General features: G+C 74.3%; 55 protein-coding genes, 5 tRNA genes, 1 pseudogene and 1 riboswitch (1 of these 62 only partly in view). Of the genes and pseudogenes, 29 read left to right on the top strand and 32 right to left on the bottom strand.

Translation table 11 applies throughout. The annotated features are described in order from the left end of the window. The 4 genes from ACFCY1_RS31865 to ACFCY1_RS31850 all read right to left on the bottom strand — a co-directional run. Window positions 1–237, bottom strand: the 5' portion of a protein-coding gene (locus ACFCY1_RS31865) for a GNAT family N-acetyltransferase (protein WP_375876786.1). 213 nt of this gene lie to the left of the window's left edge; only the first 237 of its 450 coding nucleotides appear in the window; it begins with the start codon at window positions 235–237; the stop codon falls past the left edge of the window. A gap of 36 nt (window positions 238–273) precedes the next feature. Then, complete coding sequence (locus ACFCY1_RS31860) at window positions 274–1,017, bottom strand: hypothetical protein (protein ID WP_375876785.1); 744 nt, start codon at window positions 1,015–1,017, stop codon at window positions 274–276. An 82-nt stretch (window positions 1,018–1,099) separates the two neighbouring features. Then, window positions 1,100–1,840 (bottom strand): sensor domain-containing protein, encoded by a 741-nt coding sequence (locus ACFCY1_RS31855; protein WP_375876784.1) that lies wholly within the window; start codon window positions 1,838–1,840, stop codon window positions 1,100–1,102. A 120-nt stretch (window positions 1,841–1,960) separates the two neighbouring features. After that, window positions 1,961–2,575, bottom strand: coding sequence for a GNAT family N-acetyltransferase (locus tag ACFCY1_RS31850; protein WP_375876783.1), 615 nt, complete (start codon window positions 2,573–2,575; stop codon window positions 1,961–1,963). 42 nt (window positions 2,576–2,617) lie between these two features. On the opposite strand from ACFCY1_RS31850, the gene ACFCY1_RS31845 reads away from it, so the two are divergent. After that, the gene (locus tag ACFCY1_RS31845; protein WP_375876782.1) at window positions 2,618–3,493 is read left to right on the top strand and encodes a hypothetical protein; all 876 of its coding nucleotides are present in this window, start codon (window positions 2,618–2,620) and stop codon (window positions 3,491–3,493) included. A 93-nt stretch (window positions 3,494–3,586) separates the two neighbouring features. Here ACFCY1_RS31845 and ACFCY1_RS31840 read toward each other — a convergent pair whose 3' ends face one another. Continuing rightward, window positions 3,587–4,435, bottom strand: a complete 849-nt coding sequence (locus ACFCY1_RS31840; protein ID WP_053112130.1) for a M23 family metallopeptidase — start codon at window positions 4,433–4,435, stop codon at window positions 3,587–3,589. Window positions 4,436–4,447: 12 nt separating this feature from the next. Continuing rightward, window positions 4,448–4,606, bottom strand: a riboswitch (cyclic di-AMP (ydaO/yuaA leader). 195 nt (window positions 4,607–4,801) lie between these two features. On the opposite strand from ACFCY1_RS31840, the gene ACFCY1_RS31835 reads away from it, so the two are divergent. The 11 genes from ACFCY1_RS31835 to ACFCY1_RS31785 all read left to right on the top strand — a co-directional run bounded on the left by ACFCY1_RS31835 (window position 4,802) and on the right by ACFCY1_RS31785 (window position 14,754). Further along, window positions 4,802–5,092, top strand: coding sequence for a YiaA/YiaB family inner membrane protein (locus ACFCY1_RS31835; protein WP_074002080.1), 291 nt, complete (start codon window positions 4,802–4,804; stop codon window positions 5,090–5,092). An 82-nt stretch (window positions 5,093–5,174) separates the two neighbouring features. Continuing rightward, on the top strand, window positions 5,175–6,056 hold the full coding sequence (locus tag ACFCY1_RS31830; protein WP_375876781.1) for an alpha/beta fold hydrolase: 882 nt from the start codon (window positions 5,175–5,177) through the stop codon (window positions 6,054–6,056). 59 nt (window positions 6,057–6,115) lie between these two features. Then, a complete protein-coding gene (locus ACFCY1_RS31825) occupies window positions 6,116–6,682 on the top strand; it encodes a TetR/AcrR family transcriptional regulator (RefSeq protein ID WP_049653172.1) in 567 nt (188 codons plus the stop codon). Between the two features lie 127 nt (window positions 6,683–6,809). Next, on the top strand, window positions 6,810–9,029 hold the full coding sequence (locus ACFCY1_RS31820; protein WP_074002077.1) for a SpoIIE family protein phosphatase: 2,220 nt from the start codon (window positions 6,810–6,812) through the stop codon (window positions 9,027–9,029). Window positions 9,030–9,261: 232 nt separating this feature from the next. Further along, a complete protein-coding gene (locus tag ACFCY1_RS31815; protein ID WP_375876796.1) occupies window positions 9,262–10,521 on the top strand; it encodes a sensor histidine kinase in 1,260 nt (419 codons plus the stop codon). Continuing rightward, on the top strand, window positions 10,505–10,918 hold the full coding sequence (locus tag ACFCY1_RS31810; RefSeq protein WP_049653168.1) for a roadblock/LC7 domain-containing protein: 414 nt from the start codon (window positions 10,505–10,507) through the stop codon (window positions 10,916–10,918). The genes ACFCY1_RS31815 and ACFCY1_RS31810 overlap by 17 nt, the downstream gene beginning before the upstream one ends. Continuing rightward, window positions 10,915–11,280, top strand: a complete 366-nt coding sequence (locus ACFCY1_RS31805) for a DUF742 domain-containing protein (RefSeq protein ID WP_049653167.1) — start codon at window positions 10,915–10,917, stop codon at window positions 11,278–11,280. Before ACFCY1_RS31810 ends, ACFCY1_RS31805 begins: the two co-directional genes overlap by 4 nt. Before the next feature lie 70 nt (window positions 11,281–11,350). After that, window positions 11,351–11,920, top strand: coding sequence for an ATP/GTP-binding protein (locus ACFCY1_RS31800; RefSeq protein WP_049653188.1), 570 nt, complete (start codon window positions 11,351–11,353; stop codon window positions 11,918–11,920). Continuing rightward, a complete protein-coding gene (locus ACFCY1_RS31795; RefSeq protein WP_375876780.1) occupies window positions 11,917–13,380 on the top strand; it encodes a cytochrome P450 in 1,464 nt (487 codons plus the stop codon). Before ACFCY1_RS31800 ends, ACFCY1_RS31795 begins: the two co-directional genes overlap by 4 nt. Further along, window positions 13,365–14,450, top strand: coding sequence for a cytochrome P450 (locus tag ACFCY1_RS31790; RefSeq protein ID WP_234348443.1), 1,086 nt, complete (start codon window positions 13,365–13,367; stop codon window positions 14,448–14,450). The genes ACFCY1_RS31795 and ACFCY1_RS31790 overlap by 16 nt, the downstream gene beginning before the upstream one ends. Window positions 14,451–14,493: 43 nt before the next feature. After that, entirely contained in the window at window positions 14,494–14,754 is a 261-nt protein-coding gene (locus ACFCY1_RS31785; protein ID WP_049653159.1) for a hypothetical protein, read from the top strand. A 112-nt stretch (window positions 14,755–14,866) separates the two neighbouring features. Here ACFCY1_RS31785 and ACFCY1_RS31780 read toward each other — a convergent pair whose 3' ends face one another. Together ACFCY1_RS31780 and ACFCY1_RS31775 are read right to left on the bottom strand one after the other, a co-directional pair. Further along, window positions 14,867–15,691: an isocitrate lyase/phosphoenolpyruvate mutase family protein gene (locus ACFCY1_RS31780; RefSeq protein ID WP_375876779.1), complete on the bottom strand. Its 825-nt coding sequence runs from the start codon at window positions 15,689–15,691 to the stop codon at window positions 14,867–14,869. Next, window positions 15,688–16,200: a carboxymuconolactone decarboxylase family protein gene (locus tag ACFCY1_RS31775; RefSeq protein ID WP_117488969.1), complete on the bottom strand. Its 513-nt coding sequence runs from the start codon at window positions 16,198–16,200 to the stop codon at window positions 15,688–15,690. Before ACFCY1_RS31775 ends, ACFCY1_RS31780 begins: the two co-directional genes overlap by 4 nt. Before the next feature lie 155 nt (window positions 16,201–16,355). Here ACFCY1_RS31775 and ACFCY1_RS31770 point away from each other — a divergent pair, with 155 nt between their 5' ends. From ACFCY1_RS31770 to ACFCY1_RS31760, 3 genes are all read left to right on the top strand, one after another. Next, a complete protein-coding gene (locus tag ACFCY1_RS31770) occupies window positions 16,356–17,138 on the top strand; it encodes an NRDE family protein (protein ID WP_375876778.1) in 783 nt (260 codons plus the stop codon). A 97-nt stretch (window positions 17,139–17,235) separates the two neighbouring features. After that, window positions 17,236–17,451 carry a hypothetical protein gene (locus tag ACFCY1_RS31765; RefSeq protein WP_074002072.1) on the top strand — a complete coding sequence of 72 codons (216 nt, stop codon included), beginning with the start codon at window positions 17,236–17,238 and terminating at the stop codon, window positions 17,449–17,451. Between the two features lie 98 nt (window positions 17,452–17,549). After that, a complete protein-coding gene (locus ACFCY1_RS31760; RefSeq protein ID WP_375876777.1) occupies window positions 17,550–18,473 on the top strand; it encodes an undecaprenyl-diphosphate phosphatase in 924 nt (307 codons plus the stop codon). On the opposite strand, the gene ACFCY1_RS31755 is transcribed toward ACFCY1_RS31760, so the two are convergent. Both ACFCY1_RS31755 and ACFCY1_RS31750 read right to left on the bottom strand, forming a co-directional pair. Continuing rightward, the gene (locus ACFCY1_RS31755; RefSeq protein ID WP_375876776.1) at window positions 18,458–19,210 is read right to left on the bottom strand and encodes an alpha/beta fold hydrolase; all 753 of its coding nucleotides are present in this window, start codon (window positions 19,208–19,210) and stop codon (window positions 18,458–18,460) included. The two genes, ACFCY1_RS31760 and ACFCY1_RS31755, sit on opposite strands and share 16 nt — an antisense overlap. Before the next feature lie 114 nt (window positions 19,211–19,324). Next, complete coding sequence (locus tag ACFCY1_RS31750; protein ID WP_375876795.1) at window positions 19,325–20,203, bottom strand: sigma-70 family RNA polymerase sigma factor; 879 nt, start codon at window positions 20,201–20,203, stop codon at window positions 19,325–19,327. Between the two features lie 192 nt (window positions 20,204–20,395). Between ACFCY1_RS31750 and ACFCY1_RS31745 the strand changes: the two genes are divergently transcribed. Continuing rightward, window positions 20,396–21,838, top strand: coding sequence for a PLP-dependent aminotransferase family protein (locus ACFCY1_RS31745; RefSeq protein WP_375876775.1), 1,443 nt, complete (start codon window positions 20,396–20,398; stop codon window positions 21,836–21,838). Window positions 21,839–21,934: 96 nt separating this feature from the next. Here the strand turns inward: ACFCY1_RS31745 and ACFCY1_RS31740 are convergent, their stop codons facing one another. From ACFCY1_RS31740 to ACFCY1_RS31695, 10 genes are all read right to left on the bottom strand, one after another. Next, entirely contained in the window at window positions 21,935–22,144 is a 210-nt protein-coding gene (locus tag ACFCY1_RS31740) for a DUF6126 family protein (RefSeq protein WP_049651771.1), read from the bottom strand. Between the two features lie 32 nt (window positions 22,145–22,176). Beyond that, window positions 22,177–22,812, bottom strand: a complete 636-nt coding sequence (locus ACFCY1_RS31735; RefSeq protein WP_049651770.1) for a helix-turn-helix domain-containing protein — start codon at window positions 22,810–22,812, stop codon at window positions 22,177–22,179. A gap of 88 nt (window positions 22,813–22,900) precedes the next feature. Next, on the bottom strand, window positions 22,901–24,613 hold the full coding sequence (locus ACFCY1_RS31730; protein ID WP_375876794.1) for a pyruvate dehydrogenase: 1,713 nt from the start codon (window positions 24,611–24,613) through the stop codon (window positions 22,901–22,903). A gap of 139 nt (window positions 24,614–24,752) precedes the next feature. Next, window positions 24,753–27,161 carry a glycoside hydrolase family 65 protein gene (locus tag ACFCY1_RS31725; protein ID WP_074002068.1) on the bottom strand — a complete coding sequence of 803 codons (2,409 nt, stop codon included), beginning with the start codon at window positions 27,159–27,161 and terminating at the stop codon, window positions 24,753–24,755. Further along, the gene (locus ACFCY1_RS31720) at window positions 27,158–27,907 is read right to left on the bottom strand and encodes an HAD family phosphatase (protein ID WP_181970639.1); all 750 of its coding nucleotides are present in this window, start codon (window positions 27,905–27,907) and stop codon (window positions 27,158–27,160) included. The genes ACFCY1_RS31725 and ACFCY1_RS31720 overlap by 4 nt, the downstream gene beginning before the upstream one ends. A 123-nt stretch (window positions 27,908–28,030) precedes the next feature. Next, complete coding sequence (locus ACFCY1_RS31715) at window positions 28,031–28,831, bottom strand: VOC family protein (protein WP_049651767.1); 801 nt, start codon at window positions 28,829–28,831, stop codon at window positions 28,031–28,033. 262 nt (window positions 28,832–29,093) lie between these two features. Continuing rightward, on the bottom strand, window positions 29,094–29,585 hold the full coding sequence (locus ACFCY1_RS31710; protein ID WP_375876774.1) for an SRPBCC domain-containing protein: 492 nt from the start codon (window positions 29,583–29,585) through the stop codon (window positions 29,094–29,096). A gap of 132 nt (window positions 29,586–29,717) precedes the next feature. Next, window positions 29,718–31,436 carry an LCP family protein gene (locus ACFCY1_RS31705; protein WP_375876773.1) on the bottom strand — a complete coding sequence of 573 codons (1,719 nt, stop codon included), beginning with the start codon at window positions 31,434–31,436 and terminating at the stop codon, window positions 29,718–29,720. A 587-nt stretch (window positions 31,437–32,023) separates the two neighbouring features. Continuing rightward, window positions 32,024–32,096, bottom strand: a tRNA-Lys gene (locus tag ACFCY1_RS31700). A gap of 47 nt (window positions 32,097–32,143) precedes the next feature. After that, window positions 32,144–32,923: a DNA polymerase beta superfamily protein gene (locus tag ACFCY1_RS31695; RefSeq protein WP_375876772.1), complete on the bottom strand. Its 780-nt coding sequence runs from the start codon at window positions 32,921–32,923 to the stop codon at window positions 32,144–32,146. Window positions 32,924–33,116: 193 nt separating this feature from the next. Here ACFCY1_RS31695 and ACFCY1_RS31690 point away from each other — a divergent pair, with 193 nt between their 5' ends. Together ACFCY1_RS31690 and ACFCY1_RS31685 are read left to right on the top strand one after the other, a co-directional pair. After that, window positions 33,117–33,878, top strand: coding sequence for an SDR family oxidoreductase (locus ACFCY1_RS31690; RefSeq protein WP_375876771.1), 762 nt, complete (start codon window positions 33,117–33,119; stop codon window positions 33,876–33,878). 112 nt (window positions 33,879–33,990) lie between these two features. Then, the gene (locus ACFCY1_RS31685) at window positions 33,991–34,686 is read left to right on the top strand and encodes a tyrosine-protein phosphatase (RefSeq protein WP_049651763.1); all 696 of its coding nucleotides are present in this window, start codon (window positions 33,991–33,993) and stop codon (window positions 34,684–34,686) included. 7 nt (window positions 34,687–34,693) lie between these two features. Here the strand turns inward: ACFCY1_RS31685 and ACFCY1_RS31680 are convergent. After that, window positions 34,694–35,152, bottom strand: a pseudogene (locus ACFCY1_RS31680) (RICIN domain-containing protein); the annotation flags it as partial. 134 nt (window positions 35,153–35,286) lie between these two features. Here ACFCY1_RS31680 and ACFCY1_RS31675 point away from each other — a divergent pair. Then, window positions 35,287–36,381: a hypothetical protein gene (locus ACFCY1_RS31675; protein ID WP_375876770.1), complete on the top strand. Its 1,095-nt coding sequence runs from the start codon at window positions 35,287–35,289 to the stop codon at window positions 36,379–36,381. A gap of 105 nt (window positions 36,382–36,486) precedes the next feature. Then, window positions 36,487–36,822 carry a hypothetical protein gene (locus tag ACFCY1_RS31670; protein WP_074002063.1) on the top strand — a complete coding sequence of 112 codons (336 nt, stop codon included), beginning with the start codon at window positions 36,487–36,489 and terminating at the stop codon, window positions 36,820–36,822. 7 nt (window positions 36,823–36,829) lie between these two features. Here ACFCY1_RS31670 and ACFCY1_RS31665 read toward each other — a convergent pair whose 3' ends face one another. The 6 genes from ACFCY1_RS31665 to crcB (ACFCY1_RS31640) form a co-directional block, all read right to left on the bottom strand. After that, window positions 36,830–37,669, bottom strand: coding sequence for a TIGR02452 family protein (locus tag ACFCY1_RS31665; protein WP_375876769.1), 840 nt, complete (start codon window positions 37,667–37,669; stop codon window positions 36,830–36,832). Window positions 37,670–37,892: 223 nt separating this feature from the next. Beyond that, window positions 37,893–40,190, bottom strand: coding sequence for a DEAD/DEAH box helicase (locus ACFCY1_RS31660; RefSeq protein ID WP_375876768.1), 2,298 nt, complete (start codon window positions 40,188–40,190; stop codon window positions 37,893–37,895). A 195-nt stretch (window positions 40,191–40,385) separates the two neighbouring features. Beyond that, a complete protein-coding gene (locus ACFCY1_RS31655) occupies window positions 40,386–41,126 on the bottom strand; it encodes a hypothetical protein (protein ID WP_375876767.1) in 741 nt (246 codons plus the stop codon). A gap of 157 nt (window positions 41,127–41,283) precedes the next feature. Then, on the bottom strand, window positions 41,284–41,658 hold the full coding sequence (crcB, locus tag ACFCY1_RS31650; RefSeq protein WP_074002061.1) for a fluoride efflux transporter CrcB: 375 nt from the start codon (window positions 41,656–41,658) through the stop codon (window positions 41,284–41,286). Next, on the bottom strand, window positions 41,655–42,053 hold the full coding sequence (locus ACFCY1_RS31645) for a DUF190 domain-containing protein (RefSeq protein WP_375876766.1): 399 nt from the start codon (window positions 42,051–42,053) through the stop codon (window positions 41,655–41,657). The genes crcB (ACFCY1_RS31650) and ACFCY1_RS31645 overlap by 4 nt, the downstream gene beginning before the upstream one ends. Further along, window positions 42,050–42,556, bottom strand: coding sequence for a fluoride efflux transporter CrcB (gene crcB, locus ACFCY1_RS31640; protein WP_375876793.1), 507 nt, complete (start codon window positions 42,554–42,556; stop codon window positions 42,050–42,052). Before crcB (ACFCY1_RS31640) ends, ACFCY1_RS31645 begins: the two co-directional genes overlap by 4 nt. A gap of 154 nt (window positions 42,557–42,710) precedes the next feature. On the opposite strand from crcB (ACFCY1_RS31640), the gene ACFCY1_RS31635 reads away from it, so the two are divergent. The 4 genes from ACFCY1_RS31635 to ACFCY1_RS31620 all read left to right on the top strand — a co-directional run bounded on the left by ACFCY1_RS31635 (window position 42,711) and on the right by ACFCY1_RS31620 (window position 43,478). Next, window positions 42,711–43,052: a metallopeptidase family protein gene (locus ACFCY1_RS31635; protein ID WP_049656966.1), complete on the top strand. Its 342-nt coding sequence runs from the start codon at window positions 42,711–42,713 to the stop codon at window positions 43,050–43,052. Window positions 43,053–43,167: 115 nt separating this feature from the next. Continuing rightward, window positions 43,168–43,240: transfer RNA gene (locus ACFCY1_RS31630), tRNA-Glu, on the top strand. 63 nt (window positions 43,241–43,303) lie between these two features. Continuing rightward, window positions 43,304–43,377 (top strand) — tRNA-Asp (locus tag ACFCY1_RS31625). A gap of 27 nt (window positions 43,378–43,404) precedes the next feature. Then, a tRNA-Phe gene (locus ACFCY1_RS31620) sits at window positions 43,405–43,478 on the top strand. 66 nt (window positions 43,479–43,544) lie between these two features. Here the strand turns inward: ACFCY1_RS31620 and ACFCY1_RS31615 are convergent. Then, window positions 43,545–43,949, bottom strand: a complete 405-nt coding sequence (locus ACFCY1_RS31615; protein ID WP_074002058.1) for a type II toxin-antitoxin system VapC family toxin — start codon at window positions 43,947–43,949, stop codon at window positions 43,545–43,547. Further along, window positions 43,946–44,176 (bottom strand): antitoxin, encoded by a 231-nt coding sequence (locus ACFCY1_RS31610; protein WP_117488944.1) that lies wholly within the window; start codon window positions 44,174–44,176, stop codon window positions 43,946–43,948. Before ACFCY1_RS31610 ends, ACFCY1_RS31615 begins: the two co-directional genes overlap by 4 nt. A gap of 132 nt (window positions 44,177–44,308) precedes the next feature. Between ACFCY1_RS31610 and ACFCY1_RS31605 the strand changes: the two genes are divergently transcribed. After that, on the top strand, window positions 44,309–44,794 hold the full coding sequence (locus tag ACFCY1_RS31605) for a DUF3995 domain-containing protein (protein ID WP_074002181.1): 486 nt from the start codon (window positions 44,309–44,311) through the stop codon (window positions 44,792–44,794). Between the two features lie 107 nt (window positions 44,795–44,901). On the opposite strand, the gene ACFCY1_RS31600 is transcribed toward ACFCY1_RS31605, so the two are convergent. Beyond that, window positions 44,902–45,795 carry a hypothetical protein gene (locus tag ACFCY1_RS31600; RefSeq protein ID WP_074002056.1) on the bottom strand — a complete coding sequence of 298 codons (894 nt, stop codon included), beginning with the start codon at window positions 45,793–45,795 and terminating at the stop codon, window positions 44,902–44,904. Next, window positions 45,792–46,310 (bottom strand): SigE family RNA polymerase sigma factor, encoded by a 519-nt coding sequence (locus ACFCY1_RS31595; protein WP_117488941.1) that lies wholly within the window; start codon window positions 46,308–46,310, stop codon window positions 45,792–45,794. The genes ACFCY1_RS31600 and ACFCY1_RS31595 overlap by 4 nt, the downstream gene beginning before the upstream one ends. 150 nt (window positions 46,311–46,460) lie before the next feature. Here ACFCY1_RS31595 and hrpA point away from each other — a divergent pair, with 150 nt between their 5' ends. Both hrpA and ACFCY1_RS31585 read left to right on the top strand, forming a co-directional pair. Beyond that, on the top strand, window positions 46,461–50,441 hold the full coding sequence (hrpA, locus tag ACFCY1_RS31590; RefSeq protein WP_369808314.1) for an ATP-dependent RNA helicase HrpA: 3,981 nt from the start codon (window positions 46,461–46,463) through the stop codon (window positions 50,439–50,441). Between the two features lie 156 nt (window positions 50,442–50,597). Then, window positions 50,598–50,671, top strand: a tRNA-Asp gene (locus ACFCY1_RS31585). 359 nt (window positions 50,672–51,030) lie between these two features. Here the strand turns inward: ACFCY1_RS31585 and bldC are convergent. Both bldC and ACFCY1_RS31575 read right to left on the bottom strand, forming a co-directional pair. Then, entirely contained in the window at window positions 51,031–51,237 is a 207-nt protein-coding gene (gene bldC, locus ACFCY1_RS31580) for a developmental transcriptional regulator BldC (protein ID WP_014137253.1), read from the bottom strand. Between the two features lie 487 nt (window positions 51,238–51,724). Continuing rightward, window positions 51,725–52,663 carry a hypothetical protein gene (locus ACFCY1_RS31575; RefSeq protein ID WP_375876765.1) on the bottom strand — a complete coding sequence of 313 codons (939 nt, stop codon included), beginning with the start codon at window positions 52,661–52,663 and terminating at the stop codon, window positions 51,725–51,727. 198 nt (window positions 52,664–52,861) lie between these two features. Here ACFCY1_RS31575 and ACFCY1_RS31570 point away from each other — a divergent pair, with 198 nt between their 5' ends. Together ACFCY1_RS31570 and ACFCY1_RS31565 are read left to right on the top strand one after the other, a co-directional pair. After that, window positions 52,862–54,019 carry a Glu/Leu/Phe/Val dehydrogenase dimerization domain-containing protein gene (locus ACFCY1_RS31570; protein WP_074002053.1) on the top strand — a complete coding sequence of 386 codons (1,158 nt, stop codon included), beginning with the start codon at window positions 52,862–52,864 and terminating at the stop codon, window positions 54,017–54,019. A gap of 382 nt (window positions 54,020–54,401) precedes the next feature. Continuing rightward, window positions 54,402–54,659, top strand: coding sequence for a DUF3073 domain-containing protein (locus tag ACFCY1_RS31565; RefSeq protein ID WP_049654080.1), 258 nt, complete (start codon window positions 54,402–54,404; stop codon window positions 54,657–54,659). Window positions 54,660–54,801 lie beyond the last annotated feature (142 nt).

Raw genomic sequence — 54,801 nt, 5'->3', positions numbered from 1 at the left:
GACGAACATCAGGTCCAGTTCGGCCGGTTCGCGGATCAGCCCGTAGAAGCCGAGCAGTTGGTCGGTGGCCGGGTCGAGGGCGAGGAACACCTCGTGGCCGGCGATGTAGTCGGGCGTCACCCGGTAGCCGTCGATCATCGGCGCGTACTCGCCGTGGTAGGCGGAGGAGGCCTGGATCAGGTCGGTGAGCCGGTCGGCGTCGGTCGCCTCTGCGCGCCGGATAGTCGTCTCGATCATGGCGGCGAGTATAGGGGCAAACCGGAGTAGTGACTATTACATGACCGGCTGCCCGGCCGACCGGCGGCGCCGGTCGGCGGCCCGCAGCACCAGGACCCGCACGGTGCGGCCGTCCACCGGCCCCGGACAGCGGAGGATCTCGCTGGCTATCCGGCGCTCGCCGAGCGCGTACCGCAGCGGGTCGAGGTGGCCGCAGCGGCGGCCGTGCCCGTCGTTCAGCGGCTGGACCCGGACCTCGCCGTCCGGGGAGGTGACCCGGACCAGCTCGGTCAGCGCCGCCAACTGGCGCTCCGGGCCGAAGACTTCGGGGTAGGCGAAGATCAGGTAGCCGCTCAGGGTGAGGGCGAAGGCGCCGTCCGCGAAGGGCAGCCGGGGCAGCGCGGCGGCCACGTACCGCTGCGGGTGGGCGGCCGAGTCGGCGGCGAACAGCCGGCGGGCCCGGTCCCAGCTGCGCAGGTACCGCTCGGGCCGGTACGGGCGGGGCGAGGGGTGGAGCCACGGGCGGGCGGTCATCGAGGCGGCCATCGCCGCCCGGGCGGCCAGGGCGAGGTCGGCGACCACCGGCGGCGGCAGCGCGTACGCCGGGTCGACGGCGACCACCCGGCAGCCCAGTTCGCGCGCCTCGGCGGCCAGGCCGGCCGCGCCCCCGGGGCAGTCCAGCAGCGGCCCGGGCAGGGCGGCGAGCCGGGCCCGGGTGAGGCCGAACAGGGCGCAGTACTCGTCCAGCGGACGGGAGGTGACCAGCACGTCCGGGAGGGCGGGGTGAGGGCCGGCGGCCACCCGGCCATCCGAACACGGAGCGGCCCCGCCCGCATCCGGGAGGGGTCCGGGACGCGGGCGGGGCCTGGGTGGAGCCGGGCGGTCAGCGGCCGAGCAGGCCCTGGGCGGCGGCCCGGTTGACGTTGGTCAGGCCGCGGACCAGCTGGGTGGTGAGGAAGACCAGCAGCACCCCGAGGAGCGAGAGCCCGGCGATCTGCCAGGGCGCCTCGATGTCGTACACGTGCCGGATGTCGTGGCTGTCGTAGAAGTCGAACACTCGGTACCCGTGCCAGGAGGTGTAGGTCGGGAAGACCCAGTGGTACAGCGGGTAGAGCGCCGCCGCCCAGCCGAGCAGCAGGAACACCAGCGTCACCGCGAAGCTGAACACCGCCCAGGGGAGCATCAGCACCTGGTACAGCACGGCCTTCCAGCCGGCCCCGTCCGCCAGCCGCGCGGTGACCGCGCCCCAGCTGCCCTGGCGGACCCGGCGCACCGGCTCCGGGCCGGGGACGTCCAGGGCCAGCATGCCGCGCACCCGGGCCCGCTCCAGCCGGCCGAAGCCGCGGGCCGTGGCGGTCAGGGCGCCCAGCACGGGCAGGCCGAGCGCGGTGACGAAGGTGGCGAGGCCGAAGCAGAACATCGTGACCGCGACGGCGAAGCCGAGGATCGCCACCGGCAGACCGGTGAGCGCGTAGCCGACCTCGCGGTAGTAGTACGCCGAGAACGGGGCCCGCCACAGGGCCGGACGCCGCTCGGTCCGCCGGGCCCGGACGGGGCGCGGGTCGTCACCGCGACCGCCCAGAACGTCCCACTCCCGGTCCTCCACGCTGCGGCTGCTGCTCATGTTCCCGGCCCCCGGCCCCTCGTGCTGTCGTCTGTCGCTCGTTCGTCCCGCTGACTGCGTCCAGTCTGGTGGACGCGCCGCCCGGCCGTGATCCGGAGGCCTGGCGGATCCGGGGTGGGGTTAACCCCCCTCCACCCGGGCGGCCGGGCCCGGCCACTCCTCGGCGAGCAGCGTGAAGAGGTACGCGTCGGACCGGTCGCCGCCCGCGGACCCGGCGGACCGGACCCCGCCCTCGGACCCGTCGGACCGAGGCCGCCCCTCCGGCCGGAAGCCCAGCCGGGTGAGCACCCGGCCGGGGGCCGGGTTGGCCGCGGCGGTCCGGGCGGTCAGCTGGTGCAGGCCCAGGGTGCCGAAGGCGAAGTCGCCGAGCAGGCCGACGGTCTCGCCCGCGTAGCCCCGGCCCCAGGACCCGCGGGCCAGCACGCACCCGAGGTCGGCGGCGCCGTGCCCGTCGAGGGTGAGCGCGGCCTGCCCGATCGGCGTCGCGTCCCCGGGCTCCTCGGCGTCGGCGAGCCTGGTGACGGCGAGCCGGTAGGTGTCCCGCTCCTCGGCCATCGCCTCCTCCAGGTAGAGCTCGATCTGGTCGGCGCAGTCCTCCCGGCCGCTCGGCCCGAAGGGCAGGTGGCGGGTGACCTCGGGGTCGCCGAACAGCGCGTGCAGCGCGTCCACCTCCTCCTCGGTGTGGTGGTACTCGCGGACGGCCAGGCGCGGGCCGGTGAGTCGTACGGGGACCATGGCTGCCGACCCTATCCCCGCCCGGCGGCTACCGTTCGGACTATGAACGACGAAGACCTGCGGCTCGCCCCGCGCACCAAGGCCGCCGACCTGCTCGCCTGGGCGGCCGAGCAGGGCCGCGCGCCGGTGGCCGAGGGGCCGCTGCGCGCGGTGCTGGCGCTGCTGGAGCTGGGCGAGGGCAGGATGCACGACGGCTGGCCCGAACTGACCTCCGACGCGGTGGAGCACCTGCTGTACGAGCGGCTCCACCTGTACGTCCAACCCGCGCCCGAGGAGGACCCGTTCGCCTACGGCGACGCCGTCCGGCTGCTGGTCGACCACCAGCGGGCGTCCCGGCGGCTGAACGCCAAGCGCCAGGAGCGGCTGCACGCGGAGGCCGAGTGGCAGGGCGAGGTCGCGGCCGGGCTGCTGCGCCGCGCCGACCTGGTGACCTGGCCCCGGCTGTACGCGCTGCTGCTGCACGCGTACGGGGTGGACGTCACGGACCCGGCCGCGGTGCGGGACTGGCTGGCCGGCTTCGGGGAGCTCCCGGAGGAGGAGCGGCTGGCCGCGTACGAGGCGCTGGCACCGGCCGGCTGGCTGGACGAGCCGGACGAGCAGGGCTGGGGCCCGGGCCGGGTGCTGTCGGTCGGCATGGCCACGGACGGCGCTCGGCGGCTGCTGGAGCAGGGCCTGATGCGGCGCAGCTACCGCAACCTGGCGGAGCTGACCGCGCTGGGGCGGCCGATGCCGGAGGAACTGGCCGGGGACTTCGGGCGGTTCGAGGAGGCGGCGGCCGAGGCGGCGCTCGACCTGTTCGGCGGGTGGACGGTGCCGGGGCTGCCGCGGCTGCTGGTGACGGAGTTCCCGGAGCTGGCGCCGGAGCCCGGCCAGGAGGAGATCGAGGCGTACCTGGCGCAGCTGCCCGCCGAGGAGTGAGACGCCGCGGCGAAGCCCCCGGTCCGGTGCTGGTGCTCCGGGCCGGGGGCTTCGCGCTGGGTCCGCCCGGGCGGGTGCCTCAGGGCGGGTGCGTCAGGGGTTGAGGCCGCGCTGCTGGAGCCAGGGCTCCGGGTCGACCGGGGCGCCGCCGCCGGGGCGGACCTCCATGTGCAGGTGCGGGCCGGTGACGTTGCCGGTCGCGCCGACCTTGCCGATCTGCTGGCCGGCGGCGACCTTGCCGGAGCCCTTGGTGATCGCGGAGAGGTGGCAGTACCAGATCTCGGTGCCGTCGGGCAGGGTCTCGACGATCCGGTAGCCGTACGAGCCGGCCCAGCCGGCCGAGGTGATGGTGCCCTGGCCGAGCGCGTGGACCGGGGTGCCGGTGTCGGCGGCGAAGTCCAGGCCGGTGTGCAGGTTGGCCCAGTAGCGGGCGCTCTGGCCGTAGTGGGCGGAGAGCCGGTAGTCCGTCACCGGGAGGGTGAGGGCGGCGGCCTTGGCCCGCTCGGCCTCCTCGGCGGCGCGCTTGGCCTCGGCCTCCTTGGCGGCGGCCTTGGCCTCCGCCTCCTGGGCGGCCTGGAGCCGGGCGGTCTCCTCGGCGGCGGTGCGCTGGCTGTCGGCCTGGTTCTGGATGCGGGCGGCGAGCGCGAGGCCGGGGTCGGCGGAGAGGGCGACCGCCGTCTCGTCCGGGGCCTCGATGGCGGGGGCGGCGGCCGGGGTCGCCGAGGTGAAGCCGGTGGCACCCAGGGTGGCGGCGACGGCGGTGACGCCGAGCAGCGGGGAGGTTCCGCGGGTCTGACGCGGCATCCGGTGGCGGTTGGTCTCGGCCTCCGCGGCGAAGTCCTCCGGGCCGAAGGCCTCGGGGCCGTCCGGGCCGGGGTGGTCGAGGAGCTGGGTACCGGCTGCGAAGCCGGCCGGGTGTGCCGGGGTGTGCGTCGACGCCACGGAGGCGCGCTCCTTTCCTTCCTTCGCGCCTACCGGGTTAGCTGACGGGTTCGGAGCAGGAAGGTCTCCTACGGCCGGGCCGGAGCCCCGCCGATTCACCCCAAGGAACGTGGTTCCCCGGCTCCCTGACCTGCCCGGAGGCCGGTCGGTGGGATTAGGCGACGGCGCACGGTGCCGTCTGGGTACGGCGTTGACAACCGCGCTGCGTTATCAAACGTTAATCCTAGGAGGCTCTGATTCCAAGCCATCCGTTCGGAGCAGCCCCGCGGCAGGTGATCGGACGTCAACGAACGGTCCCTCATGCACGGCCCCATCTGAGTACGCCTACTCATGTGCGGCCCGGCCGGGCCGCAGCATCCTGACGCCATGAGCGCACCGATGCAGACCCGCACCACGGCCGCCTACTACCTCCAGGCCGTCCTGTCCTTCGCCCTGTCGGGCACCGCCCTCGCCGTGGGGATCATCTACCTGCCGGTCGGCGGGTGGACCCGGGCCTTCCTCGGACTCGGCCTCCTCTTCACGGTCAGCTCCGCGTTCACGCTGGCGAAGGTGATCCGGGACCGGCAGGAGTCCAACGACATGGTCACCCGGGTGGACCAGGCCCGGCTGGAGAAGCTGCTCAGCGAGCACGACCCGTTCAAGGTCGAAGGGGTCTGACCACCCCTCCCCCTCTTCTCCGTCGCCTCCGACGCCTCCGACGCCCGACCGCTTGACGGCTAAGGCTATTAGCCTTAGCTTTATGGCTATCGGCAGCACCGCCGATGCCCCGCACCGGCGGCCCGAGGAGGACCCCATGAACGGCACCATCACCCCGAGCACCCAGTACCTCACCGTCCCCGGCGGCCGGATCGCCTACGACGACACCCGGCAGGGCGACGGCACCCCGGTCGTCCTGCTCCCCGGCATGCTCGACAGCCGGGCCGCGTACCGGCACCTGCGCCCGCTGCTCGTCGCCGCCGGCCACCGGGTCGTCACCATGGACCTGCGGGGCTTCGGCGAATCCTCGATCACCTGGGACGACTACGGCCCGGCCGCCCTCGCCGGCGACGTCCTCGCCCTGCTCGACCACCTCGGCATCGAGCGCGCCGTCCTCGCCGGGAACTCGTACACCGGGGCCACCGTCGTCAAGGCCGCCGGGGACGCCCCCGAGCGGGTCGCCGGGATCGTCCTGCTCAACGCCTTCGTCGAGAACCCGCCGCAGGGCGCCCTGATGCGCGGCGCCATGGGCCTGATGGGCGCCGCCCTCGTCCACTGGCCGGCCGCCTGGGGCTTCTACCTGCGCCGGATGGCCTTCCCCGGCGCCAGGCCCGCCGACTTCGACGCGTACGTGGACGGGCTGGTCGCCGCGCTGCGCACCCCGGGCCGGAAGACCGCCACCCGCGGGTACGTCCACGGCGACTCGGCGCCGGTCGGCTGGACGGCCGCGGTGCGGTGCCCGGCCCTGGTCGTCATGGGCAGCAAGGACCCCGACTTCCCGAAGCCGGAGCTGGTCGCCGACCGGCAGGCCGCCGCGCTCGGCGCGCGGAAGGCGATGATCGAGGGGTCCGGGCACTACCCGATGGCCGACAACCCGGCGGCCACCGCGGACGCCCTGCTGCCGTTCCTCGCCGAGCTCGGCTGAGCCCCGCCCGTCCGCTGCCCGCCCCTGCCCGACCTGATCCGTACGGAGAGCCCGAACCCATGCCCCGCGTAGGACTGACCCCCGACCAGGTCGTCGACCACGCCCTCGCCCTCATCGACGAGCAGGGCGCCGAGGCCCTCACCCTGGCCTCCGTCGCCGCCCGGGCCGGGGTCGCCACCCCCTCGCTGTACAAGCACGTCAGCGGCGGCCTCGCCGAACTGCGGCGGCTGATCGCCGTCCGGGTCACCGGGGACCTCGCCGACCGGCTGGCCGGGGCGGCCGTCGGACGCAGCGGGGACGACGCCGTCGCCGCCGTGCTGCGCGCCTACCACGCGTACGCCACCGAGCACCCGCACCGCTACAACGCCCTCCCCCAGGCCCCGCAGCCCGACGACGACCTGGCCCGGGCGGCCGCCCGGCTCGTCGGCGTGATCATCGCCGTGCTGCGGGAGTACGGGCTCGACGGCTCCGAGGCGGTCCACGCCGCCCGCACCGTGCGCTCCGTCGCCCACGGCTTCGCCTCCCTCACCACGGCCGGCGCCTTCCAGCTCACCGAGGACCTCGCCACCACCCAGGACCGCCTCATCGCCACCCTCACCACCGGCCTCCGCGCCTGGCCCGCGTAAGCGGCCGGAGCGGCGAGTGCGGCACTGCGCAGGAAGTCGGCCCGGCCGACTTCCCGCGGTGGCGGTGGTGCTGGTGCGGCGGTTCGGTCGGCCTTCGCCGGTGGGGGAAATGGGGTATCAAGGACCAGTGCCCCTGGAGCCCGCCGGCAGTCCGACCGCGCGCAGTGCGATGCGCTGCGTGCGGCTGCTGCTGGGCTGCACCAGCGCGGCCGAGCTGCTCGGCACCGTCCTGGCCGAGGGCCCGAGCTGGATCACCGGCGAGGGGTCCGCGCTGTACCTGCTGGACTCCGCCGGGATGCTCCGGCTGACCGCCTCGCACGGGCTGCCGGACTGGGCGCACGAGCGCTACAGCGTGGTCGACCCGGCCGGTGAGCTGCCCGCCGCGATGGCCCTGCGGCTGCGCCGCCCGTACCTGCTCAGCCCCGAGCACACCAGCGTCGACTACCCGAACCGGAACACCGGCATGGGCACCGGGATGGTCGCCGTGATCACCCTGCCGATGGTCGTGGACGAGCGGCCGATCGGTGTGCTGGCCCTGGCGCTGGCCCACCGGGGCACCGTGCCGCGCCGCGACCTGGACGTCCTGGAGACCCTCGCCGAGGCCTGCGCCCACCGGCTGGCCCATCTGCTGGACCACGCCGACGCCCACCTCCCGTACGGCACCCGGGCACCGTACGGCGTCCGGTTACCCGAGGACCCGCGGGCGGCGGACGGCCGCCCCGCCGGGCTGGCCCACCCGCTGCTGTCGCTGGCCGTGCGGGCCGCCGGGCACGGGGCCTTCGAGCGCGACCTGGTCACCGGGGAGAGCTACTGGGACGCCGAGGCGTTCCGGCTGGCGGGCCGCCCGCCCGCCCCGGACGGCGCCGCCCCCGAGCTGGACCGGCTGGTCCACCCGGAGGACCTGCCGGACGTGCAGGCCGCGCTCGCCGAGGCGCTGGCCGCCGGCGGCCGCTACCGGATCGGCTACCGGGTGCTGCGGCCCGGCGGCAAGGTCGCCCGGGTCGAGGAGTCCGGCGAGGTGATGCTGGACGTGCACGGGCGGCCGGTGCGGATCGCCGGGCTGCTGGCCGAGGCCGGGCACCGGGAGCCGCCGCCGGCCGAGGGGCGGAACTCCCCGGCCGCCGCCCGGACGGCGCTGCTGCTGACGCTCACCCGGGCGCTGTCCCGGGCGGTGACCGTCCGGGACGTCACCACCGCCGTCACCGACGTCGCCCGCCCGGCGCTCGGCGCCGCCGGCATCGTCCTGGACCTGGTGGACGAGGGCCGGCTGCTGCCCGTCTCGCACACCGTGTACGGGGGCCCGCGCCGCACCGAGCTCACCCGTCTGGCGGACCTGTCCGAGTCCGTGATGCAGCGTTCGCTGGCCCGCTCCGCCCCGCTGTTCAGCGAGCCCGCCGCCGCCCGCACCCGGCGCGACCCGCTCACCCCGGCCGCCTGGGCGGTGCTGCCGCTGGTCGCCTCCGGGCAGCAGGTCGGCTCGTGCCTGATCACCTTCGCCGCCGAGCGGGTGTTCAGCCGGGAGGACCGCACCCTGTACTCGGCCTTCGCCGGCATCCTGGCGCAGTCCCTGGAGCGGGCCCGGCTGTACGACACCCACCACCACCGGGCCTCCGAGCTGCAGCGGGCGATGCTCCCGCGCACCCTGCCGCGGCTGGCCGGGATCGCCAGCGCCGCCCGCTACCTGCCGAGCACCGAGGGGATGCAGATCGGCGGCGACTGGTACGACCTGCTGCGGCTGCCGGACGGCCGGATCGGGCTGGTGATCGGCGACGTCCAGGGCCACAACGCGGAGGCCACCGCGGTGATGGGCCAACTGCGCAGCGGGCTGCGGGCGTACGCGACGGACGGGCACGACCCGGCCGCCACCCTGACCCGCACCAGCCGGCTGCTGGCCGAGCTGGACACCGAGCTGTTCGCGACCTGCCTCTACCTGACCCTGGACCCGGCCGACGGCGTGCTGACCGCGGCCCGGGCCGGGCACCCGGCGCCGGTGAGGATCACCGCCGACGCCGCGGCCGTCGAGCTGGAGCTGCCGGGCGGGCCGCCGCTGGGGGTGGCCCCGGAGCGGCCGTACCCGCTGGCGGTGGAGCGGCTGGCGGTCGGCGAGACGCTGCTGGCGTACACCGACGGGCTGGTCGAGGACCGCGAGGAGGACTACGACGAGTCGGTGCAGCGGATGCTCGGCGGGCTCGAACTGTGGGCGCGGCAGACCGGTCCGGGCCGGATCGGTCCGGCGCCGGCGCTGGAGCGGCTGGCCGATCTGCTCACCCTGAACGTGACCGAGCGGCGGTCCCGGCCGGACGACGTGGCGCTGCTGCTCCTGCACCGGACGGCGCCCCTTCCGTAACACCGTGCGCACAGGCCCCACACATCACCGGACGCGATCCGGCCGGGCGGCTCGATCCCGACGTTCCCGGCGGTGCCGGTCGGGCCGCTCCGATACCTCGTCAGGCGGTGGGATCGGGGTCGAACGATTGCCGATTGACGCCGAATTGACTCGATATTGACGAGATCCGGTCACTTGGCGAGATCCGTTCACACCTTCGTAGGATCATCACCCTAGAATTCGCGGCGTGACGATGACTCAGTGGTCCGTAACGGCAACCGGCGTACTCGCCGTCCTCGCCCTCGTGGCCGCCGCGCGGTACCGCGCCGTGTCCGTCACCCAGCGCGGCCGTGCCGACCGGCTGCGCGGCGAACTCCTCGCCGTCCAGGAACAGCTGGCCACCGAGCTCTCCCGCCGCGGCGCCGAACTCGCCGCCGTCCAGCAGGAGCAGGAGCACACCGCCTCCACCCAGCGGGCCTTCCTCAGCGTCGCCCGCCGGATCCTGGTGATGGCCCACGACCAGCAGGCGCTGCTGGACGAGATGGAGCGCACCCACGACGACCCGACGCTGCTGGAGGGCCTGCTCAAGGCCGACCACGCGGCCGCCCAACAGGCCCGGCTGGCCCAGACCCTGGCCGTGCTGTGCGGCGCGCGGGCCGGCCGGCACTGGCCGGAACCGGTCTCCCTGGAGGACGTCGTCCGCGGCGCCCAGTCGCGCATCCTGCCGTTCCAGCGCGTGGTGGTGCGCAGCCGGACCGAGACCGCGGTGGTCGGCGCCGCCGCCGAGGCGCTGATCCACGCGATCGCCGAACTGCTGGACAACGCCACCCGCTACTCCCCGCCCAGCACCCAGGTGTTCGTCACCCTGATGCCAGTCCACAACGGCGCCGTCATCGAGATCGACGACGGCGGCGTCGGCATGCCGGAACAGGCCGTCGCCAAGGCCGCCGCCGCGCTGGCCGGCGGCAGCACCCTGGAGGTCTCCCGGCTCGGCGAGGTGCCGCAGCTGGGCCTCGCCGCGGTCGGCCGGCTCGCCGAGCAGTACGGCTTCCGGGTCACGCTCAGCTCGGCGCCCTCGCCGTACGGCGGCGTACGGGTGGTCCTGCTGCTGCCGAACGCGCTGCTCACCGAGCCGCTGCCGCCCACCGTCCCCGGCCTCGGGTCGGACGACCGGGCGTTCAACCCCGGCCCCCGGCCGGCCTCTCCCGCCGGCCACCCCCTGGTGGAGACCCCGCCGCCCGGCCGGCACGCCGCGACCGGTGACACCCCTCCCCCGCTGCCCCGCCGGAGCCACCGGCGCGGCCGCACGGGCCGCCCCGCCCAGCACGCCGCTCCCCCACCGCCGCCCGCGCCGCCGTACCGCTCGGCCCGGGACGCGCAGGCGTTCATGGCGATGTTCCAGGCCGGGACGGCCAGCGGCCGTTCCGCCGCCCGGGCCCAGTCCAACCCTTCCCTTCCCGCTTCCCCCCGACTTCCCCAGCGCTCCGGAGAGTTCCATGACCACCACCCCTGATCTCGGCTGGCTGCTCGCCGACATCATCGCCGTCCCGCAGGTCCAGCACGCCGTCGTCGTCTCCAACGACGGCCTGGAGATCGGCCGCAGCGCGGGCATCCCGCGCGACGACGCCGAACGGCTCGCCGCCGCCTGCTCCGGACTGCAGTCGCTGGCCCGCGGCGTCGCGACGGGCTTCGGCGGACCGGGCAGCGCCACCCGCCAGATCATCATCGAGTACGGCGGCGGCTACCTCTTCGTCGTCGCCGCCGGGGCCGGCGCGCACTTGGCCGTGGTGGCCGGCGAGGCGGTCGACGCCGGCCTGGTCGCCTACCAGATGCAGGTCCTGGTCGAGCGGATCGGCACCCACCTCACCAGCCCGCCGCGCGTCGACCACGCGGCGGGGGGCCACCGGTGAGCGGCCCGGTCCGGCCGTACGTCATCACCGGTGGGCGCAGCCGCCCCACCCGGTCCGATCTGGCCGTGGAGAGCCTGGTCAGCGCCGTGCCCGGACCATTAGGACTGCCCGAGCCGCCGGACCTGCCCGAGCACGAGCTGATCAACCGTGAGCACCGGCGCATCCTCGCGCTCTGCCACAGCCTGCTGTCCGTCGCCGAGGTGGCGGCCCACCTGGGGCTGCCGCTCGGCGTCGTCAAGGTACTGGTCGGTGACCTCTGGGACCTCGGCGCCGTGCAGGTGCTCCCGCCCGTCCCCCAGGCCGAACGCCTGCCCGCAACCCTCCTGGAGGAGGTGCTCGTTGGCCTCCGCCAACTCCGCTGAAGCCGTCCCCGACGCCCCGGACGCACCGGGCGCCACGGACGCCGCCGGGTCCGCCGCCGGGCCGCAGTACCTGCCCTCCTCGGTGCAGGGCGCGGTCAAGATCCTGGTCACCGGTCCGTTCGGGGTCGGCAAGACCACCCTGGTCGGCTCGCTGAGCGAGATCACCCCGCTGCGCACCGAGGAGACCATGACCGCCGCCAGCGCCGGCATCGACGACCTCACCGGTCGCGCCGGCAAGACCACCACCACGGTGGCGCTGGACTTCGGCCGGATCACGCTCAACTCGCGGCTCGCGCTGTACCTGTTCGGCACGCCCGGGCAGCAGCGGTTCTGGCCGCTCTGGGACGACCTGTCGCGCGGAGCGCTCGGCGCCATCGCCATGGTCGACCTGCGCCGCCCGGACGAGAGCTTCGACGTGCTCGGCCGGCTGGAGGAGCAGCGCATCCCGTTCGCGGTCGCGGTCAACACCTTCCCGGACACGCCGAGTTACCCGGAGGAGGAGCTGCGCTCGGCGCTGGACCTGCTGCCGGAGGTGCCGATCCTGCACTGCGACGCGCGCGACCGCCGGCAGTCCTACGACCTGCTGATCGACTTCGTCGACCACCTGCACCGCAACTCGATCCTGGAGCTCCAGGGATGACCTCCCCCGAACACCCGGGAGCCCCCGGGTGCCCCGTCGCCCACGGCGGCGGACGGCCCGGCGGGCTGCCCGTGGGCGTGCCGCTGACGCCGCTGTACGGCCCGGCCGTCGCCGAGGACCCGCACGGCCTCTACGCCCGGCTGCGCGAGCGCTACGGGCCGGTCGCCCCGATCGAGCTGGAGCCCGGGGTCGAGGCCTGGCTCGTCCTCGGCTACGCCGAACTGCTCGAACTCACCCGCAACGAGGCGCTGTTCTCCAAGGACTCGCGCCGCTGGCGGGTGCCCGCCGAGGGCCGGCTGGCGGCCGACTCCCGGCTGCTGCCGATGACCTCCTGGCGGCCCACCCTGCTCAACCTGGACGGCGCCGAGCACCAGCGGCTGCGCGCCGCCGTCTCCGACACCCTCGCCCAGATCGACCACCGCCAGCTGCGCGGCACCACCGAGGCCGCCGCCAACGGGCTGATCGACGGCTGGGGCCCGGACGGCACCGCCGACCTGGTCGCCCAGTACGCGCGCCGGCTGCCGCTGCTGGTCTTCACCCAGCTGGTCGGACTGCCGGTGGAGAGCGGGCCCCGGGTGGTCGAGCTGATCAGCCACTTCGTGGACAGCAGCGCGCAGTCGCAGCGCGCCGGCCTGGAGTTCCAGGCACTGCTCGTCGACCTGGTGCGCCGCCGCCGGGCCGCCCCCAACGCCGACCTCACCTCCTGGCTGCTCGCCCACCCGGCCGGGCTGACCGACGAGGAGGCGGTGCACCACCTGGTGGTGCTGATGGTCGCGGGCAACGAGACCTCGATCAACTGGACCGGCAACACGCTGCGGCTGCTGCTCACCGACCGGCGCTTCCGGGCCACCCTCACCGGCGGGCGGCTGACCGTCTCCGACGCGCTGGAGGAGGTGCTCTGGCGCGACCCGCCCACCCAGAACTTCCCCGGCCGCTGGGCCACCGGCGACACCGTGCTCGGCGGCCAGTACATCAGCGCCGGCGACATGCTCGTCCTCGGTCTGGCCGCGGCCAACGCCGACCCGGCCGCGCAGGGCGTCTCGGCCGCCGCGCAGGGCTCGCTCGGCGGCAACCGGGCCCACCTCGCCTGGGGCGCGGGCCGGCACGTCTGCCCGGCCCAGCACCCGGCCCGGATCATCGTCGAGACCGCCGTCGAGACCCTGCTGCACCGCCTGCCGGACCTCCAACTGGCCGTACCGCCCAACGAGTTGGCCTGGCGCCCGTCCCCGTGGTCCCGGGCCCTGACCGCCCTCCCGGTGCTCTACAGCGCCTTCACCCCGCCCCGCCCGCCCGCCCCCGAGAGGCCCGCATGGACACCACCACCGAATCCGGAACCCGCGCCGAGCCCGTCAGACTCGACCCCTTCGGCCGCGACCAGCACGGCGAGAACGCCCGACTCCGCGAAGCCGGCCCCGCGGTCCTGGTGGAGCTCCCTGGCGGGGTGGTGGTCTGGGCGGTAACCCACCACGACACCCTCCAGTCGCTGCTGTCCGACCCCCGGGTCGGCAAGGACGCCCGGCTCTGGACGACCTTCCGGGAGGGACGGCTGCCGGAGGGCTGGCCGCTGCTCAACTTCATCGTCGTCCCCGGCATGGTCACCGCCGACGGCGAGGACCACCGGCGGCTGCGCGGACTGGTCTCGCAGGCCTTCACCCCGCGCCGGATAGCCGACCTGGCCCCCGCCGTCGAGGCCCGGACGGTCGCGCTGCTGGACGGGGTCGCGAAGCTGGAGGGCGAGTTCGACCTGCGGCGGCACTTCGCCTACCCGCTGCCGATGCAGGTGATCGGCGAACTGCTCGGCCTCGGGCTGGCGGAGCAGGACGAGCTGCACGAGCTGTCCGACACCATGGTCTCCAGTTCGGCCACCCCGGCGGCGGCGCTGGCCGCGCAGCGGGGCCTGAACGCGCTGCTGGCCTCGGTGGTGGCGGCCAAGCGGGCCGAGCCCGGCGACGACCTGACCACCGACCTGATCGCCGTCCACGAGGCGGGCGACCGGCTCAGCGAGGCCGAGCTGGTCGGCACCCTGCTGCTGATGCTGGTCGCCGGTCACGAGACCACGCTCAACCTGATCACCAACGCCGTCCGCGCCCTGCTCGCCCACCCGGACCAGCTGCGGCTCGTCCTGGACGGGGAGCAGCCGTGGTCGGCGGTGGTCGAGGAGACCCTGCGCTACGACTCCCCGGTCGGGCAGTTCCCGCTGCGCTACGCGAGCGAGGACATCGCGGTCGGCGACGTGGTGATCCGGCGCGGCGAGGCGCTGCTGGCCTCCTACGCGGCGGCCGGACGGGACTCCGGGCACCACCCGGACGCGGACCGCTTCGACCTCACCCGGCAGCCCGCCAAGCACCTGTCGCTCGGCCACGGCCCGCACTTCTGCCTCGGCTCCGGGCTCGCCCGGATGGAGGCCGAGACGGCGCTGCGGCACCTGTTCACCCGCTTCCCGGGGCTGGCCCTCGCGGAGGGCCGGACCGACGAGCCGATCGCCTCGTTCGTCAGCAACAGCGTGCGCACCCTGTGGGTGACGGTCTGAGCCGACCGGTTACCTGAGGGCGGTCCGGGTCGTTCGGCAGGGCATGAAGAAACTCGCCACCCTGGCCGCCCTCACCATGGCGGGCCTCGCCCTCGCCGTCCCGGCGGCCTCCGCCACCTCCCAGACCGCCTCCTCGCCGGACGCCACCGGCGGGCTCACCGACGGCCTCGAAGTCTCCCCGGGCGACCTCGCCCTGCGGACCGTGGGCAAGCTCCCGCTGCTCGGCAAGCCCGCCAACGAGATCGAGGCGATCGGGACCAACCAGATGGCCCACCCGGGGCTCAGCGGGCAGATCCTGAACTGACCCGGCGCTCCGCCACCGGAGCGCGGGCGGCCGGCCGACCCCCGAACGGCCGGCCGCCCACGCCACCCGACGCACGACGACCGCTCGACCCGCGGCGCTCAGGCCGCCGGGTTCAGAGCGCGGACAGCCGGTTGAGCTCCGGGTAGCCCAGCCCCTGCGCGAGCGCGGTGAACGTGCCGCTCCCGTACACCTCCTCGGCGGCCCGGCGGACCGCCGCGTACGCCACCTCGGCCAGGCCCGGGCCCAGGCTGATCCGGGCCACGCCGAGCTTCGCCAGCTCGGCGACCGCCGGGGAGCCGGGGCCGGCCAGCACGTTCAGCGGCGCCGGGACGGCCTCGACCAGGGCGGCGATGGTCTCCGGGTCGGACACCCCGGGGACGAACACCCCGTCCGCGCCCGCCTCGACGTACGCCCGCAGCCGGTGCACCGCGTCGTCCAGCCGGCCCTCCGGGGCGCCGATCCCGCGCAGGAACACGTCCGTCCGGGCGTTGACGAAGAGCGGCACGCCGGCCGCGTCCGCCGCGGCCCGGGCGGCCGCGATCCGCTCGGCGGCCTCCGCCGGGGGGCGCCCCTCGTCCTCCAGGTTCACCCCGACGGCACCGGTGGCGAGCAGCGCGGCGACCGTCTCCCCGACCCCGGCGGCGGTGTCCGCGTAGCCGCCCTCCAGGTCCGCGGTGACCGGCAGGTCGACGGCGCGGACCACCTGGGCGGTCCGGGCCAGCACCTGCCCGGGGTCGGCGCCGCCGCCGTCCGCGCTGCCGAGCGACCAGGACACGCTCGCGCTGGCCGTCGCCACCGCCCGCGCCCCGGCGGCGGCCACCAGCCGGGCGCTCGGCACGTCCCAGGCGTTCGCCAGCACCAGCGGCTCGCCCGGGCGGTGCAGCTCCCGCAGCAGCCGGGCCCGCTCCCGCCGGACGGCGGGGTCCGCGGCGCTCACCTGGCGGCCGGGCTCATGCGGGTGGACACGCCGATCCGGTTCCAGGCGTTGATGGTGGCGATCAGCGCGATCAGCTGGGCCAGCTCGGTCTCGTCGAACCGCGCGGCGGCCTCCGCGTACACGGCGTCCGGCACGTGCCCCTGGGTCAGCAGGGTGACCGACTCGGTGAGGGCCAGGGCGGCGCGCTCACGGGCGGTGAACCACGGGGTCTCGCGCCAGGCCGGGAGGGAGACCAGGCGGTGGTCCTGCTCGCCGTGCTTGCGGGCGTCGGTGGAGTGCATGTCGATGCAGAAGGCGCAGCCGTTGAGCATCGAGGCGTGCACCTTGACCAGCTCGGCGATGACCGGGTCGACGCCCTCCCGGGAGGCCCGGTCCACGGCGACCATCGCCTGGTAGTAGGCGGGGGCGAGCTTGTGCATCAGCAGGCGCTGCTCGGGGGCGGGCACCGGGGCGCCGTCCGTACCGGCCGTCCCGTCCGCGGTCGCGCGCGTGGTCTCGTTCGTCGTCATGGTCGCCAGCCTAGGAGCGGGGTGGCCTGCCGTCCTGGTGCGTTCGGCCACGCGTTCCTTGGGCCACTTCCGGCGTGCGAACGACCGTGCGAGGATCGCCGGCAGGAGATCACCGCCAGGGGGTCTCCGACAGGACGAGGTCAGGGGGCCCGGTCGTGTGCACGGCGTTCGTCAGCATCGAGCCGGAAGCGGCCGTGCCGGTGCTGCTGCTGTCCGTCCGGGACGAGTACCTGGGCCGCGCCTGGCTGCCGCCGGACCACCACTGGCCGGACCGGCCCGACCTGCTCGGCGGACTGGACCTCGCGGCCGGCGGCACCTGGCTGGCCGTCGACCCCGTCCGGCGCACCGCCGCCTGCCTGCTGAACGGCTTCGGCCCGCTCGCCCCCGCCGAGGCCCGGCGCACCCGCGGCCGGCTGCCGCTCACCGCCGTCCGGGAGGGCGGCATCGGCCACCTCGACCTCACCCCGTACGACCCGTTCCACCTCGTCCTGGTCCGGGCCGACGGGGCCCGGGTGTCCAGCTGGAGCGGCGGACGGCTGGAGGAGCGCGAACTGCCGTCCGGCCTGAGCGTGGTGCTCAACGACGGGCTGGAGGGCCGGGCGGCCGACCGGACCACCTCCGAGCGGATCCGCGACCTGATGGCCGCGCGGGCCGCCCACTTCCGGTCCCGCCTCACCGCCGAACCCCGGCCCGAACCGACCGCCGACGGGCCGGCCGCCGCGGCCTGGGGCGGATGGCTGCCGATCGTCGCCGGGGACGGGCTGGCGCCGGACGCGGACGCCGCGCTGATCCAGCGGCGCGACTTCGGCGACGGGCGGATCTGGGGCTCCTCGTCGATCTCGCTGCTCGCGCTCGGGCCGGACCTGCTGCGCTACGACTTCGCGGCCGCACCGGTGGCCGCGGACGGGCCGGGGTGGCGGCGGGTGGCGACGGGCTGACCCGCCGGGTCGCGGCGGGCGGCGGCGGGAAAAGGGCTTGCACCTGACGCTGCGGGAGGCGGCATCGTGGCCCGGGTCGAGCCCGAAGGAGACCGCCGTGACCCGCCCGGACCCCCCGCGCCGCCCCCGCCGCCTGCTCGCCGTCCTGACCGTCGCCCTGCCGCTGGCCGGCATGCCGGCCGCGGTGACCGCCGTCGTCCTGCTCGGCGACGCGGCGCACCGGGCCGTCCCGTCCGCCACCGTCCTGGCCTCCGTGGCGGCGGCGCTGATCGGGCACCTCGCCCCCGGTGTCCCGCAGCCGTACGGTCGGTGAACTTCCGACGGCGGGGCTGCCGAACGTCTACATGCGCGTAGTAGCTTCGCGAGGGCCCCCGACCCGGCCGGCCACCGACCCCCGAGCGAAGGTGCGCGATGTCGACCCTGACCTACCCGGAAGCGATAGGCGTCGGCCTGCTCCAGGGCGTGACGGAACTCTTCCCGGTCTCCAGCCTCGGCCACAGCATCCTGCTGCCCGCCCTGGTCGGCGGGCGGATCCAGCACGACCTCGACATGACCGCCGAGGGCTCCTCGTACCTCGCCGCCCTGGTCGCCCTGCACCTGGCCACCGCGCTCGCCCTGGTGGTCTACTTCCGCAAGGACTGGGTCCGGGTGGTCGAGGGGCTGTTCGGCTCGATCCGGCACCGCCGGGTGGAGACCCGCAACGAGAAGCTCGCCTGGCTGCTCGTCCTGTCCACCATCCCGGTCGGCGTGGCCGGCCTCGCGCTGGAGAAGGCCCTGCGCAACGCGCTCGGCAAGCCCGTCCCGGCCGCGGTCTTCCTCGCCCTCAACGGGCTCGTGCTGCTCGGCGCCGAGCGGCTCAAGCGCGGCGGCACCGGCCGCCGCCGGGCCGGACACTCCGCCGGACACGCCGCCGACGAGCCGGGCCTGGACCCGGCGATCGCCTCCGACCACCGGCTGACCAGGCTCGGCTACGGGCAGGGCGCCTGGATCGGCGCCGCGCAGATCCTCGCGCTGTTCCCGGGCATCAGCCGCTCCGGCGTCACCATGAGCGCCGGCATCCTGCGCGGACTGCACCACGAGGACGCCGCCCGGTTCTCCTTCCTGCTCGCCACCCCGGTCATCCTGGCCGCCTCGGTGCTCAAGGTGCCCGAGCTGTTCAGGCCGGAGAACTCCGGCGTGCTCGGCCCCGTCCTCGCGGGCAGCCTCGCCGCCTTCGTGGCCGGCTACGTCTCGGTGCGGTTCCTCACCCGGTACTTCGAGACCCGCAGCCTGACGCCGTTCGCGCTGTACTGCTTCCTGGCCGGCGTCGGCAGCGCGGTCTACCTGTCGCTCTGAGCCGTCCGGCCGCCGCTGCGGGCCGTCCGGCCACCGCTCTTCGCCGTACGGGCCGCCTCGCCCAGGATCCCGGCGAGGTCGGCCGGCCGGGAGAACATCGGCCAGTGCCCGGTGTCCAGCTCCACCAGCCGCCAGTGGCCGTCCGCGACCAGCCCGGCGACCACCGGCGGCGGCTCCGGCCAGTCCATCAGGCACTTCACGTACACCGCCGGGAGAGCGCTCAACGGGCCCTCCAGGAACGCCGGTTCGGTCAGTGAGGGGCCCGGGTGCGGGGTCGCCCCCGCGGCGATCCGGGCGATCTGCCCGACCGTCAGCCCCTGCTCGGCGAACTCGGCCGGCGGCAGCGGCGGCCACCAGCCCCCGTGCGCGGCCAGGTCGGCCCGCAGCGCGGCCGGCTCCGGCAGCTGGTCGGCGAAGGACTCCCCCGCCACCGGCACGTTGGAGTCCACCAGGACCAGCCCGGCCAGCCGCCCGCCGATCCGCTCGGCGGCCTGGCCCACCGGGATGCCCGAGTAGCTGTGCCCGACCAGCACCACCTCGCGCAGGTCCAGCCGCTCCACCTCCGCGACGACGTCCGCCACGTGCGCCTGCTGCCCGGCGGGCGCGCCGCGCTTCTCCGCGAGCCCGGAGAGCGTCAGCGGGTACGCCCCGTGCCCGGCCGCGCGCAGCTCCGCCACGACCTCGTCCCACGCCCAGGCGCCGAGCCAGGCGCCCGCCACCAGCACAAAGTTCGCCATGGGCGGCACCGTAGCGCGCGAGTGTGACGGCGGCCCGGAAAGCGACGGGAAACACCACGTGGAGGAACGGTGGGGGCGCCCCGCCCGCGCCCGGGCGCCCCCGGCGGTTCCGGGTTAGCCGGTGGTGAGGCCCAGGGCGGCCAGCCGGGTCGGGTCGGTGAGGATGTCCAGCCCGGTGATCCGGCCCCCGTGCACGGTGAACGACATGACCGACAGCGGACGGCCCCCGGCGAAGGACACCACCCCGGGCGAGCCGTTGACCAGCACCAGCCGGCCGTCGGCGGCGAACCGGGCGAAGGCGATCGCCTGCGAGGCGACGTCCGCCGCACCGCGGCGCAGCACGCTCGGCACCAGCGTGCCGCCGTCCGACCGGGCCACCACGTCCGGGTCGAGCACCGTCAGCAGAGCGTCGAAGTCCCCGCCCCGGGCGGCCCGCAGGAAGGCCTCCACCACCTCGCGCTTGCGGGCGTCGTCGGAGTCCGCGGCCGGGGTCGCGCCCTGGACCCGGCGGCGGGCGCGGCTGGCCAACTGCCGGGTGGAGGCGGAGGTCCGGCCGAGCACCTCGGCGATCCCGTCGAAGGGCACCTCGAACATGTCGTGCAGCACGAAGGCCACCCGCTCCGCCGGGGAGAGCGTCTCCAGGACCACCATCAGCGCGATCCCGACCGAGTCCGCGACCAGCACCTCGTGCACCGGGTCCAGCGCCGACAGCCCGCCGACCACCGGGTCCGGCAGCCGCACCCGGCCCTCCTGCTCGGGCAGCGGATCCTCCCGGCGGGAGGCGCGGGAACGCAACTGGTCCAGGCAGACCCGGCCGACCACGGTGGTGAGCCACGCCCCGAGGTTGCGCACCCCGCCCACATCGCTGCGGCCCAGCTTCAGCCAGGCCTCCTGCACGGCGTCCTCGGCCTCGGCGAGCGACCCGAGCATCCGGTAGGCCACCGCCCGCAGCCGGGGGCGCTCCGCCTCGAAACGCCGGGCCAGTTCGGCCAGTTCAGCCGGTTCGACTGCTTCAGCCGGTTCGGCCGGGAGGTTCTCCTCGCTCACCCTGTCACATCCTCGGGTCGGGATCCGTCGGTCCAGTGACGGACGCTAACCGACCGGGAGGACACGATGAGGAGGAGCCCGCCGGCGCCACCCGGCGACCCCGCCCGCGCCCCCTGGCGACAGGCGAGAATGGAGGCCGTGAGCACCTCCCGGACCACCTCCTGGACCACCTTCGGCGGCGACCTGCACCTGGACCTCACCGAGCGCCGGGCCGCCGGCGCCGGACTGCGGGCCGCCCTGGAGGACGCGCTGCGCGAGGCCGTCCAGGACGGGCGGCTCACCCCCGGCACCCGGCTGCCGTCCTCCCGGGCCCTCGGCGAGGACCTCGGGATCGCCCGCAACACCGTGGTCGAGGCGTACGGCCAGCTCACCGCCGAGGGCTGGCTCAGCTCCCGGCAGGGCTCCGGCACCACCGTCGCCCGGCGGACGGTCCCGGAACCGGTCCAGGGCCGGCGGCCGGCCCCCCGGGCGGTACGGGCGCGGCAGACCGCCCGGTACGACCTGATGTCCGGACGGCCCGACCTCTCGCTCTTCCCCCGCACCGCCTGGCTGGCCGCCGCCCGCCGCGCCCTCGCCACCGCGCCGCACGAGGCCCTCGACTACGGCAGCCCGCTCGGCCGGATCGAACTGCGGCAGGCGCTCACCCACTACCTGGCCCGGGTCCGCGGGGTGCGCACCGACCCCGACCACCTGCTCGTCTGCACCGGCGTCACCCAGGGCCTCGGCCTGCTCTGCGCCGCCCTGCGGGAACGCGGCGCCCGCACGCTGGCCGTCGAGGAGTACGGGCTGCCGCCGCAGCACGCGGTCGCCCGGGCCGCCGGACTCGCCACCGCCCCGGTGCCGCTGGACGCGGACGGCGCCCTGGTCGACCGGCTCGACCCCCGGGCCGGCGCCGTCCTCCTCACCCCCGCCCACCAGTTCCCCACCGGCGCGGCACTCTCCGCCGACCGGCGGGCGGAGGCGGTGCGGTGGGCGCGGGAGCAGGACCGGTACGTCATCGAGGACGACTACGACGGCGAGTTCCGCTACGACCGGCAGCCGCTCGGCGCGATGCAGGCGCTGGACCCGGAACGGGTGGTGTACGCCGGGACGGCCGCCAAGAGCCTCGCGCCGGGCCTGCGGCTGGCCTGGCTGGCCCTGCCGGACGCGCTGGTCGAGCCGGTCGCCCGACTGAAGGCGCTGGCCGACACGATGTCCCCGGTGCTGGACCAGCTGACGCTCGCCGAACTGATCACCTCCGGCACGTACGACCGTCACGTACGGCGCTGCCGGCTGCACTACCGGCGCCGGCGCGACCACCTGGTCGCGGCGCTCGCCGAACACGCCCCGCACGTCCGGGTCACCGGCATCGCGGCCGGCCTGCACGTCGTCATCCGGCTGCCGCCCGGCTCCACCCCCGAACCCGAACTCCTCGCCCGCGCCCAGCAGGCCGGCCTCGCCCTCCACGGCCTCGCCTGGCACCGCACCACCCCGTCCCCCGCCGACGCCCCGACCGCCCTGGTCATCGGCTACGCCACCTCACCGGACCACGCCTTCCCGGCGGCGGTCCAGGCCCTCTGCGAACTGCTGTGCAGGGCCTGAGCGGGAGAGGGGAGTGCGGGTGGCCGGGCCGGTGCGGGAGCGGCGGTCCGCCCGCCCCCTCGGGGGTGGGGGCGGGCGGACGGTTCGGGGTGTGAACTACTTGTTCCGGCTGCCGAGTTGGAACAGGAGGATGATGAACCCGGCGAAGAGGTGGCAGCCGACGGTGTAGAGCACCAGGCGGTGGTAGACCCGCTTGTTGGCCCACTTGCCGGCGTCCATGGTCTTCGGGCCGGCCGGAGTGTCGGCACCGGCGGCCGGGTTCTCGGCGTCGGCGGCCGGGGTGACGGTGGTGGTGGGATCGGCCATGGTGATCTCCTCCGGGGTGTTCTGACGGCAGGTCAGTGAACGGCGGCGGGGCCGCCGCCGAGGCAGAGTTCGCCGCCGGGGCTCTGCAGCAGGGTGTGGACGAAGAGCAGTTCGACGCCGCTGTCCGACTCTGCGGCGATGCAGTGCGGGGTGAGCGAGTCGTAGTGGGCGGAGTCGCCCACCGCGAGGTGGTGGACGCGGTCGCCGAGGGTGACGCGGAGCGCGCCCTTCAGGACATACAGCCACTCCTCGCCCGGGTGGACCCGGACCACCGTGTCCTGCACGCCCGGCGGGACGTGCACCCGCAGGGCCTGCATCGCGCGGCCGGGGGCGCCGGCCCGGCGGTAGCCCCAGCCACCGGCCCGGCCGGGTTCGATGGCGCCGCCGCGGACGATCGGGTCCGGCTCGGCGAGGGTCTCGCCGAGCAGGCCGGAGACCGAGGTCCCGTACGCGCGGGCGAGGCCGAGCAGGACGGGCAGCGAGGGCTGCCGGCGGCCGGTTTCCAGTCGGGACAGATAGGCTGGGGAGAGCCCGACCCGCCCGGCGGCCACCTCCAGCGTGAGACGGCTGCTGAGCCGGTGCTCACGGAGACGGGCGGCGAGGCCGGCGACCTCCTGGTCGTCGAGCTGTTCGCCTGCTGCGGCGGCGCCGGTGGAGCTGCTGGTCATGTGTCCAGTGGACACCCGCCGTGCCGCACGGGCAAGAATTTTGCCTCAGAGGCAAGACCTCTCCGACAGACGCCCGACCGGCCCCCACTCACGGCCGCGGGATGTTCCGCAGGTTGCTCCGGGCCAGGTCGACCATGCGTCCGACGCCGCCCGAGAGCACCGTCCTGCCCGCCGCCAGCGCGAAGCCCTTTAGCTGGGCGGCGGTGATGTGCGGCGGGATGGAGAGCGCGTTGGGGTCGGTGACCACGTCCACGAGGGCCGGGCCCGGCCGCTCCAGCGCCTCGACCAGCACCTCCCGGACCCGGGCCGGCTCGGTCACCCGCTTGGCCTGGATGCCCATCGCCCGGGCGATCCCGGCGTAGTCCACGTCCCCGTTGTCGATCTCGAACTCCGGGTAGCCGGAGACCAGCATCTCCAGCTTGATCATGCCGAGCGCGCCGTTGTTGAAGACCACCGTCTTCACCGGCAGCCGGTGCTTGGCCACCGTGAGCAGCTCGCCGAGCAGCATGCCGATCCCGCCGTCGCCGGCCATCGCGACCACCTGCCGCCCGGGGCAGGCGAGTTGGGCGCCGATCGCGTGCGGGAGGGCGTTGGCCATCGAGCCGTGCAGGAAGGAGCCGATCACCCGGCGGCGGCCGTTGGGCTGGAGGTAGCGGGCGGCCCAGACGTTGTTCATGCCGGTGTCCACGGTGAACACGGCGTCCTCGGCGGCCACCTCGTCGAGCACCGAGGCGACGTACTCGGGGTGGATCGGCAGGTGCTTCTCGATGTCCCGGGTGTACGCGCCGATCACGTCCTCCAGCGACCGGCAGTGCTTGCGCAGCATCCCGTCCAGGAAGGCGCGGTCGCGCTTGGCGTCGAGCAGCGGCAGCACGGCCCGCAGGGTGGCGGCCACGTCGCCGTGGACGGCGAGTTCGAGGGCGGTGCGGCGGCCGAGCCGGGTGGCGTCGTGGTCGACCTGGACGGTGTGCGCCTGCGGCAGGAAGGAGTCGTACGGGAAGTCGGTGCCGAGCAGCACCACCAGGTCGGCGGAGTGCAGCGCCTCGTGGCAGGCCCCGTAGCCGAGCAGGCCGCTCATGCCCACGTCGTACGGGTTGTCGAACTGGATCCACTCCTTGCCGCGCAGGGAGTGGCCGATCGGCGCGTTCAGGGCCTGCGCGGCGGCCATCACCTCGGCGTGCGCCCCGCGCACCCCGGCGCCGCAGAACAGCACCACCTTGCGGGCGGCGTTGAGCAGCCGGGCCAGTTCCCGCACCTGGGACCAGGGCGGGGCGGCGACGGCCTGCTCGGTGAGGAAGTGGCTGGTGCCGGTGGGGGCGGCGGCGGAGAGCGCGGCGACGTCCCCGGGGAAGGCGAGCACCGAGACGCCGTGCGAGCCGAGCGCGTGCTGGACGGCGACCCGCAGCAGGCGGGGCAGCTGGGCGGGGGTCGAGAGCATCTCGCACCAGGTGCTGCAGTCGGTGAACACCCGCTCGGGGTGGGTCTCCTGGAAGAAGCCGGTGCCGATCTGCCCGGACGGGATGTGCGAGGCGAGCGCGAGCACGGGCAGGCCGCTGCGCTGGGCGTCGTACAGCCCCTGGACGAGGTGGGTGTTGCCGGGGCCGCAGGAGCCGGCGCAGACCGCGAGCCGGCCGGAGAGTTCGGCCTCGGCGGCGGCCGCGAAGGCGCCGGCCTCCTCGTTGCGCACGTGCACCCAGCTGATGCCGTCGGCCCGCCGGATGGCGTCCACGACGGGGTTGAGGCTGTCCCCGACGACGCCGTAGACCCGCTCCACCCCGGCCTGCCGGAGCACTTCCACCATCTGTTCGGCCACGCTCGGCACGGCGGCGACTCCTTCGCTGGGGCGGCTCCACGGGACACCAGCACTCTCCGGGGCGGCCGGGGGCGGCGCAGCCGGGGCGGGGCGAACGGGTGAGGCGGCGGGAGCGGGGTGCGGGCTGCTACTCGGCCGCCAGGTGGTCCTGCTGGCCGAGCTTGCCCGCCGCGAGGCCGGCCTGGGGCTTGCGGCGGCCGGGTTCGCGGCCCGGGGGCTGGGCGACCCGCTCCTGGGCGGGCGGGGCGGTGGTCGGCAGGGTGACCGGGGCACCGGACTTGACCTGCACCGCCTCGCCGTCGTGCCGGACGTGGAGGACCTCGCCGCGGCGCAGCGTGTACGTCGTCCGCTCGTGGGTGATCTCGACGCCGAGCAGGTGCCCGCGCACCAGCAGCGAGAAGCTCAGCCGCATCAGCCCGGACGGCAGCCGGGGCCGGAACGAGAGCGCCTCGCCGTGGTCGCGCAGCCCGCCGAAGCCGGCCACCAGGGCGATGCAGGCCCCGGCGAGCGAGGCCATGTGCAGGCCGTCGCGGGTGTTGCCGCCGAGGTCGTGCAGGTCCATCAGCGCGGCCTCGGCCGTGTAGTCGTAGGCGAGGTCGAGCTGGCCGACCTCGGCGGCGATCACCGCCTGGGTGCAGGCGGAGAGCGAGGAGTCCCGGACGGTCAGCCGCTCGTAGTAGGCGAAGTTGCGGGCCTTCTGCTCGTCGGTGAAGGCGTCGCCGCGGACCTGCATGGCGAGCACCAGGTCGGCCTGCTTGACCACCTGCTTGCGGTACAGGTCGAAGTACGGGTAGTGCAGCAGCAGCGGGTAGTTCTCCGGCGGGGTGTGCTCGAAGTCCCAGACCTGGTGGTGGGTGAAGCCGTCGGCCTGCGGGTGCACGCCGAGGTCCTCGTCGTACGGGATGTACATCGCGGCGGCCGCGTCGCGCCAGGCGGCGGTCTCCTCGGTGTCCACGCCGAGCAGCGCGGCCTCGTGCGGGTTGCGGACGGCGGCCTCGGCCGCGGCGCGCAGGTTGGTCTGCGCCATCAGGTTGGTGAAGACGTTGTTGTCCGCGACGGCGCTGTACTCGTCGGGGCCGGTGACGCCCTCGATGCGGAACCTCCCGGCCACGTCGTGGTGGCCGAGCGAGCGCCACATCCGGGCGGTCTCGACGAGCAGTTCGAGCCCGTACTCGCGCTCGAACTCCGCGTCGCCGGTGGCCCGGACGTAGCGGGCGACGGCGGCGGCGATGTCGGCGCCGATGTGGAAGGCCGCGGTGCCGGCCGGCCAGTACCCGGAGCACTCCTCGCCGCGGATCGTCCGCCACGGGAACACCGCGCCGGACAGGCCGAGTTGGACCGCCCGCTCACGGGCCAGCGGCAGGGTGGTGTGCCGCCAGCGCAGGGCCTGGTTGACGGCGGCGGGCAGGCAGTAGGTGAGCACCGGCAGGACGAAGGTCTCGGTGTCCCAGAAGCTGTGCCCGTCGTAGCCGGGCCCGGTCAGCCCCTTGGCGGGGATGGCCCGCTCCTCGCTGCGGGCGCCGGCCTGCAGGACGTGGAAGACGGCGAACCGGACGGCCTGCTGGAGTTCGACGTCGCCCTCGATCTCGATGTCGCTGGTCTCCCAGAACTCCTGGAGGAATTCGGCCTGTTCGGCGATCAGCCCGTCCCAGCCGGTGTACCGGGCGGCGGTCAGCGCGGCCTCCACCTGGTCCCGGACGGCGGGCAGCGAGCGGGTGCCGGACCAGCCGTAGGCCATGAACTTGGTCAGCCGCAGCCGCTGTCCGGCCTTGAGCACGGTGGTGACGCTGATCCGGCACTGGTCGGCGTCGGCCTCGGCGACGGTGTCGGACTTCTCCGGCCCCTCGATGATGTGGTCCATCCCGGCCGCGACCCGGATGCCGCTGTACCGGGTGCGGTGCACCAGGATGGCCTTGGTCCCGCTGGCGTGGTGCGCCTCGGGCTGCAGCGGCGCCTCCAGCACGGCGGCGGCCCGCGGGTCGCCCTCGGGGCCGCCGGGCAGCTGCTCGTTGGCGACCAGCTCGGACTGGAGCACGATCCGCACCGGGCCGTCCACCGCCTCGACGCTGTACTCGACGGCGGCGACGGCGCGCTGGGTGAGCGAGACCAGTCGGGAGGAGCGCACCCTGATCGTCCGCCCGGCCGGGGAGGTCCACTCCGCCTCGCGGTGCAGCAGGCCCTCGCGGACGTCCAACCAGCGCTTGTGGCTGACGAGTTCGCCGTAGCGCAGGTCGAAGGGCTCGTCGTCCACCAGCAGCCGGATGATCTTGCCGTTGGTCACGTTGATGACGCTCTGACTGGACTCCGGGTAGCCGTAGCCGCCCTCGCCGTACGGCAGCGGGCGCAGCTCGAAGACGCCGTTGAGGTAGGTGCCGGGCAGGCCGTGCGGCTCGCCCTCGTCCAGGTTGGCGCGCAGGCCGATGTGGCCGTTGGAGAGCGCGAAGACCGACTCGGCGCGGGCCATCGAGGCCAGGTCCAGGCCCTGTTCGGTGATCTGCCAGGGGTCGATCGCGAAGTTCTTGTCCCCGGGAGTCATGCCTTCTCCTCCCCCAGGAGCTCGGAGAGGTCCTGGACGACCACGGTGGCGCCGTCCCGGCGCAGTTCGGCGGCCTGGCCGGTGCGGTCCACCCCGACCACCGCGCCGAAGCCGCCGGCCCGGCCGGAGGCGACCCCGGCGAGCGCGTCCTCGAAGACCGCGGCGTGGGCGGGTTCGACGCCGAGGGCGCGGGCGGCGTACAGGTAGGTGTCGGGGGCCGGCTTGCCGGGCAGTCCCTCGGCCTTGGCGGTGTTGCCGTCCACGATCACCTCGAACAGTTCCTCGATGCCGGCCGCCCGCAGCACGTCCCGGCAGTTGGCGCTGGAGGAGACCACGGCGCTGGGCAGCCCGGCCGCGCGCAGCCGGTGCACGTAGTCGACCGAGCCCTGGTACGCCTGGACGCCCTGCTCCCGGATCAGCCGCAGCACGGTGTCGTTCTTGGCCCGGCTGATCCCTTGCACCGTGGGGGAGTTGGGCGGATCGTCCGGGGTGCCCTCGGGCAGGTCGACGCCCCGGCTGCGCAGGAACGCGCGGGTGCCGTCCAGGCGCGGGCGGCCGTCCACGTAGGTGTCGTAGTCGGTGACGGCGTCGAAGGGGACGAACTGGCCGCCGGTGCGGGCGGCTTCGGCGCGCAGGAAGGCGTCGAAGGTGTCCTTCCAGGCCGCGGCGTGCACCTTCGCGGTCTGGGTGAGCACCCCGTCGAGGTCGAAGAGGAAAGCACGGATGTCGTCCGGTAGCCCCAGCATGGGTGCAGTCTTACCCGGGAACGGGGGGAAGCCGCCCATTTCCCGGCGGCGCGTCGCGGGAAGGGCGGCTTCCGGTTGCCGGGCCGGACCGGGGCGGGGCGGCGTCACGGCGCCGGGACGGCGTTACGGCGAGTCGGGCATCTGCGCCTCGGGCGCCTCGATGACCGCGAAGACCGCGCCCTGCGGGTCCTGGACCACCGCCATCCGGCCGGACTGCATGTCGAAGGCCGGCTGGATCACCGAGCCGCCCGCCTTGACCAGGGCGTCCACCGTGGAGTCGGCGCCGTCCACCGAGAAGTAGGTCATCCAGTGCGAGGGCGTGCCGGCCGCCAGGTAGCCGGGGATCGCCTGCATGCCGCCCACCGTGCGGTCGGCGACGTTGAGCGAGAAGTAGCCGTCCATGCCCTGGATGGTGGCCGGGCGCAGCCCGAGGGCCGGCTGGTAGAAGCGGCCGGCCGCGCCGGTGTCGGCGGTGTTGAGCTCGTTCCAGACCAGTGCGCCGGGCTCGTTGACCACGCCCGCGCCGATGAAGTCCATCGCCTGCCAGACCCCGAACACCGCGCCGGTCGGGTCGGCGGCGACCAGCATCCGGCCGATCGTGCCGACGTCCATCGGGTCGTACAGGACCGTGCCGCCGGCCTCGGTGATGGACGCCCGGGCCGCGTCGGCGTCGTCCGAGGCGAGGTAGGTGGTCCAGGCGACGGGCGGCGTCGGCTGCCCCTCGGGCGCCGCCTGCGCCATGATCCCGGCGACCGGCCGGCCGTTGAGCATGCACACGGCGTAGCCGCCGAACTCGGCCGGGCCGACCTCGCCCTGCCAGCCGAACAGGTCGCGGTAGAAGTCGAGCGCGGCCTGCTGGTCGCTCGCCATCAGGTCGACCCAGCACGGGGTGCCGGGCTTGTACGGATCGGTGACTACGGGCATTGCTGGGCCTCCCGGAGGCGGTGGTGGCCGGCTGTGGTGGTCGGGACGGTCGGAGCGGTCGGGCCCTCGTCCCGGCCGGGCCCGGTGGGGGTACGGCCCGGCCGGGACGACGGCGGTACACCGCCACCTTCGGCCCGCCGCCGCGATCCCGCCACCGGACGGCGCCCTGGCGGGCGACCGGCGGCCGGACCGTCACGGGGCTCGGGCGGGGTGCTCACGGGCTGTTCACCGGGGCTGTTCCCCGAACTCTTCCCCGGGCTGCTCACGGGGCGTCGTGGTGGTGCCCGGTGACGAAGTACGGCTGCACCTTGCCGCTCTGCGCGTAGTCCTTGAGCCGGACCAGCAGTTCGGCCCAGGTGCCGGCCACCGCCGGGACGCCGTCCTCGCTGCCCGGCTGCCAGCCGCCGTGCCGGAACAGCAGCCGGGTGCGCCCGGGCGCGGCGGGCCGGCCGGGCTCGGAGGCGGTGGGCTCGTCGGGGGCGACGGGCTGGTCGGACAGTTCCCAGCTGATCCAGGTGCCGGCCCAGTGCGGCGGGAAGGACCCGGCGTTGGTCCACACCACCCGGTCCCGGTCGGCCCGCTCCACCCGCAGCCGGAACGGCTCGGGGACGTCGGGGAAGTCGAACAGCAGGACGTCGCCGTCCCGGTCCACGCCGGTGGTCCACCAGGCGGTCAGCCCGTCGTGCGTGGTGAGTGCGGCGAGCACCACGTCCCGGGGCGCGGCGATGTCGAGCTGGAGGGCGATCTCGGGCATGGGTCCGCCTTTCGGTGGCCGCCGGATTCCCTTACGCCCACCATGGCACGACCCCCGGGCCCGCGCGCCCCGGAGGGCGCCGGCCCGGGGGTCGTCCCCGTCGTTCCGGTGGGTGCGGTCGTTCCGGTGCGGTCAGCCGCCGCTGCCGTAACTGGTGTTCGCGCAGATGTCGTCGTCCGCCGAGCGGGCGTCGTTGGTGATGGTGGTCGGCAGCGGCTGCGGGGGCGCCGGGACGCCCGGGGTGGCGGCCGTCGCGCCGCCGCCGGCGGGGGCACCGGTCGACATCCCCATCGCGGCCGCGAAGTCCTGGCCGGTGATCACCGAGATGCCCCGGGCGGTGCTGGACTCCAGGCTGGCGCCGGGGAACAGCGCGGCGACCTTCTCGGCGTTCGCCTTCTGCCCGGTGCCGTACTCGATCGTGGTGGTCTTGTACTTGGTGCTCGCCGCCTGGCCCGCCGTGCTGGCGGTGAACTTGGCGCCCTTCAGCAGTTCGGTCGCCTTGCCGGCCAGGCCGTTGGTCATCGTCCCGTTGTAGACCGCCACCCTGATCGCCGAGTTGGACGTGTCCGCGGCCGGGGCGGCCGGGGTGGTGGGCGCGGCGGGCTGCTGCGGAGCCGGGCCGGTGCCGTCCGCCGGGGCGTCCGGCTGCTGGCCGGTGGCGTTCTGGCCGTCGATGGTCTGGTCGGCCTTGAGGGTCTCCCAGAGCTTGTTGGCGTCCGGCTGGACCAGGTCGAGGTCCTTGTCCTGGGTGCGGAAGCGCCAGGGTGCCGTCACGAACTTCAGGTCGTGCATGTCGATGTTCTTCAGCGACAGGCCGAAGGAGGCAAGCTTGTCGGCCGAGTCCAGGCCCGGGTCGACGACCAGCGACTTGGTCGCGGCGTCGGCCAGCGGCAGGAGGGTGGTGGGGTTCATCCCCTCCTTCTTGATCTTGGTGGCGAGCGAGCCGAGGAAGGCCTGCTGGCGCTTCATCCGGCCGATGTCCGAGCCGTCGCCGATGCCGTGCCGCAGCCGGACGTAGTCGAGCGCCTGCTGGCCCTCGACGGTCTGCTTGCCCTGCGGGAGGACGAGGTCGCCCTTCCTCTTCAGGTTGGGGTTGATGTCCCCCTCGTAGATCGGCTTCGGCAGGCAGATGTCCACGCCGTTCACGGCCTTGGTCATCGCGGCGAAGCCGTTGAAGTCGACGACCAGGGTGTGGTCGACGCGGATTCCGGTGAGCTTCTCCACCGTGTTCTGGGTGCAGGCCGGGTTGCCGTCGTCGCTGCCGCCCATCGAGAACGCGGCGTTGAACAGGTCGGTGTTGCCGCCCTTGGTCCACTTGCCGTTGGGCAGCTTGCAGGACGGCAGCTCGACCTTGGCGTTGCGCGGTATCGAGATGCCGACGGCGTGCTTGTGGTCGGCGTAGACGTGCAGCAGGATCGTGGTGTCCGAGCGGGCGCCGCCGTCCTCGCCGCCGCCGAGGTCGGAGTTGTTCTTGCCGCGGCTGTCCGAGCCGATCAGCAGCACGTTGACCGGCCTGTTGCCGTCCGCGTCGGCCTTCGCCTCCGGGGGGCGGTTGCGGGCTATGGCGTCGGCGTCGAAGGACTTGATGTTGGCGTTCAGCTTGAGGTAGATCGCGCCACCGACACCGGCGATGACCACCAGCACGCCCGCCGTCGACCAGGCGACGATCTTCTTCACGTTCTTCTTGGGCTTGGCGCTCTTGCGCGCCGCGGCCCGGCCGCCACCCGCGGCGGCCGCGGCACCCGCGGTGGCCGAACCGCCACCCTTGCCCTGCGCGGCACGGCGGGCCTCCGCCCGGCCACCGCTGCGCGGACCGGGCACTGAACTCTCCGCACCTTCCGTCGTGGGCATGTCCTCGCCCCGAGCCGGGCTCTCGCCCCTCCGACCTGACATGCGCGTACCTTTCACCGACGGAAGCGACGCCCCTGACGATCCGGCGCACCGCACACAGAGAGACGGCCCGAACCGTTCCCAGGTTGCACATACGACCGTCACCACTAACCGACGATCGTGGCTTCCGATCATATTTAGGCCCGACACGATCACCGACCCTCGGCCCTCGGACAACCCCGCCGACCGACGGGCAACACCACCGCAGAACAGTCGAAAACGCCCGATTCCGACGTGACCCATGCCACTCCACCGGTCCGCGTCCACACCGAATTCCAGCCACCGGCACGGCAGGTGGGGGCGCCACGCGATCGGCACCGGCCGCAGGGCGCGCACCGGCCACGGACGGCAGCGGATCGGCCCGCCCCCGGACCAGGCACCCCAACGCCCTCGCACGCACCGGAGTTGGGCCCGCGGGGCACACCCGGGCGGCTTCCGCCAGGACCGGCCGCGGCCCGCGACGGCGCGCGGCTCCGGGCGGCGGAACGCCCACGCCCGGGAACAACGGAGGCCGGATCGGAGAACATCCCGATCCGGCCTCGGTGCGGTGGGGCGCCAGGGGCTCGAACCCTGAACCTACGGATTAAAAGTCCGCAGCTCTGCCAATTGAGCTAGCGCCCCGCGGCCCTGGAACACCCGGGGTTCCGGGTGGGAGGACCACGGCGATCCTACCCGGTGGGGCCCAGGGCTCCGCCAGTGGATTGCGCGGGCGTGCCGGGGTTGTGGAGCGGGTCTTGAGGCGGTGTGTAGTGGGCGGCGCGGACCCGGCGGAGCCAGGCCTCGACGGGGCGCGGGTCGGGCGCGGCGGGCAGGACGCCGGGGCCGGCGAGGCGGTCGGCGGCGTCGGCCAGCAGGCCCTCCGCGAGGGTGGGGTGGTCGGCGATGCGTTCGCCCAGTTCGCGGATGCGTTCGGGGTCGGGCAGCCGGATCGGGTTGCGGCCGGTCTCGTGCAGGCGGACGGCCTGCTCGACCAGCCGGACCAGGTGCCGGGCGTGCTTGGCGGCCCGGCGGCGGGTGGCCGGGTCGGTGGTGTCGCGGGTCAGCAGCTTGCGGAACTGCTGGTCGGCGTAGCCGAGGTAGGCCTTCCGTACGGCCGGTGCGCTGAGGAAGGCCGTGCGCAGGCCGACCAGTTCGTCGCCGAGCGGGGTGCGGACCTCGTAGAGCCCGTCCGGCAGCCAGACCAGCTCGGAGGCGGTCGGGTTGCAGCCCAGCGCCAGCCGGCACCACTTGGCGGCCTCGTGCAGGGTGAGGTCCGGCGCGGTGGTCACGTGGGACTCGGCCGGGCGGTGCAGGCCGTGCAACTCCTCGGTGGGGGTGGCGAACAGGCCCAGCCGGTCGAGGTCGGAGCCGGCGTGGGCGAAGCCGTACGCGGTGGAGCCGACGATGCCGGAGAGCAGCACCGTGCCGGGGACGGACGGAGGGACGGGAGCAGCGGGAACGGCGGACATCGGCGGACTCCTCTCGTACGGACGGGCGGGCACCGCATCCTCGTCCGGGCATCCTCGCCGGAGCGGGCCGCACCGGGCGAGCGAATTCCGCTCCGGCGCCGGCCCGGCCGCCGATACCGGGCCCCGAGGATCGCGGCCCCGCGGGCGGCCGCGGCGGGTGTCCCCGGCCGGGCCGCCGGGTAGCGTACGGGCCATGTCGACCACCCTGACCGATGAGGTCCTGATCGTCACCGGCGCGAGCCGCGGCATCGGTGCCGCCACCGCCCTGCTGGCCGCCCGCCGCGGCTACCGGGTCTGCGTCAACTACCGTACGGACGAGGCCAACGCGGCCGCCGTCGTGGAGAAGATCCGGGCCGACGGCGGCACCGCCCTCGCGGTCCGCGCCGATGTCAGCCGCACCGCCGAGGTCGAGCGGCTGTTCACCACCGTGGACGCCGAACTCGGCCCGCTCACCGGGCTGGTGAACAACGCCGGCACGCTGGAGAAGCAGTGCCGGCTGGAGGAGATCGACGAGGACCGGCTGAACCGGATCTGGGCCGCCAACATCACCGGCCCGTTCCTCTGCGCGGCCCAGGCCGTCCGCCGGATGTCCACCCGGTACGGCGGACGCGGCGGCGCCATCGTCAACGTCGGCTCGGCGGCCTCCCGGATCGGCTCACCGAACGAGTACGTCGACTACGCGGCCGCCAAGGGCGCGGTGGACTCGATGACCCGCGGCCTGGCCCTGGAGGTCGCCGCCGAGGGCATCCGGGTCAACACCGTGCGGCCGGGGCTGATCCACACCGGCATCCACGCGCTCGGCGGCGAGCCCGGCCGGGTCGACCGGGTCGCGCCCAACCTGCCGATGCGCCGCGGCGGGCAGCCGGAGGAGGTCGCCGAGGCGGTCCTCTTCCTGCTCTCCCCGGCGGCCTCGTACACCACGGGGGCGTTCCTGGAGGTCTCGGGCGGGCGCTGAACAGCCCGGTTCCGTACCGGAGGGGGCCGGTTTCGGCCAGCGTCGTCCCGCCACCGAGCGGCCCCCTCCGGTTTCCTTCCGCCCGTCCGCCCCCGCCCGTACGGTGGTGGCCATGACCGACGCCTTCATCGACATCCCCGGTGTGCGCAACTTCCGTGACGCGGGCGGGATCGGCGCCCTCCGCCGGGGCGTGCTGTACCGCTCCGGGTCCTTCCACACCCTCACCGAGGAGGGCGCCCGGCGGCTCAAGGCGCTCGGCCTGCGGACGGTGTTCGACCTGCGCAGCGCGTTCGAGCTGCAGACCTGGCCGGACCAGCGGCACGGCCTCGACCACGAGTCCCTCAACCTGCCGACCCTGCCCGCCGACCGCAAGGACGTCGACCGGCCCTGGCCCGAGGACCAGGCGGCCCTCTACCCCTTCATGGCCGAGACGGCCGGCCCCTCGCTGGCCGCCGTGGTCCGCCGCCTCGCCGCGCCGGACTCACTGGCCGCCGTCGTCCACTGCGCCGTCGGCAAGGACCGCACCGGCCTCACCATCGCCGTCCTCCAGTCCCTGCTGGGCGCCTCCGAGGCCGAGATCACCACCGACTTCCTGCGCTCCAACGTCGGCCTCGGCCTCGACAAGGGCCCCACCCCGTACGTCGACGAGACCGGCACCGAGCGGATCTCCCGCCCGGTCGACGCCGGGCACCTCGCCTCCTCGCTGGCCTGGATCCACGACCACCACGGCACCGTCCCCGACTACCTGCGCCACCACGGCACGACGGACGCCGAACTCGACGCCGTCCGCGCCAAGCTCTCGGACTGACCGACCGTCAGCCCTCCCGGCGCTCGAAGCGCCACCACTGCGCCGGGGTGTCGGCGTCCTCCCGCTGGTGGACGTCGGCCTCCGGGGTGTCGCCCGCCGTCAGGGGCTTGCCGCTGATGAAGCTGGTCACCGTGTAGGTGCCCGGGGCGTCGACGTGGGCCTCCAGCAGCCACTCCTGGGCGCCGAAGGCGTTGGCCGACCACTGCTGGATCCGGACGCCGTCCTCCGTCGAGGCGCCGGCGACGTCCAGGCGCTTCCCGCTGCCGACGTTCTCGATGTGGAACAGCGCGCCGCCCGGGTGGACGGCGGTGAGCCGCCAGAGCCGGGCGTCGCTGCCGTCGTCCGCGCCGAGGACGATCCGGGCGCCGCTGCGCCGGGAGCCGTCGGCGACCCGCAGCAGCAGGCCGCTGCCGACGTTGCGGACGAGGTAGCTGCCGTCGGTGATCGCGGAGTCTGTCACGACCGCAGTCTGCCACCGGGCACCGACAGGCCGTCCCGCACCGCCGTACGGGCCACCGTGCGGGCCGCCGGCCGAGGGCTCCGAGCCGGGGGCGCGGAGGAGTTTCCGCCGGACCGGCCCCGCCCCCTATGCTGCGGCGAATGTCCACCGAGCAGATACCGTCGCACCGTCAACAGCCCACCTTCTCCGAAGCCGTGGCCGCCCTGGAGGCCGTGGTCGCGGCCGGGGACGACGAGCGGTTCGGGCCCGCCCTCGGCCTGGTCGGCGGGCTGTTCGGCGCGGCCGACCCGGCGGAGCGGGTGGCGGCCGGCCCCCGGCTGGCCGCGCTGCTGCCGGACGCCCCGCCCTTCCCCCGCGCGCACCTGGCCATGGTGGTGGGCGCCTGCGTGGAGCACGGCGCCGACCCGGTCGCCTGCTCCGGCCCGGTGCTGGCCGGTCTGCGCGGGGCGCTGACCGGCGCGCAGCTGCTGGTCCGGCGCTGGGTCTCCACCGGCGGCGGCCCGCTGCCCAGCGCGGAGGAGGACGATCCGGCCGAGGCGCACGAGCGGATCGCCGACCCGGCGCACCTGGACGAGTGGCACGCGCACCTGGCCGTGGTCGCCTGGTGGACGCTGCACCTGTGGCAGCAGGCGGCCTGGGCGGTGTACGCGCACGCGGAGGTCCGGGCCGAGGCCCGCGCCTCGGGCGTGACCGAGGTGCTCCTGGAGCTGTTCGACCGCTACCAGGGCGAGCAGCACGACTTCAAGGGCCTGGTCCACCTGGCGCTGATGCTGGACGACGAGCCGCTGCTGGTGCTCGACCGCCCCACCGGCACCGGCTACCTGCTGCGGATGAGCGGCCTGAGCGACACCTTCCAGCTGCACACCCTGCTCGCGGACGTGCTGATCGGCGGCGGCCACCTGCCCGGCACCCCGCAGGAGCGGGAGGTGGTGGAGCTGGCCCGGACGGCGTTCCTGGACGGCCGCCGGGTGATCGCCACCGGTGCCTTCAACCTGGTCGCGCCGGACGGCTCCTGGATCTGGAACGAGGGGACGCCGGGCGATATCCCGGTGGTGGACGGCGTGCGCACCCTGGTGCTGGAGCCGCTGCCGTACGAGCGCAGCTGGTCGGCCGGGCGGTTCATCCAGGAGGTTCCGGGCGACCTGCGGCTGGAGCGGGTGCTCGACCCGGTGGAGGCCGCCCGCCGGCTGGCCGCCACGGTGCCGGGGCAGACGCCCGCCGAGGCGTTCCGGTAGACCGGGCGCTCCGGGTCCAGGCGTTCCGGGAGGCCCCGACGGCCCCGCCCGTTCACCGGGTTAGGGTCGGAAGCCGACACAGCCCCCCTACGAGTGGAGTCGACGATGGCGAAGGTCCCGAACGTGATCGCGGCCGCCGCGCCCGCCGCGCTGACCGCGGCGAGCGGTCTGGTCGGCGGTTACGGCGTCGCCCGCTGGAGCGGCCGGCGCGAGCTGGGCGGCGCGGTGCTGGCGGTGGCCGGCGCCGGGGCGGCCGCGCAGTGGCGCCGGAGCTCGGGCACGGGCACCGCGGCGGCGCTGACCGGCCTGTACGTGGCGGCCTTCGGCGGCTCGCACCCGCTGGCGAAGAAGATCGGCGCCTGGCCGTCCGTGTTCGCGGTGACCGGCGTGGTCGCGGCGGCCTCCACGGCCGCGACGGCGCTCTCCGCCCGCAAGCGCTAGCCGGCCCTCACCGGACCGCGCGCTCCGCACCGAACCGGGCCTCGAAGGCGGCCCGGTTCGCCGAGACCGGCGCGCGGTCCCAGACCGCGAACACCACCCGGTCGAAGGCCGCCCCGTACCGGGCCAGCGCCCCCTCGAAGGCCTCGGCGACCTGCGCCGGGTCGTTGCCGAACACCCCGCAGCCCCAGGCGCCGAGCACCAGCGTGCGCAGCTCGTGCCGGGCGGCCGCGGCGAGCACCCGCACGGCCCGCTCGGCGAGCACGCCGCGGACGTCCGTACCGGGTGAACGCCGTTCCAGCTGACCGGCGTTGGGCGCGGGCGAGGTCAGGAAGGAGACCGGGTACGGCCGCGCCAGCAGCTCGCCGCGCCCGTCCCGGATCACCGGCACCGCCGGCGAGACGATCACCCGGTGGCTGTACCGGAGGTCGGTGGAGGCCCGGTGCGCCTCGTAGTAGTCCGGTGCCTCCAGCAGGCAGCTGTACAGCAGCGCGCTGCGGCACAGGTCCTCCTCCTGGGCGCGGGCGCCGCGCAGGTAGCCGCCGCCGGGGTTGCGCGCGGAGGCGAAGTTCAGCACCCCGACCGGCCCCGCCCCGGCGTCGACCAGCCGGCGGGCGGCCTGGACGCTCCCCTCGGCCGTGACCTCGATCCGCCCGGCCGCCGGCCCCGGCCCGTGGCCGCCCTCCGCCAGCAGCGCGTCCAGCCGCTCCGGCGCGTACGACACCGTGCCGGCCTTCGCCGCCGCCAACTCCTCCCCCACCCGCACGAGTTCGCCCCCGGCCGTCCGGTAGCTCCCGCGCTCGGCGATCTCCTCGTTCACCCGTGCCACGTCGTGCAGTCTGCTGCTCATGGCCGCGACGCTACGGGACTACCGCGCCCGTGCGCCACAGGTTATTCTCACTTCCAGAACAACACCCCGGGGGGATGGCGGGGTGTCCGCGTGGGGGGAAACGCGAAGGGCCCGCTCCGGGGAGGAGCGGGCCCTTCGTGCGTTTCACGCGGTCGGCCCGGCCGTGTGGTCGGCCCGGCCGCACGTTCAGCCCGGCCGGCGGTCGGTCACCGCCGGTGCGGCGTCAGTTCTTCCAGCGCGGCTTGCGGTCGTCGCCGCCGAAGCCACCCGAACGGCCGCCGCGGTCGTCGCGGTCACGGCCACCGCCGAAGCCGCCACGGTCACGGTTGAAGCCACCGCGGTCGGACTGCGGACGGCCGCCGGAGCGGTGGTCGTCGCGGCGCGAGAACGGACGGCTGCTGCCGCCGCGCTCGTCACGGTCCCGGCCGAAGGACGGACGGTCGCCGAAGGAGCGGGCCGGACGGTCGCCGCCGCCGAAGCCACCCGAACGGCCGCCGCGGTCGTCGCGGTCGCGGTTGAAGCCACCGCGCTCGCGGTCGCCGCCACCGAAGCCACCCGAACGGCCACCACGGTCGTCACGGTCACGACCGCCACCGAAGCCGCCACGGTCACGGTTGAAGCCACCGCGCTCGCGGTCGCCGCCACCGAAGCCACCCGAACGGCCACCACGGTCGTCACGGTCACGGCCACCGCCGAAGCCGCCACGGTCACGGTTGAAGCCACCGCGCTCGCGGTCGCCGCCACCGAAGCCACCCGAACGGCCACCACGGTCATCGCGGTCACGACCGCCACCGAAGCCACCCGAACGGCCACCACGGTCATCGCGGTCACGGCCACCGCCGAAGCCACCCGAACGGCCGCCGCGGTCGTCACGGTCACGGTCACGGCCGTAGGCCGGACGCTCGCCGCGCGCCTCGCGGTACGACGGGGCACGGTCCTCGGCCTGCGCCGCGGCGGGAGCCTCGGCGGCCGGAGCGGCCTCGGCCGACTCACCGGACTCGGCCTCGGCGGCCGGCTCCTCGTCCTCGATGCCCAGCTCGGCCCGCTCGCGCGCCGCACGGGCGGCCAGGCGGTCGGCCTCCTCGCGCAGCTCGGTGGCGCGGCGCTGCGCGCGCTCCAGCTGGCGGGTCATGTCGGCGAGCTCGCGCTCGGCGGCACCGGCGATGCCGGCGGCGCTCTCGGCCTGGACCTCGGTCAGCGAACGGGCGCCGGTGATCTTGGCGACCTCGGCGTCGAAGGCGTGGTCCAGGATGTGGCGCGAGGCGTCGACGCCCGCGTCCTCCATCAGGCGGAAGACGCCGCGGCGCTGGTGCGGCAGCACCAGGGTGACGACGGCGCCGGAGCGGCCGGCGCGCGCGGTGCGGCCCGAGCGGTGCAGGTAGTCCTTGTGGTCGCCGGCCGGGTCCACGTTCAGGACCAGGTCGATGCCGTCGACGTGGATGCCGCGGGCGGCGACGTCGGTGGCGACGACGACGTTGACGTAGCCGTCCTTGAAGTCGCCGAGGACGCGGGTACGGGCGCCCTGGGTCATACCGCCGTGCAGCGCGTCGGCCTTCACGCCGGCCTCGATCAGCTGCTCGGCGACACGGTCGGCGCCCATCTGGGTGCGGACGAAGATGATCGTGCGGCCCTTGCGGGCGGCGATCGCGTTGGTGATCGGCGCCTTGTCCTTGGGCTTCACCACGAGGATGTGGTGGGTCATGGTGGTGACCGCGCCGGCCGACGGGTCGACCTCGTGGGTGACCGGGTTCTTCAGGTAGCGCTTGACCAGGGTGTCGATCTCGTTCTCCAGGGTGGCGGAGAACAGCAGGCGCTGGCCGCCGGCCGGCACCTGGTCGAGGATCTCGGTGACCTCGGGCAGGAAGCCCATGTCGGCCATCTGGTCGGCCTCGTCGAGCACGACGGTCCGGACGTCGGCGAGCTTGGCGCTGCCGCGGTTCAGCAGGTCGCGCAGACGGCCGGGGGTGGCGACGAGGATGTCGACGCCGCGCTCCAGCGCGTAGATCTGGTTCGACATCGAGGTGCCGCCGCAGACGACCTTGAGCTTGAGGCCGAGCACCGAGCCGAACGGCTCCAGGGCGTCGGCGACCTGCATGGCCAGCTCACGGGTCGGGACGAGGATCAGGCCGCGCGGGTGCTTGGGCTTGGTGCGCTCGCCGTCGGCCAGGCGGGTCAGCAGCGGCAGGCCGAAGCTGAGGGTCTTGCCGGAGCCGGTACGGCCACGGCCCAGTACGTCCTTGCCGGCCAGGGCGTCCGGGATGGTCGCGGCCTGGATCGGGAACGGGGTGGTCACACCGCGCTTGGCGAGGGCACGCACGACGTCGTCGTGCAGGCCCAGGTCGCCGAAGGTGATGGTGGGCTCGGCGGCCGCCTCCTCGGTGGCCTCCACGGTCTCCACGGCCTCGGCGATCACCTCGTCCGCGGCGGTGTCGGTGATGTCGTTGATGTCGTTGGTGTCGGTGACATCGGCGGCGGCCTCGTTCGCGGGCATGGCGAAGCGGGCGTCGTCAACGAGAGACATGCAAAACCTTCCGGAAGTGGCACGCGCCAAAGTCCGGGGTTCTGTTTCACAACCGCCTCTATGCGGTCAGCCACGGATCGCCGGAACGCGCCAAGGGCGCCAGATGGGAATAGGGCGCCAGTCAAATGGATCAAACGAACGATCTACCACCATAGACGAACCTGGGGATCAGAGGCAAACCCCCTGCTCAATCACCTAATGCGCGACCACCCGCGGGCTCGGGGCCGAGGAACCGGAGCTGCCGGAGGACGGGTCCGGGGCCGGCGGGACGGTCGCCGCGGGCGAGCTGTGCTCGGGCGCGGGGGTGCCGGACGGGTGGCTGGTCGGGGTGGACGAGGGCGTCCCGGCCGAGCCGCCGCCGGAGCGGCCCTCCCCGGTGCCACCCGCCCCGCCGGTACCGCCGGAGCCCGCCGTACCGCCCGACCCGCCCGGGCCACCGCCCGGGTGCGGCACGGGACTTGTGTTCGCACCGCCCGCCGAACCGCCGCCCGGACCGCCGTCGGGAGCGCCCGACCCCGGCACCGGGACCACCCCGGCCACCGCGCCGTTCGCCCCCGGGGCCGCCTCGCCGGGCGCCGTCACGGTGGCCCCGTTCGCCCCGCCCTCGCCCTGGAGGCCCCCCGGCCGCTCCGGATGGCCCGAGGCCCCGCCCGGGTGCCCGGCCCCCGGCGAGGCCGAGGGCCCGCCCGTCGCCCCCGGCCGGGCCGCCGGACCGGCCTGCCCGACCGGCGCCACGCCGTGCTTCTCCTCCGCCGCCGGGCCGACGGACATGCACCCGGTCAGCCCGAGCCCGGTCACCGTCAGCAGCGCCGCCGCCCGCACCGCGCGCGAGCGCGGGAGCGCCGCCGCCCGCACCGGAGCCGTACGCGCCGCGGCCAGCCGCACCCGCACCGCCCGTACCGCCCGCACCGTCCGTGCCGCCCGTACCGAAGCCACTGAGGTCCCTCTCTACCGCCCCACCCGGGCCGCCCACTCGCGCGCGGCCGCTTTTGGTGCCCAACGCGCGCCCGGCCCGGCGGGACACGGGCAGCGCCCAAGCTCGCCCGGGCCGGGAGGGCGCACCGGCCCCTCCCGGGGGCTTCCGACGCCCCGCTCAGCCCCAGAGGGCCGAGGCCAGCTCCGCGCCCGCGTAGACCGCGGCCAGGCCGGCCGCCACGCTGCCGGCCGCGTTGGCCAGCGCGTACCGTCCGGCCCCGGTCTCGGCCAGCCGCAGGGTCTCGTACGAGAAGGTCGAGTAGGTGGTCAGCGCCCCGCAGAGCCCCGTCCCCAGCAGCAGCTGGACCTGCGAGGAGGCCGCGCCCGCCGCCACCGCGCCGGTCACCAGCCCGAGGACCAGGCAGCCGACCACGTTCACCGTGAACGTCCCCCACGGGAACACCGAGTCGTGCCGGGACTGCACCGCCCGGTCGGTCAGGTACCGCAGCGGCGCGCCGACCACCGCGCCCGCCACCACCAGCAGCCAGTTCACTCCGCCGTCTCCCCCCGGCCCGGATCCCGGCCCGCGTCCCGGCCCGGCTCCGCCGCCGGCCCCCGGCCCGCGTAGGTCACGACCTCGCAGCGGTCCAGCAGCACCAGCCCCTCCGCCACCATCCCGTCCAGCTGCGGCAGGAACGCCCGCACCCGCTCCTCCTCGTCCACGATCACCACCGCCACCGGCAGGTCCTCGCTCAGCGACAGCAGCCGCGTGGTGTGCACCAGCGACGAGGCCCCGAACCCCTCGATCCCCCGGAACACGCTCGCCCCGGCCAGCCCGGCCGCCCGGGCCCGGTGCACGATCTCGCTGTACAGCGGGCGGTGCCGCCACCGGTCGTTCTCCCCGACCAGCACGGTCAGCCGGAGCGCCGGCCCGCTCAGCCGGCTCACCGCACGCCCCCACCGGGCGCCGTCGCGCCCCGTTCGGCCCCGCGGCGGACGGCCCGGTGCACCAGACGCCGGGTCAGCCCGGCCGCCGCCCACACCGCGAACAGCGCGCCCGCCAGCGTCAGCCCGAGGTACGCCACGGCGGGCCCCGGCCGGCCGCCCTCCAGCAGGCGGCGGACGTCCACCGCGTACGTCGAGAAGGTGGTGAACCCGCCCAGCACCCCGGTGCCGAAGAACGGCCGCACCAGCGGATGCGCCTGGCGCCCCTCGGTGATCACCACCAGGAACACCCCGATCACCGCGCAGCCGACCACGTTGACCAGCAGCGTCGTCCACGGGAAGGCCGACGGCCCGGTCCGCCAGCCGAGCCCGGCCGCGTACCGGACGACCGCCCCGATCGCCCCGCCCAGCGCGACCACCGCCACCGCCCGCCCCTGCCCGCGCAGCACCGGCGGCCGGGCCCGGCCGAGCCGTCCGCCGGGGGCCGGCGCCGCGCCCGACGGCAGCACCCGGGCCGGGCCGTCCGCCGCGGTGCCCCCGGGCGCGGTGCCGTCCGCGGCGTCGTCCACGGCGCCCTCCGAAGTCGTCACAGCCCCATCAAACACCGGCCCCCGCCACCTGGCACACCGTCATCCGGCACCGGACAATGATCCGGTGGAGATGACCCGGGAAGAGTTCGAATCGCTGGTCGGCGACGCCCTCGACCAGATCCCCCCGCAGCTCGCGGCCATGATGGACAACGTCGCGATCTTCGTCGAGGACGAGCCCGACCCGAGCGACCCCGAGCTGCTCGGCCTCTACGAGGGGACCCCGCTCACCGAGCGCGGCGAGTGGTACGCGGGCGTCCTGCCCGACCGCATCCTGATCTACCGCGGCCCCACCCTGCGCCACTGCGACACCCACGAGCAGGTGGTCGAGGAGGTCCGCACCACCGTCATCCACGAGGTCGCCCACCACTTCGGCTTCGACGACCACGAACTGGACGAGCTGGGCTGGTCCTGACCCCCGCCCACGGGCCCCGCCCCCCACCCGGCCGAAACCCGTTTTGGCGATCCGCCCCGCATCCCATATGCTTCTCGACGTCCCCGAACGCTGGGAACAGCGGGACAGGCCACAAGCCCTCATCGTCTAGTGGCCCAGGACGCCGCCCTTTCAAGGCGGTAGCACGGGTTCGAATCCCGTTGGGGGCACGCAGTACCGTAGTAAAGTGCAGTGCGCAAGACCGCAAGACCCTGAGTGGTTCGCCACTTCTAGGTCCCGTGGAGCAGTTGGTTAGCTCGCCACCCTGTCAAGGTGGAGGTCGCGGGTTCAAGTCCCGTCGGGATCGCTCGTCTCGCAAGAGACGGTGCAGTACGGCCAGGTAGCTCAGTTGGTACGAGCGTCCGCCTGAAAAGCGGAAGGTCGCCGGTTCGACCCCGGCCCTGGCCACAACCCGGAAGCCCCTGTAGCGAATTCGCTACAGGGGCTTCGCCGTTCTCCCGCCCCACCGGCCGACTAGGCGAAGACCTCGATCGCGCACCTGGCCGCGCCGCTGCGTCGGATGCGGGCGTCGCTGGTGACCAGGGGGACGGCGAGGGTCTCGGCGAGTGCCACGTACTGGGCGTCGTAGGCGCTGATGTCGTGGTGGAGCTCCCGGACCCGCTGCCAGAGGACCAGCGTCTCGTGCTTGGTGACGGCGAGCGCCTGGTAGTCGGCGATCGCCTTCTCCGCCTCCTTCGCCGTGAGCTTCCCGCCCCGGACCATGCCGAACAGGGCCGAGACGAGCTCGTAGTCGAGCAGGCCCGGGGCGGCGAGCACATCCAGGTCGCGGAGCCGGGCGCGGACGGCGCGGCCGGCCGGGCCGTGGTCGGCGAGTGCCCGGACCAGGGCCGAGCAGTCCACGACGACGGTGGAGGTCACCGGCGCTCCCGGCCCTCGTCGATCGCCGAGAGGATGTCGGCGGTGCTGATCTCGGTCCGGGCCTCCCGGTCGAGCCTGGTCATCATCTCGGCGAGCGACGGGGTGGCCGCCTCGCGGGTGACGAGGTCGAGCAGGTAGGCCTGGAGGCTCTTTCCGGCCTGCGCGGCCTTCAGCTTGAGGGTGTCCAGGATCGGGTCCGGGACTTCGCGGATGGTGATGGCTGTCATGCCTGCATTTTAGCTGCACCAGCTGCATATTGCTGGCACTTCCGGGTGGGCGACCGTTTCCCCCTGGAGGGGGAGGGGGTACCGCCCGCGGGACGATCCGGCGGGGTGGGGCGGCGCGGGACCGTGGACGGCATGGAGACGACACGGGACACGGGGTGGAACCGGGTGGCGCGGGGCGCCGGGTACGCGGCGGCGGGGTGGGCGGTGGCCTTCGCGCTGGTGCACGTGTACTGGCTGGCGGACGGGCGGCTGGGGCTGCCGGACGGGCTGTCGGTGTGGAGCAGCACGCCGCTGCTGGTGATCGACGTGATCGCGATCCCGCTGTGCGCGGTGGCCGCGGCGGTGGCGCTGGCGCCGGTGCGGCGGTGGGGTGCCCGGGTGCCGGCCCGGCTGCTGGGCTTCGCGCTGTGGGGCACCACCGCGCTGCTGGTGCTGCACGCCGCGCCGTCGGTGCCGGACTGGATCGCGCTGGCCACCGGCGGCCGGTCGGGGGCCGAGCTGGACGCGATGGCCCGGTTCGCGACCTTCGGCTACGAGCCGTTCTTCCTGGCGGGCGGCCTGCTGTTCGCGGTCGTCTCGGCCGCCCGGCTCACCGTCCGCCGGGCGGCGGCACGGTGAGCCGGGCGGTGGGGCCGGGCGGCGTTGACCGTGTTCCTGGCGCCTGAGTAGGGTCGCGGACGGCGGGCTCGGTTCCGTCGAGCCCGCCATCCGGCCCGGTCAGGTGGTCAGGAGGTCCGGAGCCAGCTGTCGGTGCTGCTCACCACCGAGCCGTCCGCCGCGTACTGGGTGATCTTCGCGGCGTCGGTGCCCGGCTTCGCCACCACGCCGTAGTAGCGGAACGGGGAGTCCCCGACGGCGACCGGCACCGCCTCGGTGGTGCCGCCGGTCTTCCAGTCGACCGCGACCTTCGCGACCTCGGCCCGGACCCCTTCGATCACCACCGGCGGGATGCCCGTCGCGTGCTTGAGGCCGAGCGACGCGCCGCCGACCGCGGCCGGGTACCCGCCCGGGGAGGAGACCGCGTGCACGGAGTCGTCGGCCTGCCGCTTGCCGTCCACCGTGTAGTAGTAGTTCACCTCGTCGATGCCCGCGTCCCAGTTGCTGTCGACGTCGCTCTGCCTGACCGGCTTCACGTCCGGGTTGACGGCGTACCGCTCCGCCCGGATCAGCTGCGCCTGCTTGAGGGCGCCCTCCTTCGTGGGGGAGGTCGGCCACAGCGCCACCCAGGCCTCCCAGGCGTGGCCGTTCGCGGTGCCCTCGCCGACCTTGACCCGGGTGGGGTTGAACGGGTCCCGGGCGCCGGGCGCCTTCGGGGTGGCCGTGCCGCCCGCGGAGCCGGGGACGGCCACGTCGGTGGCCGAGGCCGCGACCACGGTCGAGACGGCCTGCCGGCCGCGCTCGCCGAGCACCGCCGTCCCCCCGGCGATCCCGGCGACCAGCGCCGCCGCCACCCCGGCGGTCAGCAGCCGCCGGCGCCGCAGCCGCCGCCGGCCCCCGGCGACCAGCCGGTCGTACGGGACCGTCCCGGTCTCGACGCTGCCGGCCAGTTCGCCCAGGGCCCGTACGGTGGCCGGCTCGTCGCCGCCCGCCTCGTCCCCGGGCAGGTACTGGTTGCTCATCTTGCCCCTCCGATGCTCGTCAGTCCGATGAGTGAGGAGGCCCCGCGGAGTTTGGCCAGCCCTCGGGCCGCCTGGCTCTTCACCGTCCCGACCGAGCAGCCCATGGCCTCCGCGGTCTGGGTCTCGCTGAGGTCCTCCCAGTAGCGCAGCACCACGGCCTGGCGCTGCCGCGGCGGCAGGGCGCCGAGCGCGGCGAGCAGCACGGCCCGGTCGTCCGGGTCGGTGCCGGCCGGCGCGGGCCGGTCCGGGAACTCGGTGACCGGGTACTCGACCAGCCGCCGCCGGAACCGCCGGGCGTGCTCGTTGATCACGATCCGGCGCACGTAGGCGTACGGATCGTCCGCGGCGCGCACCCTGTTCCAGGCCGCGTACGCCCGTTCCAGCGCCTGCTGGACCAGGTCCTCGGCGCCGTGCCGGTCCCCCGCGAGCAGGTACGCCGTCCTGAGCAGCCGTGACCAGGCGCTGCCGACGAACGTCCGGAACTCCTCGTCCCGGGCGGTCTTGTGGGCTCCCATGAGCACCTCCTCACCCCCCCAGAGCCCGGGACGGCCGTGGACCGTTGCCCGGCGTTCGCGATTCGCCGCTCACGGCTGTGACACTGGAGGGGCTCGAAAACCGAGGTGCGCTCCGCCGTGCCTCCTTGCGAACCTAGAGGGATGCCCGCAGTGAGTTCTCCCGCAGTCCAGTCCGCCACCGTACCCGCCGAGGGCGGCCCCGGAATCGGCGAGCTGGCCGCCCGTCTGCCCGAGCTGACCCTGCGCGACCAGGTGCGGATCGGGCGCCGGCTGGAGGGGGCCCGTCGGGTCCGCAAGCCCGAGGCCCGGCAGAAGGTCGCCGCCGAGATCGCCGCCGACATCGACCGCGCCGAGCTGGTCGTCGAGCGCCGCCGGAAGGCCGTGCCGGAGATCGGCTATCCCGCCGAGCTCCCGGTCAGCCAGAAGAAGGACGAGATCCTGGCGGCGATCCGGGACCACCAGGTGGTGATCGTCGCGGGCGAGACCGGCTCCGGCAAGACCACCCAGATCCCGAAGATCTGCCTGGAACTGGGCCGCGGCGTGCGCGGCCTGGTCGGCCACACCCAGCCGCGCCGGATCGCCGCCCGCACGGTGGCGGAGCGGGTCGCGGAGGAGCTGGACAGCCCGCTCGGCGAGGCGGTCGGCTGGAAGGTCCGGTTCACCGACCAGGTCGGCCAGGACACCCTGGTCAAGCTGATGACGGACGGCATCCTGCTCGCGGAGATCCAGACCGACCGCGACCTGCACCAGTACGACACCCTGATCATCGACGAGGCGCACGAGCGCAGCCTCAACATCGACTTCATCCTCGGCTACGTCAAGCAGCTGCTCCCCCGCCGCCCGGACCTCAAGGTCGTGATCACCTCCGCGACCATCGACCCGGAGCGCTTCGCCCGCCACTTCGGCGACGCCCCGATCGTCGAGGTCTCCGGGCGCACCTACCCGGTGGAGGTCCGCTACCGGCCGCTCGCCGAGGACGGTGACGACGAGGCGGACGAGGTCGACCGCGACCGGGACCGGGACCAGGTCCAGGCGATCTGCGAGGCCGCCGAGGAGCTCCAGGCCGAGGGCCCGGGCGACATCCTGGTCTTCCTCTCCGGCGAGCGCGAGATCCGCGACACCGCGGACGCCCTCGACAAGCTGAAGCTGAAGAACACCGAGGTCCTGCCGCTGTACGCCCGGCTCAGCTCGGCCGAGCAGCACAAGGTCTTCCAGCGCTCGCGCAGCCGCCGGATCGTGCTGGCCACCAACGTCGCCGAGACCTCGCTGACCGTCCCCGGCATCAAGTACGTGATCGACCCGGGCACCGCCCGGATCTCCCGCTACAGCCACCGCACCAAGGTGCAGCGGCTGCCGATCGAGGCGATCAGCCAGGCCAGCGCCAACCAGCGCAAGGGCCGCTGCGGCCGCACCTCGGACGGCATCTGCATCCGGCTCTACTCGGAGGAGGACTTCCTCTCCCGCCCCGAGTTCACCGACGCCGAGATCCTGCGCACCAACCTGGCCTCGGTGATCCTCCAGATGACCGCGGCCGGCCTCGGCGACATCGCCGCCTTCCCGTTCCTGGACCCGCCGGACTCGCGCAACATCAAGGACGGCGTCCACCTGCTGCACGAGCTGGGCGCGCTGGACCCGGACGAGAAGGACCCGCGCAAGCGCCTGACCGCGCTCGGCCGCAAGCTCGCCCAGCTCCCGGTGGACCCGCGGATGGCCCGCATGGTGCTGGAGGCGGACCGCAACGGCTGCGTCCGCGACGTCATGGTGATCGCCGCCGCGCTCTCCATCCAGGACCCGCGCGAGCGCCCGGCCGAGAAGCGCCAGGCCGCCGACGAGCGGCACAAGCGGTTCAACTCGGAGACCTCCGACTTCCTCTCCTACCTGGCGATGTGGCGCTACGTCCGGGAGCAGCAGCGGGAGCTCTCCTCCTCGGCGTTCCGCCGGATGTGCAAGTCGGAGTTCCTCAACTACCTGCGGATACGGGAGTGGCAGGACATCTACGTCCAGCTGCGCACCGTCGCCAAGCAGTTGGGCGTCACGATCGAGGAGCCGCACGAGGACGCCGAGCCGGACGCCGACCGGATCCACCAGTCGCTGCTGGCCGGCCTGCTCTCCCACATCGGCCTGTTCGACGTGGAGAAGCGCGAGTACGGCGGCGCGCGCGGCGCCCGCTTCGCGGTCTTCCCGGGCTCCGGCCTGTTCAAGAAGCCGCCGCGCTGGGTGATGTCGGCCGAGCTGGTGGAGACCTCCCGGCTCTGGGCGCGGATCAACGCGAAGATCGAGCCGGAGTGGGTCGAGCCGCTGGCCGGCCACCTGATCAAGCGGAGCTACAGCGAGCCGCACTGGGAGAAGAAGGCCGGCGCCGTCATGGCGTACGAGAAGGTGACCCTCTACGGGATGCCGGTCGTCGCCCAGCGCAAGGTCAACTACGGGCGGATCGACCCGGAGCTCTGCCGCGAGCTGTTCATCCGCAACGCGCTGGTCGAGGGCGACTGGGAGACCCACCACCGGTTCTTCGCGGAGAACCGCAAGCTGCTCGGCGAGGTCGAGGAGCTGGAGAACCGGGCCCGCCGCCGGGACATCATGGTCGACGACCAGACCCTGTTCGAGTTCTACGACGCCCGGCTGCCCGAGGAGGTCGTCTCCACCCGGCACTTCGACTCCTGGTGGAAGAAGGCCCGGCACGAGCAGCCGGACCTGCTGAACTTCGAGAAGTCGATGCTGATCAACGACGCCGCGGGCGGCGTCACCGAGGCCGACTACCCGGACCACTGGCAGCAGGGCAAGCTCCGCTTCAAGCTGACCTACCAGTTCGAGCCGGGCAGCGACGCGGACGGCGTGACGGTGCACATCCCGCTGCCGGTGCTCAACCAGGTCACCGCGGAGGGCTTCGACTGGCAGATCCCCGGTCTGCGGGAGGAGCTGGTCACCGCGTACATCAAGTCGCTGCCGAAGGCGGTCCGCCGCAACTTCGTCCCGGCGCCGGACTTCGCCAAGGCGGCGCTGCGCGCGGTGAAGGACCGCCAGGAACCGCTCCTCCCGGCCCTGGAGCACGCCCTGAAGCGCCTGACGGCGGTCACCGTGCCCCCGGAGGCCTGGGACGACGAACGGGTCCCCGACCACCTCAAGGTGACCTTCCGGGTGGTGGACGGGCGCCGCAAGCTCGCCGAGTCCAAGGACCTGGAGGAGCTGCGGCTGAAGCTCAAGCCCAAGCTCAAGGAGACGCTCTCCTCGGCCGCCTCCGGCCAGGGCATCGAGCAGAGCGGGCTGACCGCCTGGCCGGCCTCGCTGCCGGTGCTCCAGCGCACCTTCGAGCAGCGCTCGCGCGGCCACTCGATGCGCGCCTACCCGGCGCTGGTGGACGAGGGGCCGTCGGTCGGCGTCAAGCTGTTCGACACCCCGGAGGCGCAGGCCCGGTCGATGTGGGAGGGGACGCGGCGGCTGCTGACGCTGACCACCAACTCCCCGGCCAAGTCGATCCAGGGCCGGCTGGGCAACCAGGCGAAGCTGGCGCTCTCGCACAGCCCGCACGGTTCGATCACCGCCCTGTTCGAGGACGTGGTGTCGGCCGCGACGGACCGGCTGATGGCCCTGAACGGCGGCCCGGCCTGGGACGAGGCGGCCTTCGGGAAGCTGCACGACAAGGTGCGCGCGGACCTGTACGACCTGTCCGCGGACACCACCCTGAAGACGGCCACCGCGCTGATCGCCTTCCACAAGGCCTCGACCCGGCTGAAGTCGGTGAGCAGCCCGGTGCTGCTGAACGCGGTGAACGACGTCCGGCTGCACCTGGCCTCGCTGGTGCACCCGGGCTTCGTGACGGCCACCGGCTGGCAGCGGCTGCCGGACCTCAAGCGCTACCTGCTGGCGGTGGACCGCCGCCTGGAGGCGCTGCCCAACCACCCGCAGCGGGACGCCCAGCAGCTGCTGAAGGTGCAGCAGGTCCAGCAGGCGTACGGGGAGCTGCTGGCGGCGGTGCCGGCCGGGCACCAGCCGTCCGCGGAGGTGCGGGCGATCCGCTGGATGATCGAGGAGCTGCGGGTCAGCTTCTTCGCCCAGTCGCTGGGCACGCCGAGCCCGGTCTCGGAGAAGCGGATCATGAAGGCGATGGACGCGGCGCGGGCGACGCTCTGACCCGGGCGGAGGCGGGTGACCGCCCCCGCCGGTGCTGTGAGCTGCGGACGGGTGCGGGTGGGCGTTCAGGAGCCAGTTCGACCTGGGGGCCCACCATGGGCTACAGTCTGTCTTGTTCGCAGCGCGGCAAGCGAGTGAACGAGATCAGGAAACCCTGGTCCCGTGGAGCAGTTGGTTAGCTCGCCACCCTGTCAAGGTGGAGGTCGCGGGTTCAAGTCCCGTCGGGATCGCCGCAACGCGAGAGGCCCGGAACCGTCAGGTTCCGGGCCTCTCGCTTTTGGTCGTTCGGCCCTTTACCCCGAGTAGGTCTAGACCACAAGTGACAGACCGTGTGACGGTCGTCACCCGGTCCCCTCCGGAGCCGGCCCCGTGGAGCCCTCTCCGGAACCCTGTTAATTTAATATGTAAAATTGTACAGCTATTCACTGTAAATCCCCCCCACCCCACGCGCATCAAATCGTTATCCGGAGTTCAACATTCCGACCACTCGGCCGACACCCGAACACCCTCGGGCGGGCACGACAAAGGGGCCGCTTACCGGACCCGGCGGAGTCCGGTAAGCGGCCCCTTTAAAAGAGCCTTCGGCCTATCAGGCCTCAGTACGCTGGGCGGGAATCCCAGCCAGCAGAGCGCGCACCTCCGCCTCACGGTAACGGCGGTGACCACCGAGCGTGCGAATCGACGTCAGCTTGCCTGCCTTGGCCCAGCGGGTGACCGTCTTCGGGTCCACGCGGAACATGGTGGCAACCTCTGCCGGCGTCAGCAGCGGCTCAGCATCAGGGGTACGAGCGGTCATGAGCGGCCTCCTCGGGAGAACCGAACCAGGGCGGTTCTATCCTTCAAATTCTGCACCTTGGCCCGCGATGCCCGAAATGGCATAGACGGGCCGAGTCGGTTATAGGACGAACGGCTTGTCCTGGTGTCTACAACTACACCATCCGTCCAGCCCTATCGACCAAACCGCCAAAATTGACCCCTCACGGGTTCAAGGCCGACGGATGGCGATGGACCACCCCATAGCGGACAGTCACATAGTGATGACATCCGGTTACGAGGGGACCAGACCCTCCGTTTCCCCGCAAAGCACGCATCGACTCCAGAACCACCCAAAAGTGGGCACGCTCACGTGAAGTTGGGCTGGTTGTCCCATTTTTGCACATAGGGGTAAGTTCGCGTCAACGGTGAGTAGTGTCACGTTCGGCAGCTATTGACCCGAACCGGGACCTTGGTCATCCGATGTGCAGCCCTTAGGACTCTTACAGTCATACACGCGCGGTCGGACGTCAGTTCGCGTGCCGCAGCGCCAGCACCCGGCGCCACCGCACCGTCAGCTCCCCGTGGACCCGCAGCGCCTCCGCGGTGTCCCCGGCCCGCAGCGCCCGCAGCCCCTCCTCCAGCTCCCCCGCCGAACGGTCCGCCAAGAGCCGCTCCGGGCCCAGCAGATGCACCAGGCCCCCGTAGTCCAGCTCCACCAGCGAGCGCGGGTGGAACTCCTCCAGCCAGCGCCCGACCCGCTCCGCGCCCCGCACCAGGTCCCCGTCCGGCGCCGCCTCGCGCAGCGCCCGGAAGGCCCGCGCCACCCGTCGGCGCGCCTGCGCCATCGGCACCAGGTAGAACAGCGCCGCCGGCCGGCCGCCCCGCTCCGCTCCCCCGCCCGGGCCGTCCACCGACCCCTCCCCGCCCGGCCCCTCCCCGCCCGGCACGAAGCAGCGGTCCTCGTCCCCGAACGGCAGGAACCAGTGCACCGGCACCTCCCACCGGCTGGTCAGGATCCACGGCCGGGCGTCCGGGTGCTCGGCCCGCCAGCGCTCCCGGTCCGCCTCGGCGGCCGCCCGGGCCACCGGCGGCAGCGCGGTGTCCAGCAGCGCCACCGGCGCCCCGGCCCGCAGCTCCTCCAGCGCCTGCCAGCTGCGCAGCCTGGTCGCCCACGGGCAGACGTACAGGACGCCGTCCACCAGCCGCAGGTACGCCCGCCCGCTCTCCCGCTCGGGCAGTGCCCGGGGCGTGCGGGCGGCCAGCCCGGCGAGCGCCTCCCGCTGCTCCTCCAGCACCGCCGCCGCCACCGGCTGGGCCGGCTCCGCGGCATCCGGCCCGTGCTCCGCCGCCCAGGCCTGCCAGCGGGCCCGGTCGGGCTCCGGGTAGGCGGCCAGCGGCTCGTAGACCCGCAGGTGGGCCGCGTAGGGCGGCTGTACGGAGGTACGTACGACGGTCACGTCCTGCATGGTCGCACGCGCCGCGCGGCCCCGGGAGGGCGCGCCCCCGAACCGTTCGCGCCCGCACTCCGCACCGCCGTCCGTCTCACCCCTCGGACGTCCGGCCCCGGCTCGGGCAAGACGCCGGACCGGCGGCGCGCCCCCGACTACGCTTCGCCCTAGGCGCCCGCACCACAGCAGCGGGCCTTCAATACTGGAGTCACCACAGTGACCGACGTACAGACCCCCGCCACGCACCCCGCACCCGGCGTGCTCAGCAGGATCTTCCGTACCGAGCAGGACGGCGCCCCCGGCGACGGTCACGAGCAGGTCGTCCTCTGCCACGACCGCAGCTCGGGTCTGAAGGCGATCATCGCCATCCACTCGACCGCCCTGGGCCCGGCCCTCGGCGGCACCCGCTTCTTCCCGTACGCCTCCGAGGAGGCGGCGCTGGAGGACGCGCTGAACCTGTCCCGCGGGATGTCCTACAAGAACGCGCTGGCCGGGCTGGACCTCGGCGGCGGCAAGGCCGTCATCATCGGCGACCCGAACAAGGACAAGAACGAGGCGATGCTCCGGGCCTACGGCCGCTTCGTCGAGTCCCTGCGCGGCCGCTACATCACCGCCTGCGACGTGGGCACCTACGTCCAGGACATGGACGTCATCGCCCGCGAGACCGAGTTCGTGACCGGCCGCTCGCCCGAGCACGGCGGCGCCGGCGACTCGTCCATCCTGACCGCCTTCGGCGTCTTCCAGGGCATGCGCGCCACCGCCCAGGCCCGCTGGGGCCAGCCGACCCTGCGCGGCAAGCGGGTCGGCGTCGCGGGCGTCGGCAAGGTCGGCCACTACCTGGTCGGCCACCTCGTCGCGGACGGCGCCACGGTCGTCGTCACCGACCCCTTCGAGGCCGCCGTCAACCGCGTGCGCGCGGCCCACCCCGAGGTCGAGGTGGTCGCCGACACCGCCGCCCTGCTCCAGGCGAAGCTGGACGTCTACGCCCCCTGCGCCCTCGGCGGCGCGCTGACCGACGACGTCGTCGCGGCGCTGGGCGGCTTCGGCACCTCGATCGTCTGCGGCGCTGCCAACAACCAGCTGTCCCACCCGGGCGTCGAGAAGGACCTCGCCGACCGCGGCATCCTCTACGCCCCGGACTACCTGGTGAACTCCGGCGGCGTCATCCAGGTCGCCGACGAGATCGACGGCTTCAACTTCGAGCGGGCCAAGAACAAGGCCACGAAGATCTTCGACACCACCCTGGAGATCTTCACCCGGGCGACGGCCGACGGCGTCCCGCCGGCGGTCGCGGCCGACCGCCTGGCCGAGAAGCGGATGCGCGAGATCAGCGCCCTGCGCACGGTGCTGCTGCCCGGCGCCCGCCGCGGCTGACGGGTCACCAGCCGACCCCGTGGCGCGCGGGGGGCCGTCCCAGTGGCCCCCCGCGCATCACGATGTGGAACCGGATTCTCACTTCTCCGGCCGAACGGGTGATCCGAAGCCCCCCTAGGGGGGATAATCAGTCCTGGAACGACGGACCCAAGACACCTCTGGACAGCGCGCAAAACGCCGCAAAACCTCCCTTGACCTGGGAAGACCTGGTCGCGGGTGCGGTCGGTGCGCGCCACGTCACACTGACGACGTACCGTCCAGCGGCGGAAACAGGTACCGTTAATGCTCCAAGGGACGGTCCTCCCATTCGGGCAGGCCGGTCCTGATCATGAACACGTGTCAGACTCGGGGCCGTGAGCCCCATCGTTGAGGGGGTCGACCCATGGGGCGCGGCCGGGCCAAGGCCAAGCAGACGAAGGTCGCCCGCGAGCTGAAGTACAACAGCGGCGGGTTCGACGCTAACCGTCTGTCCAACGAGCTGGGCGTATCGCCGTCCACCGCTTCGATCGAGCCGGAGCCGATCGAGGAGGAGGAGGACGACGACCCGTACGCGGAGTACGCCGCCCGCTACGCCGACCTCGACGACGACGGCGACACCGAGCCGGGCACCGGGCCGTCGCAGGCCTCCCGCCGCTCGTAACAAGCAGTCCCGCCGGACCGGTCCGGGCGCCCTGGGCGCCGGGCCGGTCTTCGGCGTTCCCGCGTACGGCGGTCGCCGCGCGGGCCGGTCCTGACGACGGAAGGGCCCCTCCGGAGCTCCGGAGGGGGCCATGCGTCGTGAC

The organism is Kitasatospora sp. NPDC056273 (assembly GCF_042268845.1).
Classification (GTDB): domain Bacteria; phylum Actinomycetota; class Actinomycetes; order Streptomycetales; family Streptomycetaceae; genus Kitasatospora.
Note: the sequence above shows the minus strand (reverse complement) of the source record. Positions and strands in the feature narration are given on the sequence as shown.

Coding starts and splice junctions, on each gene's coding strand:
- ACFCY1_RS31855 (WP_375876784.1), bottom strand. CDS start 1,840: ATGAGCAGCAGCCGCAGCGTGGAGGACCGGGAGTGGGACGTTCTGGGC.
- ACFCY1_RS31850 (WP_375876783.1), bottom strand. CDS start 2,575: ATGGTCCCCGTACGACTCACCGGCCCGCGCCTGGCCGTCCGCGAGTAC.
- ACFCY1_RS31845 (WP_375876782.1), top strand. CDS start 2,618: ATGAACGACGAAGACCTGCGGCTCGCCCCGCGCACCAAGGCCGCCGAC.
- ACFCY1_RS31835 (WP_074002080.1), top strand. CDS start 4,802: ATGAGCGCACCGATGCAGACCCGCACCACGGCCGCCTACTACCTCCAG.
- ACFCY1_RS31830 (WP_375876781.1), top strand. CDS start 5,175: ATGGCTATCGGCAGCACCGCCGATGCCCCGCACCGGCGGCCCGAGGAG.
- ACFCY1_RS31825 (WP_049653172.1), top strand. CDS start 6,116: ATGCCCCGCGTAGGACTGACCCCCGACCAGGTCGTCGACCACGCCCTC.
- ACFCY1_RS31815 (WP_375876796.1), top strand. CDS start 9,262: ATGACTCAGTGGTCCGTAACGGCAACCGGCGTACTCGCCGTCCTCGCC.
- ACFCY1_RS31810 (WP_049653168.1), top strand. CDS start 10,505: ATGACCACCACCCCTGATCTCGGCTGGCTGCTCGCCGACATCATCGCC.
- ACFCY1_RS31795 (WP_375876780.1), top strand. CDS start 11,917: ATGACCTCCCCCGAACACCCGGGAGCCCCCGGGTGCCCCGTCGCCCAC.
- ACFCY1_RS31785 (WP_049653159.1), top strand. CDS start 14,494: ATGAAGAAACTCGCCACCCTGGCCGCCCTCACCATGGCGGGCCTCGCC.
- ACFCY1_RS31775 (WP_117488969.1), bottom strand. CDS start 16,200: ATGACGACGAACGAGACCACGCGCGCGACCGCGGACGGGACGGCCGGT.
- ACFCY1_RS31760 (WP_375876777.1), top strand. CDS start 17,550: ATGTCGACCCTGACCTACCCGGAAGCGATAGGCGTCGGCCTGCTCCAG.
- ACFCY1_RS31755 (WP_375876776.1), bottom strand. CDS start 19,210: ATGGCGAACTTTGTGCTGGTGGCGGGCGCCTGGCTCGGCGCCTGGGCG.
- ACFCY1_RS31740 (WP_049651771.1), bottom strand. CDS start 22,144: ATGGCCGATCCCACCACCACCGTCACCCCGGCCGCCGACGCCGAGAAC.
- ACFCY1_RS31735 (WP_049651770.1), bottom strand. CDS start 22,812: ATGACCAGCAGCTCCACCGGCGCCGCCGCAGCAGGCGAACAGCTCGAC.
- ACFCY1_RS31730 (WP_375876794.1), bottom strand. CDS start 24,613: ATGGTGGAAGTGCTCCGGCAGGCCGGGGTGGAGCGGGTCTACGGCGTC.
- ACFCY1_RS31725 (WP_074002068.1), bottom strand. CDS start 27,161: ATGACTCCCGGGGACAAGAACTTCGCGATCGACCCCTGGCAGATCACC.
- ACFCY1_RS31720 (WP_181970639.1), bottom strand. CDS start 27,907: ATGCTGGGGCTACCGGACGACATCCGTGCTTTCCTCTTCGACCTCGAC.
- ACFCY1_RS31715 (WP_049651767.1), bottom strand. CDS start 28,831: ATGCCCGTAGTCACCGATCCGTACAAGCCCGGCACCCCGTGCTGGGTC.
- ACFCY1_RS31710 (WP_375876774.1), bottom strand. CDS start 29,585: ATGCCCGAGATCGCCCTCCAGCTCGACATCGCCGCGCCCCGGGACGTG.
- ACFCY1_RS31705 (WP_375876773.1), bottom strand. CDS start 31,436: ATGCCCACGACGGAAGGTGCGGAGAGTTCAGTGCCCGGTCCGCGCAGC.
- ACFCY1_RS31695 (WP_375876772.1), bottom strand. CDS start 32,923: ATGTCCGCCGTTCCCGCTGCTCCCGTCCCTCCGTCCGTCCCCGGCACG.
- ACFCY1_RS31690 (WP_375876771.1), top strand. CDS start 33,117: ATGTCGACCACCCTGACCGATGAGGTCCTGATCGTCACCGGCGCGAGC.
- ACFCY1_RS31685 (WP_049651763.1), top strand. CDS start 33,991: ATGACCGACGCCTTCATCGACATCCCCGGTGTGCGCAACTTCCGTGAC.
- ACFCY1_RS31675 (WP_375876770.1), top strand. CDS start 35,287: ATGTCCACCGAGCAGATACCGTCGCACCGTCAACAGCCCACCTTCTCC.
- ACFCY1_RS31670 (WP_074002063.1), top strand. CDS start 36,487: ATGGCGAAGGTCCCGAACGTGATCGCGGCCGCCGCGCCCGCCGCGCTG.
- ACFCY1_RS31665 (WP_375876769.1), bottom strand. CDS start 37,669: ATGAGCAGCAGACTGCACGACGTGGCACGGGTGAACGAGGAGATCGCC.
- ACFCY1_RS31660 (WP_375876768.1), bottom strand. CDS start 40,190: ATGTCTCTCGTTGACGACGCCCGCTTCGCCATGCCCGCGAACGAGGCC.
- ACFCY1_RS31635 (WP_049656966.1), top strand. CDS start 42,711: ATGACCCGGGAAGAGTTCGAATCGCTGGTCGGCGACGCCCTCGACCAG.
- ACFCY1_RS31610 (WP_117488944.1), bottom strand. CDS start 44,176: ATGACAGCCATCACCATCCGCGAAGTCCCGGACCCGATCCTGGACACC.
- ACFCY1_RS31605 (WP_074002181.1), top strand. CDS start 44,309: ATGGAGACGACACGGGACACGGGGTGGAACCGGGTGGCGCGGGGCGCC.
- ACFCY1_RS31600 (WP_074002056.1), bottom strand. CDS start 45,795: ATGAGCAACCAGTACCTGCCCGGGGACGAGGCGGGCGGCGACGAGCCG.
- ACFCY1_RS31595 (WP_117488941.1), bottom strand. CDS start 46,310: ATGGGAGCCCACAAGACCGCCCGGGACGAGGAGTTCCGGACGTTCGTC.
- bldC (WP_014137253.1), bottom strand. CDS start 51,237: ATGACCGCTCGTACCCCTGATGCTGAGCCGCTGCTGACGCCGGCAGAG.
- ACFCY1_RS31575 (WP_375876765.1), bottom strand. CDS start 52,663: ATGCAGGACGTGACCGTCGTACGTACCTCCGTACAGCCGCCCTACGCG.
- ACFCY1_RS31565 (WP_049654080.1), top strand. CDS start 54,402: ATGGGGCGCGGCCGGGCCAAGGCCAAGCAGACGAAGGTCGCCCGCGAG.